The organism is Variovorax sp. V35, assembly GCF_041154465.1.
In the GTDB taxonomy this organism is placed as follows: domain Bacteria; phylum Pseudomonadota; class Gammaproteobacteria; order Burkholderiales; family Burkholderiaceae_C; genus Variovorax; species Variovorax boronicumulans.
On record NZ_AP028666.1, the window covers coordinates 360,809 to 416,438 of the forward strand.

52 protein-coding genes (2 of these 52 cut by a window edge) are annotated in these 55,630 nt (G+C 69.3%); 16 read left to right on the plus strand and 36 right to left on the minus strand.

Annotated elements, in window-relative coordinates:
- Window positions 1-395, plus strand: the 3' end of a protein-coding gene (gene mrdA, locus ACAM42_RS01685; RefSeq protein WP_062472723.1) for a penicillin-binding protein 2. It extends 1,603 nt beyond the left edge of the window; the window shows 395 of its 1,998 coding nt (coding positions 1,604-1,998); its start codon lies off the left edge, out of view; it ends in the stop codon at window positions 393-395.
- A 40-nt stretch (window positions 396-435) separates the two neighbouring features.
- Here the strand turns inward: mrdA and fahA are convergent, their stop codons facing one another.
- The 6 genes from fahA to ACAM42_RS01715 form a co-directional block, all read right to left on the minus strand.
- Complete coding sequence (fahA, locus tag ACAM42_RS01690; protein WP_369630922.1) at window positions 436-1,701, minus strand: fumarylacetoacetase; 1,266 nt, start codon at window positions 1,699-1,701, stop codon at window positions 436-438.
- Between the two features lie 26 nt (window positions 1,702-1,727).
- Window positions 1,728-2,708 carry a Bug family tripartite tricarboxylate transporter substrate binding protein gene (locus tag ACAM42_RS01695; RefSeq protein WP_369632705.1) on the minus strand — a complete coding sequence of 327 codons (981 nt, stop codon included), beginning with the start codon at window positions 2,706-2,708 and terminating at the stop codon, window positions 1,728-1,730.
- Between the two features lie 2 nt (window positions 2,709-2,710).
- A complete protein-coding gene (hmgA, locus tag ACAM42_RS01700; protein WP_369630923.1) occupies window positions 2,711-4,021 on the minus strand; it encodes a homogentisate 1,2-dioxygenase in 1,311 nt (436 codons plus the stop codon).
- A 46-nt stretch (window positions 4,022-4,067) separates the two neighbouring features.
- Window positions 4,068-4,262: a DUF2783 domain-containing protein gene (locus tag ACAM42_RS01705; protein WP_062472729.1), complete on the minus strand. Its 195-nt coding sequence runs from the start codon at window positions 4,260-4,262 to the stop codon at window positions 4,068-4,070.
- 5 nt (window positions 4,263-4,267) lie between these two features.
- Complete coding sequence (locus tag ACAM42_RS01710) at window positions 4,268-5,911, minus strand: FAD-dependent oxidoreductase (protein ID WP_369630924.1); 1,644 nt, start codon at window positions 5,909-5,911, stop codon at window positions 4,268-4,270.
- Between the two features lie 64 nt (window positions 5,912-5,975).
- A complete protein-coding gene (locus ACAM42_RS01715) occupies window positions 5,976-6,935 on the minus strand; it encodes an MBL fold metallo-hydrolase (RefSeq protein ID WP_062472733.1) in 960 nt (319 codons plus the stop codon).
- A 149-nt stretch (window positions 6,936-7,084) separates the two neighbouring features.
- On the opposite strand from ACAM42_RS01715, the gene ACAM42_RS01720 reads away from it, so the two are divergent.
- Window positions 7,085-7,948, plus strand: coding sequence for an IclR family transcriptional regulator (locus ACAM42_RS01720; RefSeq protein ID WP_369632706.1), 864 nt, complete (start codon window positions 7,085-7,087; stop codon window positions 7,946-7,948).
- On the plus strand, window positions 7,945-8,718 hold the full coding sequence (locus tag ACAM42_RS01725; protein WP_369630925.1) for an NAD-dependent deacetylase: 774 nt from the start codon (window positions 7,945-7,947) through the stop codon (window positions 8,716-8,718). The genes ACAM42_RS01720 and ACAM42_RS01725 overlap by 4 nt, the downstream gene beginning before the upstream one ends.
- Before the next feature lie 4 nt (window positions 8,719-8,722).
- On the opposite strand, the gene ACAM42_RS01730 is transcribed toward ACAM42_RS01725, so the two are convergent.
- The 7 genes from ACAM42_RS01730 to ACAM42_RS01760 all read right to left on the minus strand — a co-directional run bounded on the left by ACAM42_RS01730 (window position 8,723) and on the right by ACAM42_RS01760 (window position 14,251).
- On the minus strand, window positions 8,723-9,217 hold the full coding sequence (locus ACAM42_RS01730; RefSeq protein ID WP_369630926.1) for a GFA family protein: 495 nt from the start codon (window positions 9,215-9,217) through the stop codon (window positions 8,723-8,725).
- 19 nt (window positions 9,218-9,236) lie between these two features.
- Window positions 9,237-9,458: a hypothetical protein gene (locus ACAM42_RS01735; protein ID WP_062472741.1), complete on the minus strand. Its 222-nt coding sequence runs from the start codon at window positions 9,456-9,458 to the stop codon at window positions 9,237-9,239.
- Between the two features lie 40 nt (window positions 9,459-9,498).
- Entirely contained in the window at window positions 9,499-10,188 is a 690-nt protein-coding gene (locus ACAM42_RS01740; protein WP_369630927.1) for an ABC-type transport auxiliary lipoprotein family protein, read from the minus strand.
- Window positions 10,189-10,211: 23 nt separating this feature from the next.
- Entirely contained in the window at window positions 10,212-11,168 is a 957-nt protein-coding gene (locus ACAM42_RS01745; RefSeq protein WP_369630928.1) for an MlaD family protein, read from the minus strand.
- Window positions 11,169-11,176: 8 nt separating this feature from the next.
- Window positions 11,177-12,031, minus strand: a complete 855-nt coding sequence (locus ACAM42_RS01750) for an ABC transporter ATP-binding protein (protein ID WP_369630929.1) — start codon at window positions 12,029-12,031, stop codon at window positions 11,177-11,179.
- Window positions 12,028-13,200 carry an ABC transporter permease gene (locus tag ACAM42_RS01755; RefSeq protein WP_070063474.1) on the minus strand — a complete coding sequence of 391 codons (1,173 nt, stop codon included), beginning with the start codon at window positions 13,198-13,200 and terminating at the stop codon, window positions 12,028-12,030. Before ACAM42_RS01755 ends, ACAM42_RS01750 begins: the two co-directional genes overlap by 4 nt.
- Window positions 13,201-13,333: 133 nt before the next feature.
- Window positions 13,334-14,251 carry a LysR family transcriptional regulator gene (locus ACAM42_RS01760; RefSeq protein WP_369630930.1) on the minus strand — a complete coding sequence of 306 codons (918 nt, stop codon included), beginning with the start codon at window positions 14,249-14,251 and terminating at the stop codon, window positions 13,334-13,336.
- Between the two features lie 86 nt (window positions 14,252-14,337).
- On the opposite strand from ACAM42_RS01760, the gene ACAM42_RS01765 reads away from it, so the two are divergent.
- Window positions 14,338-15,855, plus strand: coding sequence for a CoA-acylating methylmalonate-semialdehyde dehydrogenase (locus ACAM42_RS01765; protein WP_307589450.1), 1,518 nt, complete (start codon window positions 14,338-14,340; stop codon window positions 15,853-15,855).
- Between the two features lie 71 nt (window positions 15,856-15,926).
- On the plus strand, window positions 15,927-17,561 hold the full coding sequence (locus ACAM42_RS01770; RefSeq protein WP_369630931.1) for a GMC family oxidoreductase: 1,635 nt from the start codon (window positions 15,927-15,929) through the stop codon (window positions 17,559-17,561).
- Window positions 17,562-17,567: 6 nt separating this feature from the next.
- Here the strand turns inward: ACAM42_RS01770 and ACAM42_RS01775 are convergent, their stop codons facing one another.
- Entirely contained in the window at window positions 17,568-17,702 is a 135-nt protein-coding gene (locus tag ACAM42_RS01775) for a hypothetical protein (protein ID WP_369630932.1), read from the minus strand.
- Window positions 17,703-17,862: 160 nt separating this feature from the next.
- Window positions 17,863-18,138 (minus strand): GIY-YIG nuclease family protein, encoded by a 276-nt coding sequence (locus ACAM42_RS01780; protein ID WP_369630933.1) that lies wholly within the window; start codon window positions 18,136-18,138, stop codon window positions 17,863-17,865.
- Between the two features lie 181 nt (window positions 18,139-18,319).
- Here ACAM42_RS01780 and ACAM42_RS01785 point away from each other — a divergent pair, with 181 nt between their 5' ends.
- From ACAM42_RS01785 to ACAM42_RS01800, 4 genes are all read left to right on the plus strand, one after another.
- Complete coding sequence (locus ACAM42_RS01785; RefSeq protein WP_369630934.1) at window positions 18,320-19,858, plus strand: aldehyde dehydrogenase family protein; 1,539 nt, start codon at window positions 18,320-18,322, stop codon at window positions 19,856-19,858.
- Between the two features lie 100 nt (window positions 19,859-19,958).
- Window positions 19,959-20,867: an amino acid ABC transporter substrate-binding protein gene (locus ACAM42_RS01790; RefSeq protein ID WP_062472764.1), complete on the plus strand. Its 909-nt coding sequence runs from the start codon at window positions 19,959-19,961 to the stop codon at window positions 20,865-20,867.
- Window positions 20,864-22,081 (plus strand): pyridoxal phosphate-dependent aminotransferase, encoded by a 1,218-nt coding sequence (locus ACAM42_RS01795; protein ID WP_369630935.1) that lies wholly within the window; start codon window positions 20,864-20,866, stop codon window positions 22,079-22,081. The genes ACAM42_RS01790 and ACAM42_RS01795 overlap by 4 nt, the downstream gene beginning before the upstream one ends.
- 29 nt (window positions 22,082-22,110) lie before the next feature.
- Window positions 22,111-23,784 (plus strand): thiamine pyrophosphate-binding protein, encoded by a 1,674-nt coding sequence (locus ACAM42_RS01800; RefSeq protein WP_369630936.1) that lies wholly within the window; start codon window positions 22,111-22,113, stop codon window positions 23,782-23,784.
- A gap of 7 nt (window positions 23,785-23,791) precedes the next feature.
- Here the strand turns inward: ACAM42_RS01800 and ACAM42_RS01805 are convergent, their stop codons facing one another.
- Window positions 23,792-24,094 carry a hypothetical protein gene (locus ACAM42_RS01805; RefSeq protein ID WP_369630937.1) on the minus strand — a complete coding sequence of 101 codons (303 nt, stop codon included), beginning with the start codon at window positions 24,092-24,094 and terminating at the stop codon, window positions 23,792-23,794.
- 18 nt (window positions 24,095-24,112) lie between these two features.
- Window positions 24,113-25,351, minus strand: a complete 1,239-nt coding sequence (locus ACAM42_RS01810; protein ID WP_307589442.1) for an ammonium transporter — start codon at window positions 25,349-25,351, stop codon at window positions 24,113-24,115.
- Between the two features lie 420 nt (window positions 25,352-25,771).
- Between ACAM42_RS01810 and ACAM42_RS01815 the strand changes: the two genes are divergently transcribed.
- Window positions 25,772-26,530 carry a TSUP family transporter gene (locus tag ACAM42_RS01815; protein ID WP_139703963.1) on the plus strand — a complete coding sequence of 253 codons (759 nt, stop codon included), beginning with the start codon at window positions 25,772-25,774 and terminating at the stop codon, window positions 26,528-26,530.
- 48 nt (window positions 26,531-26,578) lie between these two features.
- Here ACAM42_RS01815 and ACAM42_RS01820 read toward each other — a convergent pair whose 3' ends face one another.
- The 5 genes from ACAM42_RS01820 to ACAM42_RS01840 all read right to left on the minus strand — a co-directional run bounded on the left by ACAM42_RS01820 (window position 26,579) and on the right by ACAM42_RS01840 (window position 30,056).
- The gene (locus ACAM42_RS01820) at window positions 26,579-28,090 is read right to left on the minus strand and encodes a tripartite tricarboxylate transporter permease (RefSeq protein WP_062472774.1); all 1,512 of its coding nucleotides are present in this window, start codon (window positions 28,088-28,090) and stop codon (window positions 26,579-26,581) included.
- A 13-nt stretch (window positions 28,091-28,103) separates the two neighbouring features.
- The gene (locus ACAM42_RS01825) at window positions 28,104-28,592 is read right to left on the minus strand and encodes a tripartite tricarboxylate transporter TctB family protein (RefSeq protein ID WP_307589438.1); all 489 of its coding nucleotides are present in this window, start codon (window positions 28,590-28,592) and stop codon (window positions 28,104-28,106) included.
- A gap of 249 nt (window positions 28,593-28,841) precedes the next feature.
- Window positions 28,842-29,249, minus strand: a complete 408-nt coding sequence (locus ACAM42_RS01830; RefSeq protein WP_095950733.1) for an RNA-binding protein — start codon at window positions 29,247-29,249, stop codon at window positions 28,842-28,844.
- 182 nt (window positions 29,250-29,431) lie between these two features.
- Complete coding sequence (locus ACAM42_RS01835) at window positions 29,432-29,668, minus strand: DUF3820 family protein (RefSeq protein ID WP_056584018.1); 237 nt, start codon at window positions 29,666-29,668, stop codon at window positions 29,432-29,434.
- Window positions 29,669-29,675: 7 nt separating this feature from the next.
- The gene (locus ACAM42_RS01840; protein WP_062472780.1) at window positions 29,676-30,056 is read right to left on the minus strand and encodes a translation initiation factor Sui1; all 381 of its coding nucleotides are present in this window, start codon (window positions 30,054-30,056) and stop codon (window positions 29,676-29,678) included.
- Window positions 30,057-30,104: 48 nt separating this feature from the next.
- On the opposite strand from ACAM42_RS01840, the gene ACAM42_RS01845 reads away from it, so the two are divergent.
- Complete coding sequence (locus ACAM42_RS01845) at window positions 30,105-31,382, plus strand: DEAD/DEAH box helicase (RefSeq protein ID WP_369630938.1); 1,278 nt, start codon at window positions 30,105-30,107, stop codon at window positions 31,380-31,382.
- 13 nt (window positions 31,383-31,395) lie between these two features.
- Here the strand turns inward: ACAM42_RS01845 and ACAM42_RS01850 are convergent, their stop codons facing one another.
- The 3 genes from ACAM42_RS01850 to ACAM42_RS01860 are packed head-to-tail and all read right to left on the minus strand — an operon-like array spanning window position 31,396 to window position 35,528.
- Complete coding sequence (locus tag ACAM42_RS01850) at window positions 31,396-32,793, minus strand: dipeptidase (protein ID WP_369630939.1); 1,398 nt, start codon at window positions 32,791-32,793, stop codon at window positions 31,396-31,398.
- A 28-nt stretch (window positions 32,794-32,821) separates the two neighbouring features.
- Window positions 32,822-34,495, minus strand: coding sequence for a carboxylesterase/lipase family protein (locus ACAM42_RS01855; RefSeq protein ID WP_369630940.1), 1,674 nt, complete (start codon window positions 34,493-34,495; stop codon window positions 32,822-32,824).
- Window positions 34,496-34,529: 34 nt separating this feature from the next.
- Entirely contained in the window at window positions 34,530-35,528 is a 999-nt protein-coding gene (locus ACAM42_RS01860; RefSeq protein ID WP_369630941.1) for a Bug family tripartite tricarboxylate transporter substrate binding protein, read from the minus strand.
- 125 nt (window positions 35,529-35,653) lie between these two features.
- On the opposite strand from ACAM42_RS01860, the gene ACAM42_RS01865 reads away from it, so the two are divergent.
- Window positions 35,654-36,592: a LysR family transcriptional regulator gene (locus ACAM42_RS01865; protein ID WP_159278838.1), complete on the plus strand. Its 939-nt coding sequence runs from the start codon at window positions 35,654-35,656 to the stop codon at window positions 36,590-36,592.
- Window positions 36,593-36,642: 50 nt separating this feature from the next.
- Here ACAM42_RS01865 and ACAM42_RS01870 read toward each other — a convergent pair whose 3' ends face one another.
- The 10 genes from ACAM42_RS01870 to argE all read right to left on the minus strand — a co-directional run bounded on the left by ACAM42_RS01870 (window position 36,643) and on the right by argE (window position 49,522).
- Window positions 36,643-37,404, minus strand: a complete 762-nt coding sequence (locus tag ACAM42_RS01870; RefSeq protein ID WP_139703953.1) for a slipin family protein — start codon at window positions 37,402-37,404, stop codon at window positions 36,643-36,645.
- 86 nt (window positions 37,405-37,490) lie between these two features.
- On the minus strand, window positions 37,491-38,657 hold the full coding sequence (locus tag ACAM42_RS01875) for an acyl-CoA dehydrogenase family protein (protein ID WP_369630942.1): 1,167 nt from the start codon (window positions 38,655-38,657) through the stop codon (window positions 37,491-37,493).
- A gap of 5 nt (window positions 38,658-38,662) precedes the next feature.
- Complete coding sequence (locus tag ACAM42_RS01880; protein ID WP_095747399.1) at window positions 38,663-39,823, minus strand: acyl-CoA dehydrogenase family protein; 1,161 nt, start codon at window positions 39,821-39,823, stop codon at window positions 38,663-38,665.
- Between the two features lie 28 nt (window positions 39,824-39,851).
- Window positions 39,852-40,748 (minus strand): SDR family oxidoreductase, encoded by an 897-nt coding sequence (locus ACAM42_RS01885; RefSeq protein ID WP_369630943.1) that lies wholly within the window; start codon window positions 40,746-40,748, stop codon window positions 39,852-39,854.
- 32 nt (window positions 40,749-40,780) lie between these two features.
- The gene (locus ACAM42_RS01890) at window positions 40,781-42,730 is read right to left on the minus strand and encodes an acetyl-CoA carboxylase biotin carboxylase subunit (protein ID WP_369630944.1); all 1,950 of its coding nucleotides are present in this window, start codon (window positions 42,728-42,730) and stop codon (window positions 40,781-40,783) included.
- Window positions 42,727-44,337, minus strand: coding sequence for an acyl-CoA carboxylase subunit beta (locus ACAM42_RS01895; RefSeq protein WP_369630945.1), 1,611 nt, complete (start codon window positions 44,335-44,337; stop codon window positions 42,727-42,729). Before ACAM42_RS01895 ends, ACAM42_RS01890 begins: the two co-directional genes overlap by 4 nt.
- Window positions 44,338-44,410: 73 nt before the next feature.
- Window positions 44,411-45,187: an MHYT domain-containing protein gene (locus ACAM42_RS01900; RefSeq protein WP_062472795.1), complete on the minus strand. Its 777-nt coding sequence runs from the start codon at window positions 45,185-45,187 to the stop codon at window positions 44,411-44,413.
- Window positions 45,188-45,305: 118 nt separating this feature from the next.
- Window positions 45,306-46,973, minus strand: coding sequence for a hypothetical protein (locus tag ACAM42_RS01905; protein ID WP_369630946.1), 1,668 nt, complete (start codon window positions 46,971-46,973; stop codon window positions 45,306-45,308).
- A 130-nt stretch (window positions 46,974-47,103) separates the two neighbouring features.
- Complete coding sequence (locus tag ACAM42_RS01910) at window positions 47,104-48,327, minus strand: DUF445 domain-containing protein (protein ID WP_369630947.1); 1,224 nt, start codon at window positions 48,325-48,327, stop codon at window positions 47,104-47,106.
- A gap of 28 nt (window positions 48,328-48,355) precedes the next feature.
- Complete coding sequence (argE, locus tag ACAM42_RS01915) at window positions 48,356-49,522, minus strand: acetylornithine deacetylase (protein WP_369630948.1); 1,167 nt, start codon at window positions 49,520-49,522, stop codon at window positions 48,356-48,358.
- A gap of 110 nt (window positions 49,523-49,632) precedes the next feature.
- On the opposite strand from argE, the gene ACAM42_RS01920 reads away from it, so the two are divergent.
- The 3 genes from ACAM42_RS01920 to ACAM42_RS01930 are packed head-to-tail and all read left to right on the plus strand — an operon-like array spanning window position 49,633 to window position 53,181.
- Window positions 49,633-50,826 (plus strand): glycerophosphodiester phosphodiesterase, encoded by a 1,194-nt coding sequence (locus ACAM42_RS01920; protein WP_369630949.1) that lies wholly within the window; start codon window positions 49,633-49,635, stop codon window positions 50,824-50,826.
- A gap of 55 nt (window positions 50,827-50,881) precedes the next feature.
- Entirely contained in the window at window positions 50,882-52,090 is a 1,209-nt protein-coding gene (locus ACAM42_RS01925; RefSeq protein ID WP_369630950.1) for a M20 aminoacylase family protein, read from the plus strand.
- Window positions 52,087-53,181 carry a M14 family metallopeptidase gene (locus tag ACAM42_RS01930; RefSeq protein ID WP_354345370.1) on the plus strand — a complete coding sequence of 365 codons (1,095 nt, stop codon included), beginning with the start codon at window positions 52,087-52,089 and terminating at the stop codon, window positions 53,179-53,181. The genes ACAM42_RS01925 and ACAM42_RS01930 overlap by 4 nt, the downstream gene beginning before the upstream one ends.
- A 145-nt stretch (window positions 53,182-53,326) precedes the next feature.
- Here the strand turns inward: ACAM42_RS01930 and ACAM42_RS01935 are convergent, their stop codons facing one another.
- On the minus strand, window positions 53,327-54,460 hold the full coding sequence (locus ACAM42_RS01935; protein WP_369632707.1) for an ABC transporter substrate-binding protein: 1,134 nt from the start codon (window positions 54,458-54,460) through the stop codon (window positions 53,327-53,329).
- A gap of 58 nt (window positions 54,461-54,518) precedes the next feature.
- Here ACAM42_RS01935 and ACAM42_RS01940 point away from each other — a divergent pair, with 58 nt between their 5' ends.
- Window positions 54,519-55,630, plus strand: the 5' portion of a protein-coding gene (locus ACAM42_RS01940; RefSeq protein WP_369630951.1) for a molybdopterin-dependent oxidoreductase. Its footprint extends 949 nt past the window's final position; 1,112 of the gene's 2,061 nt are visible here — the first part of the coding sequence; the start codon lies at window positions 54,519-54,521; the stop codon falls past the right edge of the window.

Below are 55,630 nucleotides of genomic sequence, written 5' to 3' on the forward strand. Positions count from 1 at the left end.
GCGCGGGCTACCAGGCGGCCGGCAAGACCGGCACGGCGCAGGCCGTGACGCAGGCCAAGAACACCAAGTACAACGCGCGCGCGCTCGAAGAACACCAGCGCGACCACGCGCTGTTCATGGCCTACGCACCGGCCAACAACCCGAAGATCGCGCTCGCTGTCATCGTCGAGAACGCCGGCTGGGGCGCGGGCGCCGCGGCGCCTCTCGCGCGCCGCGTGTTCGACTACTGGCTCATGGACCAGTACCCGAGCGAGGCCGACATGGCCGCCGTGCGCATCGGCCGCGCGGGCGCGCCGATGGGCAAGCCGCGCGTGGCCAGCGAGGTGGCATGGCCCGCGGCGGCCGCGGTGCCGGCACCGGCGGGCGCGGCATCGTCGGCGGCGCCGACGCCCTGACAGGCGCGCCCCTCGGGGCGCACCGTCGCTCAGGCTAGGGTCAAACCACCGTCCCGGCGACTTCACCCAGGCCGATGCGCACCGCGCCTTCGCGCTCGCACCAGCCGCGCATCACCAGCGTGTCGCCGTCTTCCAGGAAGGTGCGCTTCTCGCCGTTCGGCAGCGTGACCGGCTGCTTGCCGCCCAGCGTGAGTTCCATCAGCGAGCCGGCCTGGTCGGGCTGCGGGCCCGACAGCGTGCCCGAGCCCAGCAGGTCGCCGGGTTGCAGGTTGCAGCCGTTCACCGTGTGGTGCGTGATGAGCTGCGCGGCGGTCCAGTAGGCGGCCTCGGTGGTGTTGCCCAGCGTGAGGCGCACGGGCGCCACGCCGTCGGCGCGCATCTTCGCGGTCTGCAGCAGCACTTCGAGCGTGATGTCGAGTGCGCCGCTTTCGCGGTTCGAGGGCGCATCGAGGTAGGGCAGCGGTTGCGGGTCTTCGGCGGGGCGCTCGAACTTGGCGCGGAACGGCGCCAGCGCTTCGGTCGTCACGATCCAGGGCGACAGCGTGCTGGCGAAGTTCTTGGCCAGGAAGGGGCCGAGCGGCTGGTATTCCCAGGCCTGCAGGTCGCGCGCCGACCAGTCGTTGAGCAGGGTCACGCCGAAGAGGTGGTCTTCGGCGTCGGCGATGGCGATGGGCTCGCCCAGTGCGTTGCCGCGGCCCACGAGGAAGCCCAGCTCCAGTTCGTAGTCCAGCCGCTTCGAGGGACCGAAGCTCGGCGCCACTGCGTCGGGTGCCTTGGTCTGGCCTTGCGGGCGCTTGAAGACCTGGCCGCTCACGCCGATCGACGAGGCGCGGCCGTGGTAGCCGATGGGCACCCACTTGTAGTTGGGCATCAGCGGCTGGTCGGGGCGGAACAGCTTGCCGATGGTGGTGGCGTGGTGGATGCCCGTGTAGAAGTCGGTGTAGTCGCCGATGCGGCAGGGCACGGTCATCTCGGCCTGGGCTTGCGCGAGCAACGCCTTCGACCATGCAGCCTGCTGGCCGCTGCCTTCGGCCAGGCCCGCGGAGATCGCGGCGCGCAGCGCCTGGCGGTCTTTCACCGAGGCGTTCATCAGCACGTTCATGTCGTCGGTGTCGATGAGGCCGGTGGCGCGCAGGTCGAGGATCTGGTCGCCGATGGCCACGCCGATGCGGAAGGCCTCGCTGCTGCCGGCGGCGCGGAAGCGGCCGAAGGGCAGGTTCTGGATCGGGAAGTCGGTGCCGGCCACGTTGGCGGCGGCGACCCAGCTGCGCAGCTTCGGGTCGTGGGTGGCGTTGAGTGCGGTCATGGAGGTCTTTCGGTTCTTGAATCGGATCAGTCGGCGGTCATGCCGGCCTTCTTGGCCACATCGCCAAGGCGCTTGTATTCGGTGTCGGTGAGCGTGGTGAGCTCTTGCGCGCTCGAGCCGCGCGGCGAGAAGCCGGCCTGCTGCAGCTTGGCCTTCACGTCGGGCATCGCGAGCGCTTCGACGAAGGCTTCGTTCAGCGCCTTCACGATCGGCGCCGGCAGCTTCGCCGGCCCGTACACGCCGAACCACGGCTCCAGCGCATAGCCCTTGAGGCCCGCTTCGGCCATCGTCGGCACGTCGGGCAGCGAGGGCGAGCGCGTGGCGCCCGCCACCGCCAGCGCGCGCAGCTTGCCGGCCTGGATGTGCGGCAGCGACGCCGGCAGGTTGTCGAACATCACGCCGATGGTGTTGCCCAGCATGTCGGTGATGGCCGGGCCGCTGCCCTTGTAGGCCACGTGCGTGAGCTCGGTGCCGGTCATCTGCGCGAACATCACGCCAGCCAGGTTCATCGAGGTGCCGGCGCCCGCGGTGGCGTAGGGCAGGCCGGGGTTCTTCTTCGCGGCGGCGATGAGCTCGGGCACGGTCTTGATGGCCGAACTTGCGGGCACTTCGAGCACGATGGTCGACATGCCCAGCAGGCTGATGGCCGTGAAGTCCTTGCGCGGATCGAAGGCCATCGACTTGTAGATGTGCGGGTTCAGCGCATTGGTCGAGATGGCGCCGAAGCCGATCGTGTAGCCGTCGGGCGCGGCCTTGGCCACGGCGTCCATGCCGATGTTGCCGCCCGCGCCGCCGCGGTTGTCGATGAGCACCAGCTGGCCCAGCTTCTCCGACACCTTCTGGCCCACGGTGCGCGCCACCAGGTCGGTGGTGCCGCCGGCCGTGTAGGGCACGATGAACTTGATGGGCTTCGACGGAAAGTCGGCCGCATGCGCCTGCAGGAACGGCGCTGCGAGCAGTGCGACGGCCGCCGCGCGGCGGGTGAGGGCGAAAGCGCTCTTCTTCATCTTCATGGCTTGAATTGGTCCTTGAGGCCGGCCCAGCAGTCGGTGTAGTCGGTGTCGAGCGCCGGGCTTTGCAGCGCGAAGTTCGTCGGAATGAAACGGTAGCGGCTCTCGAACATGAAGGCCAGCGTGTTGTCCAGCTTGTGCGGCTTGAGGTCGGCGTGCGTGGCCTTGTCGAAGGCTTCTTCGTCCGGACCGTGCGGCACCATGCAGTTGTGCAGGCTCGCGCCGCCGGGCTTGAAGCCGCCCGGCTTGGCGTCGTACTCGCCCAGCACCAGGCCCATGAACTCGCTCATGAGATTGCGGTGGAACCACGGCGGACGGAAGGTGTTTTCCATCACCATCCAGCGCGGCGGGAAGATCACGAAGTCGCAGTTGGCCGTGCCGGGCGTGTCGCTGGGCGAGGTCAGCACGGTGAAGATCGAGGGATCGGGATGGTCGAAGCTGATCGAGCCGATGACCATGAAGTTGGCCGTGTCGTACTTCACCGGCGCGAGGTTGCCATGCCACGCGACCACGTTGAAGGGCGACTGTTTCGTCGGCGCGGTCCAGAAGCGGCCGCCGAATTTCTTCACCAGTTCGTAGGCGCCGCCGTCTGCCTCGAAGGCCGCCACGGGCGCCTGGAAGTCGCGCGCGTTGGCCAGGCCGTTCGAGCCGATCGGGCCGAGCTCGGGCAGGCGGAAGTGCGCGCCGTAGTTCTCGCACACGTAGCCGCGCGAAAGTCCGTCGGGCAGTGCGACCTTGAAGGCCATGCCGCGCGGCAGCACCACGATTTCGCCGGGCTTGACGTCGAGCACGCCGAGTTCGGTCGTGACGACGAGGCGGCCTTGTTGGGGCATCACCAGCATCTCGCCGTCGGCGTTGACGAAGGCACGCTGCTCCATCGAACGGCCCGCCAGGTACATCAGCGAACCGATGCCGACCTGCGACTCGGCGTCGCCGTTGGCGGCCAGCGTGTGCATGCCGTCGATGAAGTCGACGTCGGCCGCGCCGTCCAGCGGCAGCGGGCCCCAGCGCATCGGCTCGGGCGGCAGCGCGATCTCGCGGTCGGCGCCGGTGGTCCAGTGTGCCTGCGCGTAGGGCTGGTAGCGGCCCGACACCACCGAGGGCTGGCGGCGGTACAGCCAGGTGCGGCGGTTCTCGTGGCGCGGCGCCGTGAAGGCGGTGCCCGAGAGCAGCTCGGTGTACAGGTCGAAGGGGCCGCGCTGCGGGTTGTTGCGGCCTTGCGGCAGCGCACCGGGCACGGCCTCGGAGGCGTATTCGTTGCCGAAGCCGCTCTGGTAGCGCCGTTCGGTGGCGGGTGTTGCTTGGGTCATGGGCTTGTCTTTCGAAAGTCGCGATGAGGTGGGAACGTGCGGCCGTTCAGCCGGCGCGCGCCGCGTCGAAGGCTTCGCGCAGCACGGCCAGCGAGCCGACGTGGTTGGCCAGCACGAGCACGAGCCGTGCGTTGAAGGCGTGGCTTTCCTCGGTGGAAAGCCCCTGGTGGGCCTCGATGAGTGCCTCGTAGAAATCGTCGGGCGCTTCGAGGTTCGGCGTGGTGATCAGTTGCGGTTGCATCGGGGTCATGCCTTTGCCAGTGCGTGGTCGAGGGCGGCGCGGAGCTTCGCCGCCGTGGGGTGGCGCCAGCGTGCGCACACGTGCTGGTCGGGCCGCAGCAGGTAGACGGTACCGGGGTGCGCGTCGTAGCGCTGCGTGGCGAGTTCGGCGTCGGCGCCGGTGCCTTCCACGCGCACCACATGCAGCGCGAGGTCGCTGCTTTTCAGCGCCTGCAGGCTGCGCTCGGCGGCGTCGCCGGTGCCGAACACCAGCGCGGTGAAGCGCGCCACATGGCATTCGCGCAGCAGCCAGCCGGTGCTGCCGTCGGCGCGCCGCACGGGCGCGTCGGCCGCGGCGGCGCCGGGCACCATCGCGCCGGCGAAGGTGTCGGCGTCGGCGTCGGGCGTGTTGAGCGGCGAGTCGCGCAGCACCGTGGCCACCGACAGCCGCCCGCTGTTGACCAGCGAGCGTGCGAAGGCGTGGCGCTTGGTCAGTTCGAGCACCGCGTCGCGGAAGAGGCGGCTCACCTCGCTCTTGGGCGTGATGAAGTCGGTGGCGCGCGTGGAGTTGCGGATGTTCTCGTCGGCCGCGAATTCGCGTTCGCTGGCGTAGCTGTCGAGCAGCGCGTCGGGCGCGTCGCCGGCCAGCACGGCCGCGAGCTTCCAGGCGAGGTTGTCGGCGTCCTGCACGCCCGAGTTGGCACCGCGCGCGCCGAAGGGCGACACGCCGTGCGCCGAGTCGCCCGCGAACAGCACGCGGCCGTGGCGGAAGCGCTCCATGCGCTGGCAGGCGAAGGTGTAGACGCTGGCCCAGCCGATCTGGAACTGCACGCCTTCGAAGCCGATGCTGTCCAGCAGCGCGCGCACGCGCGGCGTGATGCGCTCGGGCTTGCGCTCTTCCACCGGGTCGGCGTCCCAGCCGAGCTGGAAGTCGACACGCCACATGCCGTCGGCCTGCTTGTGCAGCAGCACGCTCTGGCCGGGGTGGAACGAGGGGTCGAACCAGAAGCGGCGCTCGGTCGGCAGCTGCGCGTCCATCGTGATGTCGGCGATCAGGAAGCGGTCGCGGAACACGCGGCCCTTGGCTTCCTGCCCCAGCATCTGGCGCAGGTTGGAGCGCGAGCCGTCGCAGGCGGCCACGTAGCCAGCGGCCAGTTCGTAGTTGCCTTCAGGCGTCTCGATGGTGAGCATCGCGCCGTCATCGCGCTGCTCGATGCCGATCACCTTGTTGTTCCAGCGCAGGTCGATCAGCGGCAGCGCCGCGGCGCGTTCGACGAGGTAGCCCTCGACGTAGTACTGCTGCAGGTTGATGAAGGCCGGGCGCTCGTGGCCGGGCTCGGGCAGCAGGTCGAAGCGGTAGACCTGCTCGTCATGGAAGAACACCTTGCCGACGTTCCACGACACGCCCTTGTCCACCATGCGGTCGCCGCAGCCGAGGCGGTCGAACACCTCGAGCGTGCGCTTGGCAAAGCAGATCGCGCGCGACCCGCTGGACAGGCTGTTGTCGTTGTCGAGCAGAACCACAGGAATCTGCCGCAGGGCGAGGTCGATGGCGAGCGTGAGGCCCACCGGGCCGGCGCCCACGACCACCACGGGGTGGCGGGCGGGCGCGGCGGCGTCCTGGTCGGCGTGGCGGGTGTAGTCGAAGCGCAGGCTTTGATAGTCGATCACGTGATGTCTCCGTGTCCTTGTCGTTTCCGTCGCCTTCCCCGCGCGGGGGAAGGTCGCGGCGCGATCAGCCTTCCAGGGCCTTCCACATGTCGATGTCGCGCTGGGCCGTCCACACGCGCGGGTCGGCGTGGCCCGAGGCCTCGTCGTAGGCGCGGCTCACGTCGAAGGGCATGCAGTGGTCGAAGATGACCCACTGCTGGTATTTGGGCTGCAGCTTCGCGTAGGTTTCCTTGTAGACCGCGTTCAGGTCGCGGCCGGCCTTCACGCCTTCCTGCACGCTGGCGTACACGTCGGAGATGAAGGCGCGCGTGCCGTTCAGGCCCTCGGCCACGGCCTCGGGCGTGGTCAGCGCGGCGCCGCGGCCCGGCACCAGGGCCAGGGGCTTCAGGGCGGCGATGTTGTCCAGCGTCTGCGGCCAGTCCTGGAAGTAGGCGTCGCCGGCGTACGGCGTGGCGCCGAACTCGACCAGGTCGCCCGACAGCAGCGCGCGCTCCTGCGGCAGCCAGACGACCGTGTCGCCCTTGGTGTGGCCGCGGCCCAACTGCAGCAGCTGCACTTCGAGCTTGCCCAGCCACAGCGTCATCTTGCCGGTGAAGGTCATGGTGGGCCAGGTCAGGCCCGGGGGCACGGTCTCGACGTTCTGGAACAGGCGCGGGAAGCGGCCGATTTCGCTGGCCTTGTCTTCCTCGCCGCGCTCGACGATCAGGTCGCGCGTGTCCTGGCTGGCCAGGATGTGTTCGGCGCCGTAGCCCGCCGCGCCCAGCACGCGCACCGCGTGGTAGTGCGTGAGCACCACGTACTTGATGGGCTTGTCGGTCACTTCGCGGATGCGGCGCACCACGTCGGCGGCCATGGCGGGCGTGGCCTGGGTGTCGGCCACCAGCACGCAGTCGTCGCCGATGATGATCCCGGTGTTGGGGTCGCCCTCGGCCGTGTAGGCCCAGGCGTGCTCCGAGATCTGGCTGAAGGTGATCTTCTTTTCTTCCAGGTCGGCCTGGCTGGCGAATTTCTTGGCTTGGCTCATCGTGTGTCTCCGGTGGGGTGGTTTTGGGATTCGCCTGATTCGTTTAAGGCGAACGAGTTTGCAGATAACGAATGCGCGGAGTGTAAGCCCGAGATCAGTTCATGTCTAATGCCTTCTTCATGAACGAACAACCAGACGGCAAGGCGGCCATGGCAGCGACTGACACCGACCGCGCCCAGCGCGGCATCCAGAGCATCGAAGTCGGCGGGCAGCTGCTGCGCGCGCTGGTGCACCACGGCCGCCCGATGGCGCTCAAAGACCTTGCCCGCGAAGCGGACATGACGGCCGCCAAGGCCCACCCGTACATGGTGAGCTTCGGCCGGCTGGGCCTCATCGAGCAGGACCGCGCCAGCGGCCACTATCTGCTCGGCCCGCTGGCCTTGCAACTGGGGCTGATCAGCCTGCAGCAGGCCGACCCGGTGCACATCGCCACGCCGCTGATCGGCCAGCTCGCGCAGCAGATCGGCCACACCGTGGCGCTGGCCGTGTGGGGCGCGCGCGGCGCGACCATCGTGCGCACGGCCGAGTCGCCCTCGCCGGTGCACGTGAACATGCGCCACGGCACGGTGTTCTCGCTCACCAACACGGCCTCGGGCCGCGTCTTTGCCGCCTACCTCGACCCGGCGGTGGTGCGCGCGCAGCTCGAGGACGAGCGCCAGCGCCAGAAGCAGCGCAAGGGCGCCGCCGAGCCCGCGCCGCCGGCCGGCATGCCGCCGGTGCAGCCGCTGCCCTCGTGGAGCGACTTCGAGCGCCAGTGCCAGGAAGTGCGCAACCACGGCATCAGCCGCTCCGACGGCGAGGTGATCGAGGGCGTGAGCGCCATGGCCGCGCCCGTGTTCGACCACACCGGCGCCATCGTGCTGGCCGTGACCGCCATCGGCCCGGCCGGCATCTTCCACACCGCCTGGGACGGCGAGATCGCGCGCGCGCTCAAGGCCTGCGCGGGCACGGTGTCGCAACGCCTGGGGGCGAGCGCCACCGGCGCCGTGGTTCCCTCCGTCTCCGATCGATGACCCTGTTTTCTTCCGCCTTGTCTTCTTTATCTTCTTCCGACGACCTCGCGCTGCGCATCGACCGCACCGTGGCGCTGCTGCGCGGTGCGCGGCGCATCGTGGTCTTCTCGGGCGCGGGCTTGTCCAAGGCCTCGGGCATCCCGACCTACCGCGACGCCGACGGCCTGTGGATGAGCCAGAACGCGCTCAAGTTCTCGCATGCCGACGACCTCGCGCGTGACCCGGGCGGCTTCACGAAGTTCTGGGCCCAGCGCCTGTCGCTGATCGAGACCGCGTCGCCCAACCCCGGCCACCTCGCGCTCGCACAGCTGCAGCGGCTGCGCCCCGCGACCCGGCTCATCACGCAGAACGTCGACGGCCTGCTCGGCAAGGCCGGCGGTCAGGACGTGCTGGAACTGCACGGCTCGCTGCGCCGCTGGCGCTGCGACCACTGCGGCAACCGCAGCGGCCCCTGGCCCTTCCACCGCTGCCTGCGCTGCGGCTCGCACGCACGGCCCGACGTGGTCATGTTCGGCGAGATGCTGAACGCCGGCGTGCTGCTCGACGCGCAGGTGGCGGCGCAGGAGTCCGACCTGTTCCTGGTGGTCGGCAGCACCACCATCGTCTACCCGGCGGCCGAACTGCCCAAGCTGGCGATGGCGCGGGGTGCGCGGCTGGTCACGCTGAACATCGAGCCGCTGCCGCACCTGGACGATGCGGCGGCGGTGGTGTTGCGGGGGGCGTCGGAAGACCTGCTGCCGAAGTTGGTCGCCGGCATGGCGGGCGACTGAAGCGCTAGCCGGCCCGCATCTTCTCGCGCAGCACGCGCCAGCGCGCGAGGCTCTCGGCAGGCCAGTAGTCCTTGCGGTCGTAGTACTCGTGTACCGCCGCTGCGCCGGGCGGCAGCACCACCCACGGCTGCTTGGACATCGTGAAGATGTGCAGGTCCGGCGGCAGCCGGTCGGGCGTGTCGAGCGTGCCCACGCGGATGAAGCTCACGGCGTCGCCGGCGCCGGCGTAGTGGCTCCACAGCGCGACGTGGCAAGTTGGGCAGCGTGCGTAGGTCTGGCCGCGTCCGCTGGCAGACGGCGTGAGCACCCGATCGACCGTGCCCTGCAGCATCTGCACGTGCTCCGGTTCGATCAGCGCATTGAGCGCGAAGGACGAGCCCGTCTCGCGCTGGCACCAGCGGCAGTGGCAGCAGTGCACGAAGAGCGGCGGGGCGTTCAGGCGGTAGCGCACCTGCCGGCAGGTGCAGCCGCCTTCCAGCGGCACGAAGGCGTCGGCCATGGCAGTGGTCGGCGGGCGCTCAGCCCTTCTTGCCACCCAGCAGCACCAGCGCGCCGCCCACCACGATCGCCGCCACGCCGGCCCAGGCCGGGATGTTGACGGTCTGTTTTTCCTTCACCGAGAACTCCAGCGGGCCCAGCTTGGCCTGATGGGTTTCCTTGGTGAAGCTGAAGCCGCCCAGGCCGAGCCCGGCGATGCCGGCGACGACCAGCAGGATGCCGACGATGCGCGTTGCGTTCATGGGACGGGTCTCCTCAGGGTGGGTTGGAATGAAAAGCCGTTCAGCGCCGTGGCGCCGCCGCACGCGGCTGCGGCGGGTCTTGCTGCTGCAGCTGGTCGACCCATTGCACGACCTCGGCCATGGCCGCGTCGCTCGCCGCGACCAGCGCCTTCACGCCGCCGGGCGCATCGGCGCTGGCGGCGGGGCGGCGCACGGTGAAGGTGCGCTGGCCCATCACGCGGTCGCCGCCAGTGGCGGTGCGGACCAGCGTGGCGCGCAGGCGCACCAGGCCCGTGCTGCTCGCGGGCGCGTCGAAGTAGTGGCTGAACTCGTCGAGCGAGATGCGCAGCGTGTCGGGCACGATGCCCTCGGTGCGCGCGAGCGTCGCGCTTTCTTCGGGGCCGAGCACGGTGCGGCGCTCGGCCAGCGTGTCGCGCAGCCGCTGGCGCAGCAGTTGCGCGGGCGGCAGGCTCCAGCGCGACTGGCCGTAAGGGCGCAGTTCATTGGCGTCGGCGTAGCCCAGGCGGTACAGGATCTGCGTGCCGTCCAGGCGCGTGTTGCTGTCGAACTCCGCGAGGGACAGCGCCGGCAGCGCGGTGGCCGGCGCGGCAGCGGCGGCAGGTGCGGCGGCCGAAAGACCGGGGCCGAAGTCGTACAGCGTGGCGCGCGCCGGCTTGTCGGGCAGCATGCCGCAGCCGGCGACCAGCAGCACACAGCCGAGGCTGGCGAGGGCGGGGAGGGTGTTCTTCATGCGCATGGTTGGTCTGCTCCCGGTCAGTGGCGTGCGGCGGGTGCGACGAAGCCGGGCTCGCCCGGGCCCGCGGCGGCGCCGCCATTGCCGAACAACAGCGATTGCGGGTTGTCGTTGATGCTGTCGGCCGCGCGGCCCAGGCGGCGCACCGCGTGCGCGGTGTCGTCGGCCACGCGGTTCACGCGCGGCAGGGTGGCGGCGTTGAACGAGTCGACCGCCTGCGCCAGCGCCTTGGTGCCCTCGCTCAGGCGCTCGACCGGGCCGTCGGGTGCGTTGAGCCGGCCCACGGTGGAGTTGAAGTTGTTGGCCACGCGCGAGACATCGCCGGCCGCCTTCTTCACCGTCGACAGCGTCTCGGGCATGGCGGCCAGCGTCGGGTTCAGGCCGGTCTTGACGGTGTTGTCGAGCTGCTTGAGCAGCGTGTTGGCGCTGGCCGAGGCGGCCGCGATGTTCTCCAGCGCGTCGGCCACGCGCTTCTGGTTGGCGTCGGCCAGCAGCGCGTTGGCGCGCTTGGTCACTTCTTCCACCTGGTCGATGATTTCCTCGCCGCGGTCCTGCAGCTTCGCGAGCATCGAGGGCTTGAGCGGAATGCGCGGCGGGTTGTCGTTGTTCGGCTTGAGCGCGACGGTCGATTCGCCCTCGTCGTCCAGCGCGATGAAGGCCAGGCCGGTCACGCCCTGGTAGCTCAGCGTGGCAAAGCTGGAGGTGGTGAGCGGCACGCGCTCGTCGACCGTGATGCGCACGCGCACGTTGCCCTTGGTCTTCGGGTCGAAGTCGATCGAGGTCACCTTGCCGACCGAGATGCCGCGGTAGCGCACCTGGGCCTGCGGCTGCAGGCCGCTCACGGCGTCGCGGGTGGAGAGTTCGTACACGTTGCGCACGGTGTTGTCGCGCGTGAACCAGACCACCAGCGCGACGAGCGCGGCGATCAGGCCGAGCACGAAGGCGCCGGCGGCGAGGGCATGGGCCTTGTTTTCCATGAGGGGACCTACCTTTCTTCAGCGCGCGCGGCCTCGGGCCGCGGCGCGGATGGTTGTGTGCCGGTGGCGGGCTTGTCGTGCAGCGCCTCCAGGGCGCGCTGGCCGCGCCCGCCGAGAAAGTATTCGTGGATGAAGGGATGCGGGTAGGCGATGACTTCACGCGCCGTGCCGCTCACGATCACCTTCTGGTCGGCCAGCACCGCGATGCGGGTGCTCAGGTCGAACAGGGTGTCCAGGTCGTGCGTGACCATCACGACCGTCAGGCCCAGCTCGCGGTGCAGGCCGCGCAGCAGGTCGCAGAAACTGTCCGACGCTTCGGGGTCGAGGCCGGCCGTGGGCTCGTCCAGCAGCAGCAGCGGCGGGTCCATGATGAGCGCGCGCGCGAGCGCCACGCGCTTGATCATGCCGCCCGACAGGTCCGACGGGCTCTTGTTCGCATGCTGCGGCTCCAGCCCCACCATCTGCAGCTTCACGAGCGCGGCGTTGCGGATCAGCTCGTCGGGCAGCAGCTTGAGTTCGCGCAGCGGAAAGGCGATGTTCTCCAGCACGCTGAAGGCCGAGAACAGCGCACCGTGCTGGAACAGCATGCCCACGTTGGCCGCGCCGGCCGCGCTGAGTTCGCCCGGCGCCCGGCCCAGCACCTCGACTGCGCCCTTCGTGGGCTTCTGCAGCCCGAGGATCTGCCGCAGCAGCACCGTCTTGCCGGTGCCCGAGCCGCCGACCAGCGACAGCACCTCGCCGCGGTCAAGGTGCAGGTCGAGGTCGCGGTGCACCACCTGTTCGCCATCGGGGCTCTTGAACACGGTCCAGAGCTTGCGGATGTCGACCACGGTGTTCGACGGGGATGTCGCGGCGGCGTTCATCCGCGGAATCCTATGCCCTTGAAGAGCACTGCGAAGAGCGCATCGACCAGGATCACGGCGGTGATCGAGGTCACGACCGACGACGTGGTGCCGCGCCCCAGGCTCTCGGTGTTGGGTTTGACCTTCATGCCGAAGTAGCAGCCGATCAGCGCGATCAGCACGCCGAACACCGCCGACTTGGCCAGGGCCAGCCAGAGGTTGGAGATGGGCACCGCGCGCGGCAATGCCGACAGGAAATACGACGGCGAGATGCCCAGCGCCGCATCGGCCGCGAGCATGCCGCCGGCCAGCGCCGCCATCGAGGTCCACAGGCTGATCAGCGGCATCGCGATGGCCAGTGCCAGCACGCGCGGCATCACGAGACGGAAGCCGTGCGGGATGCCCATCACGCGCATGGCGTCGAGTTCTTCGGTGACCCGCATCACGCCGATCTGCGCCGTGATCGCCGAGCCCGAGCGGCCCGCGATCAGCACGGCGGCCAGCACCGGCCCGAGCTCGCGGATCAGCGACAGCCCGAGGATGTTCACCACGAAGGCCTCGGCGCCGTAGTTGCGCAGCTGCTGGGAGATCAGGTACGCCAGCACCACGCCGATCAAGAGGCCGACCAGCGCCGTGATGTGCAGCGCCGTGGCGCCGAACTGATAGAGGTGGCCCGAGAAGTCGCGCCACGGCGCGCGGTGCGGCGCGCGCGCCAGCGTGCACAGGTCGAGCGCGAGCTGGCCGATCAGGCCGACGAAGTCGCGCAGCACGACCATCGCGCGCGGGCCGTGGTGGGCCAGTGCGTGCAGCCGGTCGCTCAGCGACTTGGGCGGCTCGTCGGGCGTGGCCACCGTGAACTTCGCCACCTGGTCGAGCACCGCCTGGTGCTGCGGCGACAGCTCGATCGTGGCCGGCCAGGCCTGGCGCCAGTGCTCCCACAGCAGCTGGGCGCCGATGTGGTCGAGCTGGCCGATGGGGCGCAGGTCCCAGGCCCGGTCGTCCGCGGGCGGCAGCGCCGCGAGGTCTTTGGCCAGCGCCTCCCAGGCCGGGCGCGTCGACATCGCCAGCGTGGTCCAGCAACCGCTGGCCACGGCCCAGGTGCGGCCGTCCACGTCCTGCGTCTGCGCGCGCGGCGGCGCGAAGGCGTCGTCGGTGGCGGGGGCGTCAGCGGGCGACGGGGTGGGCGACATGGGCAAAGGTGCGGGACAAAACGTAAACAAAGGTCCAAGCGAGAGCGCGCATCGTAACCGCGTGCATCCGGGGCTTGTGTGCGTCTGGCCCTTCGTTTGCGTAGGGCCAGACGCCGTTTTTTTCAGCCAATCTTCAGCTCCAGGCCCGGGCCAGCGCATCCCAGGCGCTGGCGATCACCGGCTCGTCGCGCCGCGCGGCCAGCGAGACGAAACGCAGCGCGCAATCCAGCCGCACGCGGTCGGCCAGCACGAGGCCGTGGGCCTGGCTTTCGCGGATGGCGATCGAGTCGCGCACCAGGCTCAGGCCCACGCCCGATTTCAGCAGGTCGAGCATCGAGGCCTCCTGGTCGACCAGCGCCACGCGCCGGGGCGCCAGGCCGAGCGGGCCGAACACGCGTTCCAGCAGACGGTGGTGCGCCGACTCGGGCGGCGTGGCCAGCCAGGGCAGGGCGGCCAGCGCCTTCCAGTCGCGCCCCAGCACCTGCGGGCCCCAGCCGGCCGGCGCGACCACGCGGTAGCTGAAGCGGGTGAGGGTGCGCACCGCCAGCGGCGCCGGGGCGGCGGCGTCGGGTGCGTCGTCCGGATTGCCCGGGTCGAGGTGAAAGCCCACGTCGAGCTCGCCGCGCAGCACCTGCGCCAGCACGCTGCCGCTCATGCCGTGGCGCAGCTCGGTCTCGATCTGCGGCGCGGCCTCGACCAGCTCGCGCAGGAACACGCCCAGCCGCGTGAACTCGGGGTCGAGGATGGTGCCGATGCGCAGCGCCCCGCGCACCGTGACCTGCAGGTTGCGCGCGGCCTGCTGCAGGTCGCCCACGGCCGCCAGCACGCGCTCGGCCTGCGGCAGCATGGCCGCGCCGTCGGCCGTGAGCGCCAGCCCGTGCGGCGTGCGGGTGAACAGCACCAGCCCGGTTTCTTCCGCGAAACGCTTGAGCTGCAGGCTCACTGCGGGCTGCGTCAGGTGCAGCTTCTCGGCGGCGCGCGAGACGTTGCCCTCGCGCGCCGCCAGGATGAAGGCGCGCAGAATCTGGAGGTCCATCGATGACGTAGCCATATAAGACTGATTTATAGCGCCATCGACGCGAATTCATTGGCTTTCTCTTCGTGGATTGGGCCAAATTGCCTTCAGGAGACCCGCACATGTCCATCAGCACCCGAAATATCGACCACCACATCGCCGGCGCCCCCGCCGCCAACACCTCCGGCCGCACGCAGGACGTGACCAACCCCGCCACCGGTGCCGTCACCGGCAAGGTCGGCCTGGCCGACGCCGCGCAGGTGGGGGCCGCCGTGGCCGCTGCCCAAGCCGCGTTCCCGGCCTGGGCCGACACGCCGCCGATCCGCCGGGCGCGCGTGATGTTCAAGTTCCTCGAGTTGCTCAACCAGCACAAGGACGAGCTCGCCCACCTCATCACCGCCGAGCACGGCAAGGTGTTCACCGACGCACAGGGCGAAGTGAGCCGCGGCATCGACATCGTCGAGTTCGCCTGCGGCATTCCGCAGCTGCTCAAGGGCGACTTCACCGACCAGGTGAGCACCGGCATCGACAACTGGACGCTGCGCCAGCCGCTGGGCGTTGTGGCCGGCATCACGCCCTTCAACTTCCCGGTGATGGTGCCGATGTGGATGTTCCCGGTGGCCATCGCCGCGGGCAACACCTTCGTGCTCAAGCCCAGCCCGACCGACCCGAGCCCGTCGCTGCTGATGGCCGAGCTGCTCAAGAAGGCCGGCCTGCCCGACGGCGTGTTCAACGTGGTGCAGGGTGACAAGGCCGCGGTCGACGCGCTGCTGGAGCACCCCGACGTCAAGGCCGTGAGCTTCGTGGGCTCCACGCCCATCGCCAACTACATCTACGAGACCGGCGCACGCCACGGCAAGCGCGTGCAGGCGCTGGGCGGCGCGAAGAACCACATGGTCGTCATGCCCGACGCCGACATCGACCAGGCGGTCGATGCGCTGATCGGCGCCGGTTACGGCTCGGCCGGCGAGCGCTGCATGGCGATCAGCGTCGCGGTGCTGGTGGGCGACGTGGCCGACCGCCTGCTGCCCAAGCTCATCGAGCGCACGAAGACGCTGAAGGTGCTCAACGGCGAGAACCTCGCGGCCGAGATGGGCCCGATCGTCACGCGTGCCGCGCACGAGCGCATCACCGGCTACATCGCGCAGGGCGAGAAGGAAGGCGCGAAGCTGCTGGTCGACGGCCGCAGCTTCGACGGCAACAAGGCGGGCGAAGGCTGCGGCGACGGCTTCTGGATGGGCGGCACGCTGTTCGACCACGTCACGCCCGAGATGCGCATCTACAAGGAGGAGATCTTCGGCCCCGTGCTGGGCTGCCTGCGCGTCGCGACCTTCAAGGAAGCCGTCGACCTCATCAACGCGCACGAGTTCGGCAACGGCGTGAGCTGCTTCACGCGCGACGGCAACGTGGCGCGCGAGTTCGGCCGCCGCATCCAGGTCGGCATGGTCGGCATCAACGTGCCGATCCCGGTGCCGATGGCCTGGCACGGCTTCGGCGGCTGGAAGAAGAGCCTGTTCGGCGACATGCACGCGTATGGCGAAGAGGGCGTGCGCTTCTATACGAAGCAGAAGTCGATCATGCAGCGCTGGCCCGAGAGCATCGGCAAGGGCGCCGAGTTCGTGATGCCGACAGCGAAGTAAAGGTAAAAGGGGGCGCCGCACGTGCGGCGCTTCGCATCCGAAGAACAACGAGAGACAAAAAGCCAGCCGCCATGAGCGACACCACCTTCGACTACATCATCATCGGCGCCGGCACCGCCGGCTCGCTCATCGCCAACCGGCTGAGCGCCGACAAGACCAAGCGTGTGCTGCTCATCGAGGCCGGCCGCAAGGACGACTACCACTGGATCCACATTCCGGTGGGCTACCTGTACTGCATCGGCAACCCGCGCACCGACTGGCTCTACAACACCGAGCCCGATGCGGGCCTGAACGGCCGCACGCTGCGCTATCCGCGCGGCAAGACGCTGGGCGGCTGCTCCAGCATCAACGGCATGATCTACATGCGCGGCCAGTCGCGCGATTACGAACACTGGGCTGAACTCACGAGCGACGAAGGCTGGCGCTGGGAGAACGTGCTGCCGGCCTTTCGCAAGCACGAAGACTTCTACCTCGGCGCCGACGAGATGCACGGCGCGGGCGGCGAATGGCGTGTCGAGAAACAGCGGCTGCGCTGGGACATCCTCGATGCCTTTGCCGACGCGGCCGTGCAGGCCGGCGTGCCGCACACCGCCGACTTCAACCGCGGCAGCAACGAAGGCGTGGGCTACTTCCAGGTCAACCAGAAGAACGGCTGGCGCTGGAACACCGCCAAGGCCTTCCTGCGGCCGACCTGCTACGGCCGCCCCAACTTCGAACTGTGGACCGGCGCGCAGGTGTCGCGCTTGCTGTTCGAGACGCTGCCCGACGGCACGAAACGCTGCACCGGCGCGCAGGTGTGGGACGGCACCGAGATGACCACCGCGCACGCCGAGTGCGAAGTGATCCTGAGCGCGGGCGCCATCGGCTCGCCGCAGATCCTGCAGCTGTCGGGCGTCGGCCCGGCCGAGCTGCTGCGCCAGCACGGCATCGACGTGGCGCTGGACGCGCCCGGCGTCGGCGCCAACCTGCAGGACCACCTGCAGATCCGCGCGGTCTACAAGATCGAAGGCGCGCCCACGCTCAACGTGCTGGCCTCGTCGCTGGTCGGCAAGGCGAAGATCGGCCTCGAATACCTGCTCAAGCGCAGCGGCCCGATGAGCATGGCGCCGTCGCAGCTCGGCGCCTTCACGCGCAGCTCGCCCGACCGCGCGTGGCCCAACATCCAGTACCACGTGCAGCCGCTGTCGCTCGACGCCTTCGGCGAGCCGCTGCACAGTTTCCCGGCCTTCACCGCGAGCGTGTGCAACCTGAACCCGACGAGCCGGGGCTCGGTGCGCATCAAGAGCGCGCGTTTCGAAGATGCGCCCGCCATCGCGCCCAACTACCTGAGCACCGAGGAAGACCGCAAGGTGGCGGCCGATTCGCTGCGCGTGACGCGCCGCATCGCGCAGCAGCCCGCGCTCGCGAAGTACAAGCCGCAGGAGTGGAAGCCCGGCGTGCAGTACCAGACCGACGACGACCTCGCGCGGCTGGCCGGCGACATCGCCACCACCATCTTCCACCCGGTCGGCACCACCAAGATGGGCGCCGACGGCGACCCGATGGCGGTGCTTGATGCGCGCCTGCGCGTGCGCGGCGTGCGCGGCCTGCGCGTGGTCGATGCGGGCGCGATGCCCACCATCACGAGTGGCAACACCAACAGCCCGACGTTGATGATGGCGGAGAAGGCGGCGGGCTGGATCCTGGAAGACAACCGCAACCGCTGAGCCGGCTCAGCGGCGCGGCTTGGCGCGGCTCTTGTTGTCAGCTTCCAGGCGCGCCTTCGCGCCTTCGAGCATGAGGTCCACGCCGACCTCGAACATCGCATCGGGGCCGGCCTTGCGGTAGCTGGCGAAGGCCTCGGCCAAGAGCGGGCGCGAGGCCGCGGCGGCATCGAGCGCCTGCTGCCGGATTTCCGCATCGGGCGGTGCCGCCTGCTCCTCCAGCCCACGGCGCAGGGCTGGCCGGCGCCGTGCGCTATCTGCAGTGTCTGCCGGTGATGCTGTGCAGGTCGCCTGCGGCGGGTGGCTAACTGTCGAAGAATGCCAGCTTGCGTGCCCGCGGCAGCGCCTTGAGCGCGATCTCCGCCCGCAGCGCGGCGCCCTTGTCGGGGTACTGGCGCGCCGCCAGCACGCGCTGCGGTGGACGCGCGCGCGTGAACTTGGCGCCCATCCCGAAGACATGCTGGAAGAAGCGCTGCTCCACGTCGAGCGCGATGCCCGCGTAGTACACGCCGCCTTCGCATTCCAGCAGGTAGAGCCAATAGGGTGGGGGCGGCGAGGGATCGGGCGGTTTTCGGGGCACGCGCGCATTGTGCGGGCAGGCGCTTATCGTGCGTCGAACGAAGGTGTCGCCACGAAGTTCATTCGTAAAACGCACCAAGTCCTTCCAATTTTTCGCTAGGCAAGGGCGCGGGTTTCGCACATATTGGCCCGTTCCCGCCGTCGCATTTCTTCTTCTGTCCTTCTTTCTCCCTGGAGCGTCCATGCCAGAAGCCCAGACCCCCGTGTCCCTTCCCGCCGAGGTTGAACAACTGCTGCATCGCCTGGGCGTGCCCCGCACCGCCCACACCCGCGGCGACCTCACGGTGCGCTCGCCGGTCAGCGGCGAGGTGATCGCGCAGGTGCCGCAGACCACGGCCGTGGAAGCCACCGGCGCCATCGGCCGCGCGCACGAGGCCTTCAAGGCCTGGCGTCTGGTGCCGGCGCCGCGCCGTGGCGAGCTGGTGCGCCTGCTGGGCGAAGAGCTGCGCGCCGCCAAGCGCGACCTGGGCCGCCTCGTCACGCTGGAGGCCGGCAAGATCCCGTCCGAAGGCGCGGGCGAGGTGCAGGAAATGATCGACATCTGCGACTTCGCGGTCGGCCTCTCGCGCCAGCTCTACGGCCTCACGCTGGCCACCGAGCGCGCCGAGCACCGGATGATGGAAACCTGGCACCCGCTGGGCGTGTGCGGCGTGATCTCGGCCTTCAACTTTCCGGTGGCCGTGTGGTCGTGGAACGCGGCGCTCGCGCTGGTGTGCGGCGACCCGGTGGTGTGGAAGCCTTCCGAGAAAACACCGCTCACCGCGCTGGCCGTGCACGCCATCGCGCAGCGCGCCATCGAACGTTTCGGCGACGCGCCCGAAGGCCTGCTCGGCCTGCTGCTGGGCCCGCGCGACATCGGCGAGGTGCTGGTCGACGATCCTCGCGTGCCGATCCTCTCGGCCACCGGCTCCACGGCGATGGGCCGGCAGGTCGGACCGAAGCTGGCGGCGCGCTTCGCCCGCGCGATCCTCGAACTGGGCGGCAACAACGCAGCCATCGTCACGCCCTCGGCCGACCTCGACCTCACGCTGCGCGGCATCGCCTTCGCGGCCATGGGCACGGCCGGCCAGCGCTGCACCACGCTGCGGCGCCTGTTCGTGCACGAGAGCGTGTACGACCAGCTGGTGCCCAAGCTCGTGAAGGTCTACGGCAGCGTGCAGGTGGGCGACCCGCGCGAGGCCGGCACGCTGGTTGGTCCACTGATCGACCGCGCGGCCTTCGACGGCATGCAGAAGGCCCTGAACGAAAGCCGCGAGACCGGCGCCACGGTGCACGGCGGCCAGCGCGTCGAGGGCATCGGCACGCAGGACGCGTTCTATGTGCGCCCCGCGCTGGTGGAGCTGAAGTCGCACGCCGGCCCGGTGCTGCGCGAGACCTTCGCGCCCATCCTCTATGTGGTGCGCTACAGCTCGCTCGACGAAGCCATCGAATGGCACAACGCGGTGGGCGCGGGCCTGTCGTCGTCGATCTTCACGCTCAACGTGCGCGAGGCCGAGCGCTTCGTGTCCAGCGCGGGTTCGGACTGCGGCATCGCCAACGTCAACATCGGCCCGAGCGGCGCCGAGATCGGCGGCGCCTTCGGTGGCGAGAAGGAAACCGGCGGCGGGCGCGAAGCGGGCTCGGACAGCTGGAAGGCCTACATGCGCCGCGCGACCAACACCATCAACTACTCGACGGCATTGCCCTTGGCTCAAGGCGTGACCTTCGACATCGGCGACTGAACAACCCCGGCCCGTGGTGCCTGCCGCGCGGCATTTCGCCGCAGCGGCCAGGCAGCGGCCGTACCTATCCCCCCAGAAAAACCACCAGGAGACAGCAAAGATGAAGATGCAACTGAAGACCCTCGCCACCGCCGCGCTGCTTGCGCTCGCCTTCGGCACCACCGCCACCGCGCAGCAGGCGCCCACGGGCGGCACGCTCGACAAGATCAAGGCGAGCGGCAAGGTCGTGCTCGGCGTGCGCGAAGCCTCGCCGCCCATGGCCTACATGCTGGGCGCAGGCGAGAAGTACGTGGGCTACCACGTCGAGCTCTGCGAGCGCGTGCTCAAGGACATCACGCCCAACGCCAAGCTCGAGTACATGGCCGTGACCGCTCAGAACACCATCCCGCTGGTGCAGAACGGCACGCTGGACATCGGCTGCGGCCCCACCACCAATAACACCGCGCGTCAGCAGCAGGTGGCCTTCGCGCTCACCACGTACGTGAGCGAAGTGCGCATGGCCACCAAGGTCGACTCGGGCATCACCACGCTCGACCAGCTCGCGGGCCGCAACGTGTCGGCCTCGACCGGGACCACCGCCGTGCAGCTGCTGCGCAAGCGCGAGCGTGCGCAGAACGTCTCGTACAACACGATGCTCGGCAAGGACCACCTGGAAAGCTTCCTGCTCATGGAGTCGGGCCGCGCCGACGCCTTCGTGCTCGACGACAACCTGCTCGCCGGCATCATCGCGAACTCGAAGAACCCGACGGCCTACCGCATCACCGGCGAGGCGCTGGGCTCCGAGCCGATCGCGCTGCTGTTCCGCAAGGACGACCCGGCCTTCAAGGCCGCGGTGGACGATTCACTGCGCAAGCTCATGAAGAGCGGCGAGCTCGAGAAGATCTACACCAAGTGGTTCGTGGCCGCGATCCCGCCGAAGAACACCAGCCTCAACCTGCCGATGAGCCCCGCGCTCAAGCAGCTCGTGCTCGAACCCAACGACAAGCCACTGGAGGCCTACGCCAAGTGACAGACGCCGCCGTGTTCTCGCCGGCGCAACGCGTGCGCGCCATCCACGTCTCGGAGATCCTGCGCATCACCGACCATGCGCAGGCGCTCAAGCGCGCCGGCCGCCCGGTGATCGTGCTGGGCGCGGGCGAGCCCGACTTCGACACGCCCGAGAACATCCGGCATGCGGCCTCGCAGGCCATTGCGCGCGGCGACACGCGCTACACGGTGCTCGACGGCAGCCCGGCGATGAAGGCGGCGGTGCAGCTGAAGTTCAAGCGCGACAACGCGCTGGACTTCGCACTCGACGAGATCAGCGTGAGCGCGGGCGCCAAGCAGGTGATCTTCAATGCACTGATGGCGAGCCTGAACCCGGGCGACGAAGTGATCCTGCCTGCGCCGTACTGGACCTCGTACGCCGACATCGTGCAGATCTGCGGCGGCGTGCCGGTGTCGGTGGCGTGCGGCGAAGAGAACGGCTTTCGGCTGACGGCAGCGCAGCTGCAGGCGGCCATCACGCCGCGCACGCGCTGGCTGTTTCTCAACTCGCCGTCGAACCCGAGCGGCGCGGCCTACAGCGCGGCGCAACTGAAGCCGATCACCGACGTGCTGCTCGATCACCCCCACGTCTGGGTGCTGGCGGACGACATCTACGAGCACATCCTTTATGACGGCCTCGCGTTCGCAACGCCGGTGGCTGTCGAACCGCGGCTGCGCGAACGTACGCTCACGGTGAACGGTGTGTCGAAGGCCTACGCGATGACCGGCTGGCGCGTCGGCTACGGCGCCGGGCCGCGCGCGTTGATCGCTGCCATGGCCGTGGTGCAGAGCCAGTCGACCTCGTGCCCGTCGTCGGTGAGCCAGGCCGCGGCGATCGAGGCGCTCACCGGCCCGCAGGGCATCGTCGCCGAGCGCTGCGCATCGTTTCAACAGCGCCGCGATGTCGTCGTGGCCGCGCTCAACCGCACGCCGGGCCTGCACTGCCGCGTGCCCGAAGGCGCCTTCTACACCTTCGCAAGTTGCGCCGGCGTGCTCGGCAAGCGCACCGCCGCCGGCGCGCTGCTGCAGACCGACAGCGACTTCTGCCGCTACCTGCTGCAGGACTTCGAGGTGGCGGTGGTGCCGGGCAGCGTGTTCGGGCTCGCACCGTATTTCCGCATCTCGTATGCGACGTCGATGGCGCAGCTCGAAGAGGCCTGTTCGCGCATCGCCGCCGCCTGCGCCGCGCTCTCCTGACCTCTCCTCTTCATTCCACTGGAACCCTCATGACTTCCTCCCGCACCGGCGGCCAGATCCTGGTCGACCAGCTCATCACCCACGGCGTCCGGCAGCTTTTCTGCGTGCCCGGCGAAAGCTTCCTGGCCGTGCTCGACGCGCTGCACGATGCATCGATCGACGTGACGGTGTGCCGGCAGGAAGGCGGCGCCACGATGATGGCCGAGGCGCAGGGCAAGCTCACGGGGCAGCCCGGCATCTGCTTCGTCACGCGCGGCCCTGGCGCCACCAATGCGGCGGCGGGCGTGCACATCGCGCACCAGGACTCGACGCCGCTCCTGCTGTTCGTCGGCCAGGTCGCGCGCGACGCGATGGGCCGCGAAGCCTTCCAGGAGCTGGACTACAGCGCGGTCTTCGGCACGATGGCCAAGTGGGTCGTGCAGATCGACGATCCGGCGCGCGTGCCCGAGCTGGTGTCGCGCGCCTTCCACGTCGCGACCTCGGGCCGGCCCGGTCCGGTGGTGATCGCGCTGCCCGAAGACATGCTGACCGAAGCCGCCATGGTGGCCGATGCGCTGCCGTATGCCGTCACCGAAACGCATCCGGGCGCGGCGCAGATTGCCGAGTTGCAGCAGCGCCTGTCGCAGGCGCAGCGGCCGGTCGTCATTCTGGGCGGCAGCCGCTGGTCGGAAGCCGCGACGCAGCAGTTCGCGCAGTTCGCCGAGGCGCATGCGCTGCCCGTGCACTGCTCGTTCCGCCGCCAGATGCTGATGTCCGCCGAGCACCCCTGCTACGCGGGCGACCTGGGCCTTGGCGCGAACCCGCGCATGCTGGCGCGCATCCGCGATGCGGACCTCGTGCTGCTGGTGGGTGGGCGACTGTCGGAAGTGCCGTCGCAGGGCTATGAGCTGTTCGCGATCCCGCAGCCGAAGCAGGCGCTGGTGCATGTGCACGCCGATGCCGACGAGCTCGGCAAGCTCTATCGCCCGACGCAGGGCATCCACGCCACGCCGCAGGCGTTCGCCGAAGCGGTGTCCACGCTGCGTCCCGCATCACCTCCTGTTTGGCAGGCCGAGACGAAGACCGCACGCGAAGACTTTCTGCGCTGGAGCGACCCGGCCGCGATCCGCATCCCCGGCCCGCTGCAGATGGGCGAGGTCATGCAGCACCTGCGCGAGGTGCTGCCGGCCGACACCATCTTCTGCAACGGCGCGGGCAACTTCGCGACCTGGGTGCACCGCTTCTGGCCGTTCCGCGCGTTCGCGAGCCAGCTCGCGCCGACCAGCGGCTCGATGGGCTACGGCCTGCCCGCCGGCGTCGGCGCCAAGCGCCTGTGGCCCGAGCGCGAGGTGGTCGTGTTCGCGGGCGACGGCGATTTCATGATGCACGGCCAGGAGTTCGCCACTGCCGTGCAGTACGGACTGCCGATCCTCGTCGTGCTGCTGGACAACGGCATGTACGGCACGATCCGCATGCACCAGGAAAAGCACTACCCCGGCCGCATCAGCGCCACGCAGCTGAAGAACCCCGACTTCCGCGGCTACGCCGAGGTGTTCGGCGGCCACGGCGAGCGCGTGACCACGACGGAGGAATTCGGCCCCGCACTCGCGCGTGCGCGTGCCAGTGGCAAGCCGGCCATCCTGCATTGCCTGCTCGACCCGGAGGCGATCACGCCCGCGAGCACGCTGGCGTCGATCCGCAAGGCGGCGCTGGCCGCGAACTGAGGCGTCGTCAGCGCAGCCCGCCGACGTAGCGCGGCGGCGGCGTGGGCGGCAGGCCGTCGGGCTGGCGCGCCGCCAAGCGCGCGGCGCGGGCCAGCGGTTCCATGGCCTGCTCGAGCCGCGTGGCGAGCTGGTTGAGTTCGTCGTCTTTCGTCTCGGCGGCGTGCTGGCGCGTCATGCGCACGATCTCGGCGGCGTACTCGGCGTTGGTGGCCATCCATTCGGTGTCGGTCACGCGCCCGTGCTTTCGCCGCAGTGCCACGTGAAGGCGTGCTGCAAGCGCGATGCGTTCGCTTTCGGACATGGATGGCATGGCGTCTCCCTCGGGTGGTCAGGCTCCCAGGTGTTCACGATGCTGAGCAAGATCGAGGCCCACCAGTTCACTCTCGGGGTCGACGCGCAATCCGACCAGCACATGCACCAGGAACAGCACGATGGCCGTGCCGGCCGCGCTGTAGATCGCCACGCTGGCGACCGCGATCGCCTGCGTCAGCACATTGCCCGCCGCGCCCGAGATGCGCGGGTCGGCGAACACGCCAGTGAGCAGCGCACCCACGATGCCGCCGATGCCGTGCACGCCGAACACGTCGAGCGAGTCGTCCGCACCGAGCAGGTGCTTCAGGCCCGTGGCGCCCCAGTAGCAGGCCAGCCCGGCGATGGCGCCGATGGCCAGCGCCGACAGTGGCGTGACGAAGCCGGCCGCCGGCGTGATCGCCACCAGCCCGGCCACGAGGCCGGAGCACAGGCCCAGCAGCGAGGGGCTGCGGCGCACGATCCATTCGCCGACCATCCAGCTCATGGCGCCGGCCGCCGCCGCGATGTGCGTGACCAGCATGGCCAGGCCGGCGCGCCCGTCGGCCGCCACCGCCGAGCCGGCATTGAAGCCGAACCAGCCCACCCACAGCAGGCCCGCGCCCGTCATGGTGAGCGCCAGGCTGTAGGGCTCGAAGGCCTCGCGCCCGTAGCCCCGGCGCGGCCCGAGCGCATAGGCGCACACCAGCCCCGCGATGCCCGCGTTGACGTGCACCACCGAGCCGCCCGCGAAGTCGAGCGCGCCCATCTGCGCGAGCCAGCCGCCCGGCTCCCACACCCAGTGCGCGACCGGTGCGTACACGAGCACGCTCCACAGCAGCGCGAACCACAGCAGCGCCGAGAAGCGCATGCGCTCGACAAAGGCGCCGAGCACCAGCGCGGTCGTGATGATCGCGAAGCTCAGCTGGAACATCGCGTAGACCGATTCCGGCACGTTCGGCGCCACGTGGCTCACGGCCACCTGGCCGGCCTCCTTCAGGTACTCGAAGCCCGAGAAGCCGATGCGCGAGAGCTTGCCCAGCCAGGGCCAGCCGGGCGTGAAGGCCAGCGAGTAGCCGAGCGCGAACCAGGTCAGCGAGACCACGGCGGCGATCGCCACCACCCCGGCCATGGTGGCCAGCACGTTCTTGCGCCGCACCATGCCGGCATAGAAGAGCGCGATGCCGGGCAGCGTCATCAGCAGCACCAGCGCGGTCGAGGTCATCATCCAGGCGGTGTCGGCCGCGTTCAGGGAGGCTTGGGGTGCCAGCAGGGCCATGACCGTTTCTTCTTGGAGTGGTGGACAAGAGGCCTGTGTGCACGAGTCATGCCATCTTGTTAACTGACTGAAACACTTTGGTTTCCCAACCGGAGGGTCGAAGTAACACGAAGCGGGTAATTCCTAATGCACCGGGCGGGTGCGCGCTTGCACAATCTGCGCACTCGCGACGGGCCCTGCTCGTACTGCCGAGGGTCCGAGGAGACAAGCTTCCGATCGATCAACAAGAACATTCTTCAAAGGCTCCGTACGAGATGCCTGTCTGATATTTGAAAAGCGCCGCTGGTCGGCGCTTTTTTTTTGCCTGTTCGCCGCGCGGACGCGGGCGCTTTCCTCCCAGCCAAACAAGCCTCCTGGCCAGCCAGTACCGGCTGCCATAGCTATCGTTTCGATAGCGATTCCGGTGAGACAATCGCCCGCATGGAAATGCTGGTGGTCACGGGCGCCTCACTGCTCGCGGGTTTTATCGATGCGATCGTGGGCGGCGGCGGGTTGATCCTGGTGCCGGCCCTTTTTGCGGTGTTTCCGGGCGCGCCGCCCGCCACGCTGCTGGGCACCAACAAGAGCGCGTCCATCTGGGGCACGGCGGCCTCGGCGGCCCAGTTCAGCCAGCGGGTGCAGATGCGCTGGAGCGCCATGTGGCCGGCCGCGCTGCTGGGCTTCGGCGGCTCGATGCTCGGCGCCTGGACCGTCACGGTCTTCCCGGGCGACTTCCTGCGCCGGGCGCTGCCGGTCATCCTGCTGGGCGTGCTGGTCTACACGCTGGCGCGCAAGGACATGGGCCGGCTGCACGCGCCGCGCTTCAGCGGCCGCGCCGAGACGCTGGCGGCCAGCACCATCGGCCTGACCATCGGTTTCTACGACGGCTTCTTCGGGCCGGGCACGGGCAGCTTCCTGGTGTTCCTGTTCGTGCGCTGGATGGGCTACGACTTCCTCAACGCCTCGGCCTCGGCCAAGGTCATCAACACCCTGACCAACGCCGCCGCGCTGATCCTGCTGGCCGCCAAGGGCCACGTCTGGTGGCACTACGGGCTGGTGATGGCCGTGGCCAACGTGGCCGGCAGCCTGGTCGGCACGCGCGTGGCGCTGAAGCACGGGGCGGGGTTCGTGCGGATCGTGTTCATCGTGGTGGTGAGTGCGCTGATCCTGAAAACCGCCTACGACGCGTTCCTGAAATAAAAAAGCCCCTGGCGTCCGGCCAGGGGCTTTTCTTTGAGGGCACCGAGGTCAGTCCTCGACAAACGCCTCTTCGCGTTTCGCCTTGATCGCGGGCAACAGCACGATGGCCAGCAGCAAGGCTGCGGCAATCAGCAGGCCCGCCGACAGCGGCCGCGTCACGAACACGCTCCACGCACCGCGCGACAGCAGCAGCGCGCGCCGCAGGTTCTCTTCCATCATCGGCCCGAGGATGAAGCCCAGCAGCAGCGGGGCCGGCTCGGTGCGCAGCTTCAGGAACAGGTAGCCGATGAAGCCGAAGATCGCCACCATCCACACGTCGAAGGTGTTGTTGTTGGTCGAGTACACGCCGATCGCGCAGAACAGCACGATGGCAGGGAACAGGAACTTGTAGGGCACCGTCAGGAGCTTGATCCACATGCCGATCAGCGGCAGGTTCAGGATGATCAGCATCGCGTTGCCGATCCACATCGAGGCGATCAGGCCCCAGAACAGCTCCGGGTTGCTGGTCATCACCTGCGGGCCGGGCTGGATGTTGTGGATCGTCATCGCGCCCACCATCAGCGCCATCACGGCGTTGGGCGGGATGCCCAGCGTCAGCAGCGGAATGAAGGAGGTCTGCGCGCCGGCGTTGTTGGCCGACTCGGGCGAGGCCACGCCGCGGATGTTGCCCTTGCCGAAGGGCACTTCGCCCGGGCGCATCTTGATCTTCTTCTCCAGCGCATAGGCCGCGAAGGCCGCCAGCAGCGCGCCGCCGCCCGGCAGGATGCCCAGCGCCGAACCCAGCGCCGTGCCGCGCAGCACGGCCGGCGTCATGCGCTTGAAGTCGTCCTTGGTGGGCCACAGGCCCTTGACCTTGTGCGTGAACACCTCGCGCTCGTCGTCGGGCTGCGAGAGGTTGCCGATGATTTCGCCGTAGCCGAACACGCCCATGGCGATCACCACGAAGCCGATGCCGTCGGTGAGCTCGGGAATGTCGAAGCTGAAGCGCGCGACGCCCGAATTCACGTCGGTGCCCACGATGCCCAGCAGCAGGCCCAGCACGATCATCGCCACCGCCTTGAGCAGCGAGCCCGAGGCCAGCACCACCGCGCCGATCAGGCCCAGCACCATCAGCGAGAAGTACTCGGCCGGGCCGAACTTGAAGGCCAGCTCGGTCAGCGGCGGCGCGAAGGCGGCCAGGATCAAGGTGCCGACGCAGCCCGCGAAGAACGAGCCCAGGCCCGCCGCGGCCAGCGCGGGGCCTGCGCGGCCCTGCCTTGCCATCTGGTAGCCGTCGATGCAGGTGACCACCGAGGATGACTCCCCGGGCAGGTTCACCAGGATGGCCGTGGTCGAGCCGCCGTACTGGGCGCCGTAGTAGATGCCGGCCAGCATGATCAGCGCCGACACGGGCGGCAGCGCGTAGGTGGCGGGCAGCAGCATCGCGATCGTCGCGACCGGGCCGATGCCGGGCAGCACGCCGATCAGCGTGCCCAGGATGCAGCCCACCAGGCAGTACAGCAGGTTGGTGAAGGTGAAGGCGACGCCGAAGCCGGTCGCCAGGTTGTGGAACAGTTCCATGGCGGTGTGCTCCTCAACCCGAAATGAACGTGGGCCAGACCTGGATCTGGAGCTTGAGCGCCCAGATGAAGGCCACATAGCTGCCGGCCGCCAGGATGGTGGAGAGCACCAGCACGTCGCGCAGCTTGAAGTGCTCGCCGGCCATGCTCGAGATGATCGTCAGCGCGTAGATCGCGATGATCATGCCCATCGCCGGCAGCCCGACGCTGGGCAGACCGCCCAGCAGCACGCCGAAGGCCAGGTTGGCGCCGAGCACGAAGGCCAACGGCTTCCAGGCCCATTTGCCGATCTTGTCGCCGTCGGCGCTCTCGACCACCATGGCCTGGAACATGATCAGCGCGCCCAGCAGCGCCAGCAGGATGCCCAGCATCAGCGGGAAGTACCCCGGCCCCATGCGGGCGCCGTCGCCGATGGTGTAGGTGGTGGCGCCGATGGCGAACGCGCCACCGACGGCGGCGAACATGACTCCTGAGAAGAAGTCCGCCTGTCTCTTGATTTGCATTGTCTCGACCCTCTGTTTTCGAAGGGACGAGGGTCGTCGCCAGCGGCTGACCGTCGGCTGACCAGCGCGGTACGGACAAATGCTTACAGGGAAAGTACGGGACTGACTCTCCCCCAGGCTTCGCGCACTTCGTGTCGCTGTTCCCCGAAGGGGGCGGGCGGGTTGTGGGGCCAGAAACGAAAAAAGCTCCCGAAGGAGCTTTTTATTCATTCAGAGCGCCGAGGCGCTCATGAGTGTGTGGGGGAGGGCTTAGTAGCCGCCGCGGCCACCGCCGCCGCCGCCGTAACCACCGCCGCCACCGCTACGGCCGCCACCGCCGCCGCCGTAACCGCCGCCGCCGCCACCACCGTAGCCGCCGCCGCCACCACCGCCGTAGCCGCCACCACCGCCGGTGCGGGGGGGACGTGCTTCCATCGGACGGGCTTCGTTCACCGTCAGGGCGCGGCCCTGCAGCGATGCGCCGTTCATGCCTTCGACAGCTGCGAGTGCTTCAGCGTCCGTGCCCATTTCGACGAAGCCGAAGCCCTTCGAACGGCCGGTGTCACGTTCCATCATGACCTTGGCGCTGACGATCGAGCCGAACTCGCCGAAAGCCTGTTCCAGGTCGTTGTCACGCACGGAGTAGGCGAGGTTGCCCACGTAAAGTTTCTTGCCCATGGAGGGACTCCTAATTCAAACCAAAAAAACACAAAGCGATGGAGTCCCAGAATCACAACAAACTAATGCGCTGTGGCGCGAAACTGACCGATCACCAAATTACGTGCACGGGAGCCAAGGCTCGCAGACACGTGAGCCGGATTATCCGGCCCGATTTCCGAAAAAAGGGGGGAAATCTTGTGTTATCGAGAAACATTCCGACCCGACGGGCGGTTTCGCAACGGTTTCAGGAGGTCGGACAGGCCGTTGTGGTCTATTTCATGCATCAAAGCGAGCAGCCGGCCAATTTCTCCCGCGGGAAAACCCTCGCGCGCAAACCAGGTCAGGTAATTTCCGGGCAAATCGGCAATCAGCGTGCCCTTGTGCTTGCCAAAAGGCATTTCGAGCGTCACCAGGCGCTGCAGGTCTTCGGGGTTCATGCGCTGTTCAGCCGCCCGCGCGCTTGACCGTGTGGCCCTGCTTCACGAGGGCGGCGATGACCACCTCGCGGTGATCGCCCTGGATCTCCACGGTGCCGTCCTTCACCGTGCCGCCCGTGCCGCAGGCCGCCTTCAGCTGCTTGCCCACGGCCGCCAACGCCGCCGCGTCGAGCGGCAGGCCCTTGACCACGGTCACGCCCTTGCCCTTTCGGCCCTTGGTCTCGTGCGATACGCGGACAATGCCGTCCGTGGCCGCCGTGCGGGCCTTCGCGAGTTCCTTGCAGCGGCATTGCGCCATCGGGGCGCCGCAGTCGGGGCACATGCGCCCGCCCGCCTCGGTGGAGTACACCAGCGTGCTGCCGGTGCGGCTGTTCTTCATCGTTCCCATTCGATCCGTCTTTCTTTCGATCTCTCTTTTTTTCCCGGTGCCCGTTCCATGCCATTCGATACCCTGGGCCTGACCCCCGCGCTCGCGCAAGCGGCCGCCGCGAGCGGCTTTGCCGCGCCGACCGCCATCCAGGCGGCGGCCATCCCTGCCATTTTGCAGGGCCGCGACCTGCGGGGCTCGGCACAGACCGGCTCCGGCAAGACGGTCGCATTTTCCCTGCCGCTGCTGCAGCGCCTGGCCGCCGAGCCCGCCGCGTCGGCGTCGCGCCGGCTGCGCGCGCTGGTGCTCGTGCCCACGCGCGAACTCGCGGCCCAGGTGGGCGAGACGCTGGAAGACTTCGCGCGGCACCTGCCCGAGCGCCTGAAGATCGTCGTCGCGGTCGGCGGCGTCTCGATCAACCCGCAGATGATGCGGCTGCGCGGCGGCGCCGACATCGTGGTCGCCACGCCCGGCCGGCTGCTCGACCTGGTCGAACACAACGCGCTCGCGCTCGACGCCGTGTCGACGCTCGTGCTCGACGAGGCCGACCGCCTGTTCGACCTGGGCTTTGCCGAGGAGCTGCAGCGCATCCTGGCGCTGCTGCCCGCGCGGCGCCAGAACCTGCTCTTTTCGGCCACCTTCCCGATCGCCATCCAGGCGCTGGCTGACGACATGCTGCACGACCCGGCGCTGGTCGACGTGCAGGGCGAGCCCGGCACCCGGCCCGACATCGTGCAGCGCGCCATCGAGGTCGACGCCGCCCGCCGCACCCAGCTGCTGCGCCAGCTGCTGAAGGACAACGAAGGCACCTGGGACCGCGTGCTGGTGTTCGTCGCCACGCAGCACGCCGCACAGACCGTGGCCGAGAAGCTGTACCGCAACGGCATCTACGCCGTGCCCTTCCACGGCGACATCGCGCAGGGCACGCGCCGCGACATCCTGGCGCAGTTCAAGCAGAGCCGCTGGGACGTGGTGATCGCCACCGACCTGGCGGCGCGCGGCCTGGACATCGCGCAGCTGCCCGTGGTCATCAACTACGACCTGCCGCGTTCGCCCACCGACTACATCCACCGCATCGGCCGCACCGGCCGCGCGGGCGCGAGCGGGCTGGCGATCAGCTTCGTGAGCCCGGCCACCGAGGCGCACTTCCGCCTGATCGAGAAGCGCCAGGGCCAGCGCGTGCCGCGCGAGCGCATCGCGGGCTTCGAGCCGGTCGAGGCGGCACCGGTGGTGGTCGACACCTCGGGCAACGGCGGCATCAAGGGCACGCGGCCGAGCAAGAAGGACAAGCTGCGCGCGGCGGCCGCGCTGGCCGCACAGGCGGGCGGTGGAGAAGACGCGGACTGACGCGCGTCAGGCGTCAGCCGGCATGAAAGGATGCCGGCGGGTGCTTCGCCAGTTCTGCAAGCAGCAAGGTCCAGGCCCGTGTCCCTTGCTGGATGGACGCCAGCCGGAAGAACTCGTTCGGCGCATGCACGTCTTCATCGGGCAGGTTGAAGCCGAACATCAGCGTGTCGATGCCCAGCATCTCCTTGAAGATCGACGTGACCGGCACGCTCGCGCCGAGCCGCACGTGAACGGGGCGCTGGCCGCTCTCGCGTTCGAGCACCGCTTCGGCTGCGCGCACCAGCGGGTGGTCCGGCGCGAGGGTGGAGGCGGGTGAGCCGTCGTTCAGGGCCACCACGTCGAGCGTGCAGCCGGGCGGGCAGTGCCGCTGCAGGTGGCGCAGCACCGCGTGGATCACGGCGCGCGGGTCCTGCCCCGCGACCACGCGCGTGGTGAGCTTGGCCTGCGCCTCGCAGGGCACGATGGTCTTGCCGCCACCGCCCGTGTAGCCACCCCACAGGCCGTTGACGTCGAGCGCGGGCCGCAGCGTGATGCGCTCGCGGGCGGTGTATTCGGGCTCGCCGTGCGCGCCGGCGCCGACATCAGAAAAGAACGCGGCTTCGTCGTAGGGGAACGCTGCGGTATCGGCACGCTGCCTGGCGCTGAGTGGCAGCACGCCCTCGTAGAAGCCTTCGACCGCCACGCCGCCATCCGCGTGGTGCAGCGATGCGACCAGCCGCGCCATCTCGTGCAGCGCGTTGCGCACGCCGCCGCCGTAGCGGCCTGAATGCAAGTCCTTGTGCGCGGTGCGCAACCGCACCTCGAGCTGCGAGTTGCCGCGCGCACCGGTGTTGATCGTCGGCACCTGCGCGCTCGCGCGCCCGCCGTCGGCTGACAGCACCGCATCGGCCTGCAGCAGCGCCCGGTGGCGCTCGACGAGGGTTCGCAGCGAGGGGCTGCCTGTTTCCTCCTCGCCTTCGAGGAACACCTTGATGTTCACCGGGCACCGGCCCAGCACCGCGAGGAACGAGGCGATCACCTCGAGTGCGATGGTGGTCGAGCCCTTCACGTCGGAGGTGCCTCGGCCGTAGAGCCGGCCGTCCACCTCCGTGGGCTCGAACGGCGGCGTGCGCCATTGCGCGACGGGATCGGCCGGCTGCACGTCGTAGTGGCCGTAGACCATCAGCGTGGGTTGGCCGGGCGCGCCGTTCCATTCGCCGTACACGGCGGGCTCGCCGTCGCCGTCGAGCAGGCGCACCCCGGCCAGGCCGATCTGCTGCAGCCGCTCGACGAGGAAGCGCCGCGCCTCGTGCATGCCGGGCGCGAAGGCCGGGTCGGCGCTCACGCTCGGGATGCGCAGGAAGTCCTTGAGCCACGCCACGATCTGCGGCTGGCGGGCGTCGAGGTGGTCGATGACGTGTTGTTCGTTCATGGAGGGAGGAGTGAATGCGGTGGGTTCGTCAGTACAGCGGCGGGAACACGTCCGGCCCCCACAGCGTGTCGCACTTGTGCGTGTGCTCGAACGCGTTGCTCGATGTCTTGACGGCGGGGTAGGTGAACTCCATCAGCGCGCGGCCCGACGGCCCCATGGAGCGCGGCCAGTGCGTCGCGACGTTGCGGCCGTCGCCGTTCGGGTCGCCGTGCTTCGCGAAGTTGAGGAGGTACGCCACCATCTGCGCCGACAGCGCCTTGCGCTGTGCGGTGGTGGTTGCGTCGGGCGTGGCGCTGCCCGGGTCGAAGTACGGGTACGTGGGCAGCGCGTCGACCGTGCCGGTCAGGTAGTAGCTGTCCATGCCGTGCGCGGTGCCGTAGAAGAAGGCCGTGGGGCTCGTCGGAAACGACAGCTGCGGATCGGTCATCTCCCAGCCGTACACCGGCACCCAGGCCGCGAGCGCATCGCGCCGCGCGCTGTTGCCGCAGGCGTACATCGCGTCGCCCATGGCGCGCGCGATGCCTTGCGCCGGCACGGCGTAGTTGCCGATCGGGTAGGCCGCCTCGATGGCCGTGGTGTCGTAGCCGGCCGGCGCGAGCCCGCGCAGGTACAGCGGGTAGTAGGTGGCGCTCAGCTTCGTGTCGACGAACAGCGTGCCCTCGTCGCGCACGCCGCCGATCATCACGGGCACCTGGTTGAAGTTGCCGGTCGCGAAGGCGCGTGCGGGCACCTGCGTGAGGACCTGTGCGTCGACCGTGGGCCGCCACTTGAGCGTGCCCTGTGCGAGCAGCGCCGACACCGGCAGTGCCCGCAGGCAGGCGACCACGTCGGCGGCGCCGCTGCATCCGAGGTTCTGCACGGCGGTGTCGCCGACGGCCAGCGAGGTGTCCATGCTCGGGTTCGAGTACTCGGCCGCGCCGCCGCTTTGCATCACCGCGCGCTGGAACAGCCCCTTGGCCTTCGGCGACTGCAGCAGCGAGAAGCTCTGCGTCGCGCCTGCCGAGGTGCCCCACAGCGTGACGTTGCCCGCATCGCCGCCGAAGGCCGCGATGTTCTTCTGCACCCAGCCGAGCGCGGCCAGTTGGTCCATCACCGCGAAGTTGCCGAGGCTGCCGTCCTTGTTGGCTGCGCGCAATGCCTTGTTCGCGAGGTAGCCGAGCGCGCCGAGCCGGTAGTTGAGGCTGACGACGACCACGCCGCGGCTCGCCAGCGGGCTCGGGCCCATCTCGCCCGAACCCAGCGTGAACGCGCCGCCGTGGATGTAGAAGATCACCGGCAGCTTGTCGCCGGGCTTCGTGCCTGCGGGCTTCCACACGTTGAGATAGAGGCAGTCTTCGGCGATCGGTGACGACACCGCGCCGGGGGCTTGCGGGCACGCATTGCCGAAGGCCCTGGCCTGCAGCGTGGCCGCGTGTGCGGCCGGCGGTTGCGGCGGTGCCCAGCGCAAGGCGCCCACCGGCGGCTGCGCGTAGGGAATGCCGAGGAACGACACCATGTCCGAGCCGGCGCTGCCCGCGACCTTGCCCTCGGTGGTGACCGCGACCGTGAGGTCGTCCGGCGTCGGCGCGGGGGCCTCCGGTGCGGGGCTCGCGGCCGGCGGCAGCGCGATGCCGCCGAAACCGGTGCTGCCGCCACCGCCGCCGCACGCCGAGAGCGACAGCGCGATCGTCAGCACCAGGCCATTGATGTGTCTCGTCTTCATGAATGCACCTCTTGTTCTTGCGTGGAGCGGGGGCTCAGGGCGACTCGTAGCCGATGGCCTTGACGAGGTCGCGATAGCGCGCGATCTCGGCGGCGTAGAACTGCTCTCCCGCCTCCAGGCTCATCGGCTCGAAGACGGTCTTGGCCTGCGATTCCAGCTGCGCGCGCGCCTGCGGGTTCTTCAGCGCGGCGGCGATCGCGGCGTTGAGCCGTTCGGCCACCGGCCGCGGCGTGCCCTTGCGCACCACGTACGAGGTCCAGATGCTGAAGTCGAAGTCCTTCATGTCCTTGCTCTGCGCGCTGGTCTGCACCGTGTCGAACGGCGCGGGCAGGCGCTTGCCGGGCGACAGCGAGCCGATCACGCGCAGGCGGCCCTGCTTCACGTAGTCGGCATAGAAGGCCTGGTACGGCATGAACGCGAAGTCGATCTGCCCGCCGATCAGGTCCTGCAGGAGGGGGGCGCCGCCCTTGTAGGGCACGTGCGTGGCAGGCGCGCCGGTGCGTTTCGTGAAGAGCTCGCCGAGCAGGTGATACAGCGTGCCGGCGCCCGGCGTGCCGTAGTTCAGCGGTGCGTCCTTGCGCGAGCGCGCCAGCGCCACGAACTCATCGAGCGAGTGCGCCGGCAGCTGGCTGTTGACCATCAGCACCAGGGGCGAGGTGGCCACCGGCGCGATCCACTGGAAGTCCTCGGGCTTGTAGCGCGTGCTCTTGTTCACCAGCCCCGACAGGATCAGCTCGTTGGGCGAGCCCTGGAACAGAAAGTGGCCGTCGGCCGGCGCCGCCAGCACCTTGCCCGCGGCGATGGCGCCGCTCGCGCCACCGAGGTTCTCGACGATCACCTGCCCGCCGAGCGCCTTGCCGACCAGGTCGTTCAGGGCCCGCGCGGTGAAGTCGCTGGCCGCGCCCGCCGGGTAGGGAACCATCATCGTGACGACCTTCGAGGGGTAGGGCCCCTGCGCTTGTGGCTGCGCCATCGCCGCCGTGCCGCAGCCTAGAAAAGCCAGCGCGCAAAGCCATTGACCGAACCGCTTCATGGGGAAATTCCTTGGTCCAAAGTAGTACGCGATGGATGCTAGGAATCGCATGAATATCTGTCCAATGCATTGTTTTTGTCATTACCATGAGCGCGCCTCATGCGTATGACAAAGAGCGGCCCGCCATGAACCTCCAGCAACTCGACCACCTGCTCGCGCTCGCCGAAACCGGCTCCTTCAGCCGCGCGTCCGAGAAGGTGCACCTGACGCAGCCGGCGCTCAGCCGCAGCATCCAGATGCTTGAGCAGGAGCTCGGCATGCAACTCGTCGACCGCATCGGCAAGCGCAACGAGCTCACGCCGTTCGGCGCCATGGTGCTGGCGCGCGCCAAGCGCATCTCGATGGAGACGCATGAGCTCAAGCGCGCCGCCGCGCTGCTGGCCGACGGGCAGGCCGGCTCGGTGCGGCTGGGGCTCGGTGCCGCACCGGGCGCCCTGTTCTCGTCGCCGTTGCTGATCCACATGCTGCGCCACCACCCGCGCGTGGGCCTGCAGCTGCACGGCGGCGGGCCCGACCTGCAACTGGCGGCACTGCGCGCACGCACGCTCGATGCGCTGGTGCTCACCTACCGCGCGGTGTCACCGCGGGAAGACCTGCACATCGACGTGCTGCCGACGCTGCGCTCCGGCTTCGTCTGCCGGCGCGGCCATCCGCTGCTTGCGAAGGGCCGCGGCACGCCGGTGGGCTTCGACGATCTCGTGCGCTACCCGGTGGTCTCGACGATGGTCAGCGACGACGTGGCGCGCATCCTGGTCGAGCGCTACGGCAGCGACGCGAGCCCGCAGCGCTGGCTGCATGTGTCGTCGGAAGACATCGGCGCGCTGATCGATGCCGTGCGCAACACCGACGCGATCTTCCTGGGCGTGCTCGCGGCCACCCGCGCGCTGCAGGACAGCGGCGAACTGGCCGAGTTGACGGTGGCGCCCGCGGCGGGGCTCAGTGCGCAGTTCGCCTTCGTCACACTCGAAGGCCGCACCGAGGCCCCTGCGCTGCGGTTGGTGCGCGATTTCTGCGTCGGGCTCGCGCAGGCCGGTGCCGATCCATCCGCGGCGCCATCGACCTGATCTGCCCGCGCAGCGATTCGAACCGGCGCCGGGACCACCGCCGTTGCACGCTACGCGTGCTGCTTGCCGAGCAAGCTCGCCATCAGGTCCACCGGCAGCGGAAACACGATGGTCGTGTTCTTGTCTGCGCCGATCACCGTGAGCGTCTCCAGGTAGCGCAACTGGATCGCCTGCGGCTCCTGCGCCAGCACGCGCGCGGCCTGGAACAGCTTCTCGGACGCCTGCAGCTCGCCCTCGGCATGGATCACCTTGGCGCGGCGTTCGCGTTCCGCCTCGGCCTGCCGTGCGATGGCGCGGATCATGGATTCGGTGAGGTCGATCTGCTTGATCTCGACGTTCGACACCTTGATGCCCCATGAGGCCGTCTGCACGTCCAGCGATTCGCGCACATCCAGGTTGAGCTTCTCGCGCTCGGCCAGCATGTCGTCCAGCTGGTGCTTGCCGAGCACCGAGCGCAGCGTGGTCTGGGCCAGCTGGCTGGTGGCGTTGAAGAAGTCCTTGACCTCGATGATGGCCTTGGCCGCATCGACGATGCGGAAGTAGACGACCGCGCTGACCTTCACCGACACGTTGTCGCGCGAGATCACATCCTGCGTCGGCACTTCGAGCACCACGGTGCGCAGGTCGACGCGCACCACCTGCTGGATGGCCGGGATCACGAACACCAGCCCGGGCCCTGCCACCTTCGAGAAGCGCCCCAGGGTGAACACGATGCCGCGCTCGTACTCCCGGAAGATCCATATCGCCGAAAAGAGCAGCGCCGCCAGCAGGACCAGGGCGACGGCGCCGATGCCATAAGTGAAAGAGAGCATGGTGATCTCCCGCGACCCAGCAAAGGTGCTGGACGGTTGGACCCCCGCTGCGCAGCAGCGTTCCTGCCGGGCCGAAATGAAGGTCGCTACACCCACCCCAGCTGCCGCGCCGCCAGCTCCTTCATGATCTCCTCGGCCCCGCCGCCGATCATCATCACCTTGACCTCGCGGTAGATGCGCTCGCTCACCGTGCCGCGCATGAAGCCCATGCCGCCGAGGATCTGCACCGCCTGGTCGGCGCAGAACTGCATGGTCTGCGTGGCGTGGTTCTTGAGCAGGCAGACCTGCGCCACCCACTCGGGCGCGTTGATGCGGCCCGCCGCCTCGTGCGCGTCGCCCTCGGCGGACACGGCCTCGAGCCAGGCCTCGGTCGAGGCGATGCGCATCTGCATGTCGACCAGCTTGTGGCGCACCGCTTGGTGTTCGATGAGCGCGGCGCCGAAGGTCTTGCGCTCGCGCGACCAGGCCAGCGCCTCGTCCAGGCAGGCCTGCGCGAAGCCCAGCGCGCCGGCCGCGAGCCCGACGCGCTCGCCGTTGAAGTTGCCCATGACCATGCGAAAGCCTGCGCCCTCGTCGCCCAGCAGGTAGCGCGCGGGCACGCGCACGTTGTCGAAGTGCAGGGTGGCGGTGTCGGAGCACAGCCAGCCCATCTTCGCGAGCCGGGTGCGCGAAAGGCCGGGCGCGTCGCCCGGCACCAGCAGCATCGAGAGCCCGCCCGCGCCGCGGCCTTCGCCGGTGCGCACGGCCACGGTGATCCAGTCGGCGCGCATGCCCGAGGTGATGAAGGTCTTCTCGCCGTTGAGCACGTAGTGGTCGCCGTCGCGCTTGGCCGTGGTGCGCACCGCGGCCACGTCGGAGCCGCCGCCGGGTTCGGTGATCGCGAGCGCGGCGATCTTTTCGCCGCGCAGCACGGCCGGCACGACCTCTTGCCGCACCGCGTCGCTGGCATGCAGCACCACGGGCGGCAGGCCGATGTTGTGCGAGAACAGGCTCGCGAGCACGCCGCCGCTCTGGCCGTGGCGCGCGAGCGCGACCCAGGCCGGCAGCTTGAGCGCATACGAGGCGGGCGTGCCGCCGAGTGCTTCCGGGTAGCCCAGGCCCAGCAGGCCCAGCTCGGCCGCGCGGGCGTACAGCGCGCGCGGGAACTCGCCGGCCTCGTCCCAGGCCTGCACGTTCGGTGCGATCTCGGCCTGGGCGAAGCGGCGCACCGTGTCGGCGAGCGCCGCACGGTCGGCCTGCAGTTCAGCGTCCATGCCGGTCAGCCGCGCGGCGGGCGCTTGGCGATGCCCATGGTCTTGGCGAGGATGCCGAGCATCACCTCGTCGGCGCCGCCGCCGATCGAGCCCAGGCGGCCGTCGCGGTACAGGCGCGAGACGCGGTTCTCCAGCGTGAAGCCCATGCCGCCCCAGAACTGCAGGCAGGTGTCGGCCACCTGGCGCGTGAGGCGGCCGGTCTTGAGCTTGGCCATCGAGGCGAGCTCGAGCACGTCCTCGCCCTTCACATGCAGGTCGCAGGCGCGGTAGGTGAGGGCGCGCAGCGCCTCCACCTCGGTCTTCAGTTCGGCCAGCTTGAACTGCACCCACTGCTGGTCGGCCAGCGTGGCGCCGAACATCTGGCGCTGCTGCGCCCATTCGATGGTCTGCGTGATGCAGTCGTCCATCGGTGCGAGCGAGCTGGCCGCGCACCACAGGCGCTCTTCCTGGAACTGCTGCATCTGGTAGACGAAGCCCTGGCCTTCCTCGCCGATGCGGTAGCGCTGCGGCACGCGCACGTTGTCGAAGTAGATGAGGCCGGTGTCGCTCGAGTCCATGCCGATCTTGCGGATCTTCTTGGCCTTCTCGATGCCGGGCAGGTTCATCGGCACCATCACGAGCGACTTGTTGCGATGCACCGGGCCCTCGCTGGTGTTGACCAGCATGCACATCCAGTCGGCCTGCAGGCTGTTGGTGATCCACATCTTCTGGCCGGTGATGAGGTAGTCGTCGCCGTCCTTCTTCGCATAGGTCTTCAGGCCCGCCACGTCGCTGCCCGCGCCGGGCTCGCTCACGCCGATGCAGCCGACCGTGTCGCCCGCGATGGCGGGCACCAGGAACTCGCGGCGCAGTTCGTCGCTGCCGAAGCGCGCGAGCGCGGGCGTGCACATGTCGGTCTGCACGCCGATGGCCATCGGCACGCCGCCGCAGCTGATGTGGCCCAGCCCTTCGGCGAAGGCCATCGCAAACGAATAGTCGAGGCCGGCGCCGCCGAAGGCCTCGGGCTTGTTCAGCCCCAGCAGACCGAGGTTGCCGAGCTTCTTGAAGACCTCGTGCGCGGGAAAGATCTCGGCCTCTTCCCATTCGTCGACGTGGGGGTTGATCTCCTCGTCGATGAACCGGCGCAGGGTGTTCTGCATCTCGAGGTGTTCATGGGTGTACTGCATCACTGGTCTCCGTTCGTTCGTTCGCTCGTTACTTGTCCTGGAACACGCGCGGTGTCTGCGCGAGGTGAAAGCCGTCGTAGGGCCGCACCGCGGGGCGCTGCTGCGCCTGCGCGTCGGGCAGTTCCATCGGCCAGCCCATGCGCGCCTGCGGGCGCGCGCCGTCCACGCGCAGCACGGTGCCGCTGATGAAGGCGGCAGCCGGGCCCAGCAGGAAGGCGATGGCGGCGGAGGTCTCGGCCTCGTTGCCGAAGCGGCCCGCGGGCACGGTCTTGCGCATGGCGCGCAGCATGTCGCCGGCCTCGGGCGGGTAGTGGTCCATGCCGCTGGAGGCGATGTAGCCCGGCGCCACGGCGTTCACGCGCACGCCGCTCACGGCCCACTCGGCGGCGGCGGTCTCGGTGAAGCTCACCATGCCGGCGCGCGCGGCGCCACTGTGGCCCATGTTCGGCATCGACCCCCAGATGTCGGCCACGATGTTGACGACGGCGCCGCCGTGGGCCTGCATGCTCTGCACGTAGCACTCGCGCGCCACCAGGAAGCCGCCCGTGAGGTTGGTGTGGATCACCGCCTCCCAGCCCTTGGCCGAGATGGCGGCCAGCGGCGTGATGTACTGGCCGCCCGCGTTGTTGACCAGCCCGTCGATGCGCCCGTGCGCCGCGACGATGGCCTTCACGGCCTCGCGCACGGCGTCTTCCTGGCGGATGTCGAAGGCCTGCGTGCTGGCGTTGCCGCCGACGGCTTCGATCTCGGCGCGCACCGCGTCGAGCTTCTCGGGCTTGCGCCCGACCAGCACCACGTGGGCGCCGAGCGAGGCCAGTTCGTGCGCGGTGCAGCGGCCGATGCCCGAGCCGCCACCGGTGACGACGATGCATTGCCCGGCGAACAGGCCGGGCGCGAAGACGGAGCGGTAGTGGGGTGCGTTCATTCGACAGGTTCTCGAAAAAGGGGGAGGGGCCTTCAGGCCTCGGCGATCTCGGCCACGATGTGGCGCGCGGCCACCTGCGTGCCCACGGCCACATGCAGCGCCGCGACGCGGCCCGCGCGCGGTGCGCAGTGCACGTGTTCCATCTTCATGGCCTCGAGCGTGACCAGTGGCTGGCCTGCCGAGACGGTGTCGCCCTCGGCGGCCAGCAGCGCGACCACGCGGCCGTTCATCGAGGCGCGCAGCAGGCCGTCACCGCCGCCCGCGCCGGCGCGCGGGACGGCCACGTGCGTGAGGTCGTCGAGGCGGTGGGCGAGGCCGTCGAAGTGGAGGTCCGTGCGTTCGCCGCGCCGCACGACCCATGCCTGCGCGGCCACGCCGTTGCAGGCAAAGCGCACCGGGCCGTCGTCCGGCAGCGCCAGCAGCGCGAGCGTGGCCGGCGCGGCGTCGTCCAGCACGACCTCGAAATGCGCCGCGCCGCGCGGCGTCACGCGCGCCGTGTGCACCGCCCCGTCGAGCGCAAAGCGCAAGGCGTTGGGCAGCGTGTGTGCCAGCGGCGAGGGCCAGCCGCGCGCGCCGGTCTGCAGCAGCAGGGCCGCGAGCAGGGCGGCGCGCGTGTCGGCTGCCGCGTCGGCGGCGAGCAGCGCGTCGAGGTGGTCGCCGATGAAGGCGGTGGTCGCTCCGCCGCTCGCGAACACCGGGTGCGCGAGCGCGCGCTGCAGCAATGCCTGGTTGGTCGGCAGGCCCAGTGCGATGGTGTCGCGTAGGCCCGCCAGCAGCCGCTGTCGCGCTTCGTCGCGCGTGCGGCCCGACGCGATGAGCTTGGCGATCATCGAGTCGTAGAAGGGCGGCACTTCGGCGCCGTCGCGCAGCGCGTGCTCGGTGCGCAGCGTAGGCGACGGACGCCACGCCGTGAGCGTGCCGCTCTGCGGCAGGAATCCCTGCTGCGGGTCTTCGGCGCACAGGCGCACCTCGATCGCATGGCCGGTGATGCGCACGTCGTCCTGCGTCAGCGGCAGCGGCTCGCCGGCCGCCACGCGCAGCTGCAGCTCGACGAGGTCCAGCCCCGTCACCGCTTCCGTCACGGGATGCTCCACCTGCAGCCGCGTGTTCATTTCCATGAACCAGTACTGGCCTTGCGCGTCGAGCAGAAACTCGAGCGTGCCCGCGCCTTCGTAGGCGATGGCCTTGGCGGCGGCCACGGCGGTGGCGCCCATGCGTGCGCGCAGCGCGGCGTCGACGGCCGGCGAAGGCGCTTCCTCGATCACCTTCTGGTGGCGCCGCTGCACCGAGCAGTCGCGCTCGCCGAGGTGAATCGCGTGACCGTGGCGGTCGGCAAACACCTGGATCTCGATGTGGCGCGGCGCGACGATGGCGCGCTCCAAAATCACGGTGGCGTCGCCGAAGGCATGCAGCGCCTCGGACTGCGCGCTCTGCAATTGATCGGCAAAGGCGCCGGCCGAGGCCACGAGCCGCATGCCGCGCCCGCCGCCGCCGGCCGTGGCCTTGATCATCACGGGCCAGCCGATGCGTTCGGCCTCGGCGGCCAGCGTGGCGGTGCTTTGATCGTCGCCCTGGTAGCCGGGAATGCACGGCACGCCGGCCGCCTGCATGAGCCGCTTGGCGCCGGCCTTGTCGCCCATCGCGACGATGGCCTCGGGCGATGGCCCGATGAAGACCAGCCCTGCGTCGCGACACGCCTGCGCGAAGGCCGCGTTCTCGGCGAGGAAGCCGTAGCCCGGGTGCACCGCATCGGCGCCACTGGCGCGGGCCGCTGCAACGATCGCGTCGATGTTCAGGTAGCTCTGCGCAGGCAGCGGCTCGCCGATGCACACGGACTCGTCGGCCCGGCGCACGTGCTCGGCGTCTGCATCGGCGCGGGAGTACACGGCGACCGTGCGGTAGCCCATGGCGCGTGCGGTGCGCATCACGCGCACGGCAATTTCGCCGCGGTTGGCGATCAGGATCTTCTTGAATGCGCTCATGGCCGTGCCACCGAAAACTGCATGGGTTGCGGGGCGCGTGCCTCGGCGTCGCGGCAGATCGACAGCGCCTCGGCCAGCACGGCGCGCGTGTCGCGCGGGTCGATCACGCCGTCGTCCAGCAGCAGCGCGCTGGTGGTGAAGACGCTCATCTGGCGCTCGAAGCGCTCGACGATCTGGCGCTGCATCGCGTCGATCTTGTCGCGGTCGACAGCGCCCTTGCGGGCCATGCCTGCCTCCATCACGATGGCCATGGTCTGCGCGGCCTGCTCGCCGCCCATCACGGCGGTGCGCGCGTTGGGCCAGCTGAAGCAGAAGCGCGGCGCAAAGCCGCGCCCGCACATGCCGTAGTTGCCCGCGCCGTACGAGGCGCCGCAGTGCAGCGTGATCTGCGGCACGTTGGCGCTGGTCACGGCCTGGATCATCTTGGCGCCGTGCTTGATGATGCCGGCCTCCTCGTGCGCGCGGCCCACCATGTAGCCCGTGATGTTCTGCAGGTAGACGATGGGCGTGCGCGACTGGCAGCAGGCCTGGATGAAGTGCGTGGCCTTGGTGGCGCCGTCGGAATCGATGGGGCCGTTGTTGGTGATGATGCCCACCGCGTGGCCTTCGAGTCGGATGTGGCCGCAGACCGTGGCGCTGCCGTAGTGCTCGCTGAAGGCCAGGAACTCCGAGCCGTCGGCGATGCGCGCGATGACCTCGCGCATGTCCACTGGCCGGCGGCCGTCGGCGGGCATGAGGCCCATCAGCTCCTCGGCGTCGTGGCGCGGCGGCGCGAAGGCGCGCGGCGCCTCGTCGCGCGCCCAGTCGATGCCGCCGAGGATGGCGCGTGCGATGCGCAGCGCGTCGCGGTCGTCCTCGGCCAGGTAGTCGCCCAGGCCCGAGATGTGGGTGTGCATGACGGCACCGCCCAGTTCTTCCTCGGTGGCGATCTCGCCGGTGGCGGCCTTCAAGAGCGGCGGGCCGGCCAGGAAGGCCCGCGTGCGGTCGCGCACCATCACGATGTAGTCCGACAGGCCCGTCTGGTAGGCGCCGCCCGCGGTCGACGAACCGTGCGTCACGGTCACCACCGGCAGCCCCGCGGCCGAGAGCCGCGCGAGGTTGCGGAAGATGTTGCCGCCGCGCACGAAGTCCTGCACGCGGTACTGCATGAGGTTGGCGCCCGCGCTTTCCACCAGCTGGACGAAGGGCAGCTTGTTCTCCAGCGCGATCTCGTGCAGGCGCAGCTGCTTGTCCAGGCCCATGGGCTGCAGCGCGCCGGCGTCGATGCCGGAGTCGGAGGCGCTGATCATGCAGCGCACGCCCGCCACGCGCCCGATGCCGGCGATCAGGCCGCCGCCGGGCACGCTTTTCGAAAGGTCGGGGTTGTCCTGGCCCAGGCCCGCCAGCGTGGCCAGCGGCAGGAAGGGCGCGCCGGTGTCCAGCAGCAGCGCGAGGCGTTCGCGCGGCAGCAACTGGCCGCGCTTGGCGAAGCGCTCGGCCGAGGCGCTGGAGGCGGCCACGGCGCGGGCTTCGTGGGACCGGACCTGCTCCAGCAGCGAGAGCATGCTGGCGCGGTTGGCCTGGTAGCTGTCTCCGGCGGTGTGCAGCCGGGATTCGAGGAAGGGCATGGGGGTCTGTGCGGTGCGCGCGTGTCGTTTCGCACAGACTTTAGGAGGCGGGCCCCCGGCCCGCTTGCGCCAACTAGCTGGGGCGCACGCGCCGTTGTGCGGCGGGGGCGGCGTCCAGACTGCTGCCCGTGACCACCCAGTAGATGAAGATCAGCACCGCGCCGGCCGTGCCGAACACCGTGAGGCCCATGTAGCTGCCGCCCAGCGAGAGCGCGTCGACCGGGGCGGCCGCCGTGCAGATCATGCTGGCCGCGCTCATGCCCACGTAGTGCATGGTGCACACCGCCACGCCCATCACGGCGGCGGCGGCCACCTGGTGGCTCAGCTTGCGCAGGTTGAAGGCCAGCCACAGCGCCGCGGCGGCGGCCGTGATGGCGATGACCACCGACAGCGCGACCATGCTGAAGTCGAAGCTCATCGTGGCCCGCATGTTCATCGCGAACATGCCCATGTAGTGCATCACGCACACGCCCAGGCCCGCCAGCAGGCTGCCGGCCAGCCAGCCCGAGCGGCTGAACTTGGCGCGCCCGCCCGCCAGGTACAGCGCAATGCCCGAGATCAGGATGGCCGCCACCAGCGACACGATGGTCAGCGGCATGTTGTACGCGATGCCGAAGGGCAGTCGGTAGGCCAGCATGCCGATGAAGTGCATCGACCAGATGCCGATGCCCCCCAGCGCCACCGCGGCGCAGGCCACGATGGCCAGGTTGGGTTTGCCGTCGGCACCGACCATGCGCCCGGCGCAGATCAGGGCCACCAGCGAGCCGAAGAAGGAAATGACGAACGAAAGCGCGACCAGCCCCAGGGAGTATTCGGGCGATAGCACTTGGCCTACGACGAGTGGAGTCATGCGATGTCCCTTCGGAAAGAGCGCTTCGCAGACCCCGACTGCCCTATGCGATCGGAACGCTGCGACGCGTCCCGACCAGTTTGTAATATGTGTTTATAAAAGTAAACAGAAACTTGTACTAATTGTTACCCTGAATGACAGGCCGAATTCGATAGATCGAATTGTTCCTGTCGGCCGCCACGTAGACCGTGCCGTCGCGGCCCACGGCCACGCCCGTCACCACGTACGGCGGGGGCAGGCCGGGCCCGGCCGCCAGGCCGATGGGCAGGTTCTCGGCGACGGTGCGGCGGGTGCCGGTGGCCGGGTCGATCTCGACCAGCCGGCGCGCCGCGCTCTCGGCCACGATGAAGCTGCCCCACGGCGTCTGGGCCAGGCCCTCGGGCAGCGCCAGCCCGTCGGCCACGGTGCGCAGGGGCGCGCTGGCGTCCAGCGGAATGCGCAGCAGCTTGCCGGCGGCCTCGGTCACGTAGAGCGCGCCGTCCTGGCCGACCACCAGTTGCACCGGGCCGTTCAGCCCGCTAGCCAGCACTGACTTCTCTGCAAACTTCGGCCCGCTGGCGCGGGTGATGCTGCCGGTGGCGAGTTCGGCGTAGATCACGCTGCCGTCGGGCATCGGCAGCGCGTCGAACGGGGCCTTCAGGCCGTGGATCGTTTCGACCGTCTTCAGGGTCTGTCGGTCGACCAGCTGCACCGAGCCCGTGAACCACGAGGTCAGCGCGAAGAGCTTGGGCGACAGCCCGACCGCGAAGGGGTAGTCGAGCTCGGGGTCGCGCTGCATGCGGAACACGTCGCGCACCTCGCCGGTGCGCACGTCGACCTGCCGGAAGCCGAAGACGTCGGCCACCCACAGGTCGTTGCCGTCGATCTTCAGGCCCGCCGGCACCGCCACCTTGCCGCTGGTGAGCGTGCGCAGTTCGCCGGTGGCGGGGTTGAAGGCCTGCACCTCGTTGTTGGCCATGTTGGAGACGTAGATCGTCCCGTCGGGCGTGTCCTTGGCGATGGCGAGGTTGTCGAGCGACGGGCGCAGCTGCTTGGCCACGGTCTTCTTGCCGCTCGCAAGATCGACCTTCACCAGCTCGCCGCTGCGCGCATCGACGACCCAGAGGTTGCCCTTGCCGTCGAGGTTGGCGGCAGCCGGGATCTTGAAGCCGTCGGCGATCACGGTCAGGTTGCCGTTCGCCGGGTCGATCTTCACGACCTGGCCCTTGAACCACAGCGGGCCGTAGAGCAGGCCGTCGGGCCCGACCTCGAAGCCGTTGAAGCCGCCCATGTCCTTCTTGATGAGCCGGGGCGGCTGCTTGCCCTCGCGGTCGATCTCCCACAGCGCGTCGCCCAGGAACACCTGCGAGGCGTACAGCTTGCCGTTTCGGCGGTCGAAGTCGAGCGAGTTCAGGCCGGGCAGGTCCTTGGCGAGCACGCGCAGCGGCGCGCTCTCGTTCTCGCGGTAGCGCAGCATGCCCATGAGGTAGTTGGTCCAGGCCAGTTCGCCCTTCGGCCCGACCGCGATGTCGTCGGCCTGGCCCTCGGGCGCATCGATCAGCACCTTGGCGGCGCCGGTCTGGCGGTCGACCTCCCACAGCGTGTTGCCGAGCACGGAGCCCGCCAGCAGCCGGCCCTTCGCATCGATGGCCAGGCCGTGCACGCCCGCGAAGGACGAGGGGGCCACGAGCACTTCGGGCGCGGCCCAGGCGGCGGGGCGCTTGGGCGGTGGCGACAGCGAACTGCAGGCGGCGAGCAGGGCGAGGGCGGCGGTCAGCGCGGCAGCGCGGATCGTGCGACGGGGCATGGCGATCTCCTCTGGGGTTGGCGTTGTGACGGATGCGGCAGTGCGCCCGCAGTCTAGGAGCCGGAGGAGGCCGCGCAGTCGCTCGCGGGACAAGACGCGGACTTTCGTCCGCTGCGGATAACCCGCAGCTTCAGTTGCGCAGCAGCTGCGTCGCCGTGTGGATCAGCAGCCCCACCAGCCCGCCCACCAGCGTGCCGTTGATGCGGATGAACTGCAGGTCGCGCCCGATGTGGCGCTCGAGCTCGTCGGTCATCTCGTGCGCGTTCCACTCGCCCACGCGTTCCTCGATGTAGCGGCGGATGTCCTCGCGGTAGCGCTCGATGGCCGCCGGCGCGGCGGCTTCGAGCTGCTCGTTGATCCAGGCGCGGATGGCCGCGTCGTTCTGCAGCCGCTGGCCCAGCGCGCCGGCCATGGTGGCGATGCGCTGGCGGATGGTCGAGTCGGGGCGCCCCAGGTCGTCGTGCAGCCAGCCCAGCAGCTCGCCCCACAGGCCGTGCAGGTAGTCGCCCAGCGCGGGGTGCGCGATGAGCTCGGCGCGGATCTGCTCGCCGCGCTGCTGGAACTCGGGGTCGAGCTTCAGGCGCACCACGAAGTCGTCCACGAAGTGGTCGAAGCGCCGGCGCATTGGATGGTCGGGCTCGGCCGCCAGTTCGGCCAGCGTGCGCGCGATGGCGGCCACGATCTTGCGCGTGGCGAGCTTGGCCGCCACCTGGTCCAGGCCGACATAGCGCAGCGTCTTGATCTCGCGCGCGATGGCCTCGGTGATGTGCGCCTGCACCTCGTCGCCGTCGAGCAGCTCGGCCACCTGCTGCAGCACGTCGTCGAGCAGCGCCTGGTGGCGCCCGCCGGCCGTGAGCGCATCGAGCGCCTGGCCGGTGAGGCGCGAGAGATCGATCTTCGCCAGGCCGGCCGCGGCGGCGCGGCCCATGAAGTCGCGCACCCGCTCGTCGTCGAAGGCGGCCAGGCCGTAGCGCGTGGCGGCCACGCCCCATTCGCCGAGCCGCTCGCCGCTGGCGGGCCGGGCCAGCCACTCGGCGATGCGCCCCGCCGCGTCGAACTGGCGCAGCTTGGCCAGCACCTGGGCGGTGCTCAGGAAGTTGTCGCAGATGAAGCCCGCGAGCTTGGCGCCGATGCGGTCCTTGTTGCTCGGGATGATCGCCGTGTGCGGGATCGGCAGGCCCAGCGGGTGGCGAAACAGCGCCACCACCGCGAACCAGTCGGCAATGGCGCCGACCATCGCGGCCTCGGCAAAGGCCGCCACGTAGCCCCAGGCCGGGTGCTGGCCGTGCAGCGCGCTGGCCAGCGCATACAGCGCCGCCGCCGCGCACAGCAGGCCGAGCGCGACGCGTTTCATGCGTTGCAGTGCGCCGCTGCCGTGGTCTTCAGCCAATGGTGTGCGAGGTCGCGAGGCGCTCCATGAACAGCTCGCAGCGCGCCAGTTGGTCCAGGCTCACGAACTCGTCGGGCTGGTGCGCCTGCTCGATGCTGCCGGGGCCGCACACCACGGTGGGGATGCCGGCGTTCTTGAACAGGCCCGCTTCGGTGCCGAAGGCCACCAGCGTGGTGCGGTCTTCGCTGGCCAGGCGCTGCGCGAGCAGCGTGACCGGGTCGCCGGCCGCGCCCAGGAAGCTCGGGATCTCGCAGATCGTTTCGAACTTGAAGCCTGCGTCGGGCGCCACCTTCTTCATGGCGGGCTCGATGCTCGCGGCGTACGCCAGCACGTCGGACTGCATGCGCCTGGCGTCGGCCGTGGGCAGATCGCGGAATTCGTAGCGGAACTCGGCGTCGCGCGGCACCACGTTGTCGGCAATGCCGCCGTGGAACTGGCCCACGCTGGCGGTGCTGAAGGGCACGTCGAAGCCGTCGTAGCGCGGCTCGCTGCGCTCGAAGTCCTCGGCCATGTCGCGCACCTTGCCGATCACGCGCGCGGCCATCTCGATGGCGTTGACCGACTTCGGCGTGAGCGACGAGTGCGCCTCCTTGCCGCGCACGCAGCACTTGTAGCGGTACACGCCCTTGTGGGCGATGGCGGGCACCATGCTGGTGGGTTCGCCCACGATGCAGGCCAGCGGCTTGATGCCGGCGTCGCGCATGTCGGCAATGAGTTCGCGCACGCCGAAGCAGCCGATTTCTTCTTCGTAGGTGAAGGCGAAGTGCACGGCGAAGGGCGCGTCGCCCTCGAGGAAGCGCTGGGCGTTGGCCAGCGCGATCGCGATGTAGCTCTTCATGTCGGCCGAGCCGCGACCGTACAGGCGCTCGTTCTGCACCACGGCCGACAGCGGGTCCACGCTCCAGGCCTGGCCGTCCCAGGGCACCGTGTCGGTGTGGCCCGAGAGGATCACGCCGGCCGGCTTGCCCTCGCCCAGCGTGGCGAACAGGTTCGCCTTGGTGCGCTCGGCGTTGTAGGTGATGCGGCTCTTCACGCCGAGGGCGGCGAGGTGCGCCTGGGCGAAGTCGATCAGCTCGAGGTTGCTGTTTGCGCTCACCGTGTTCATGCGAACCAAGGTTTGCGCCATCAAGAGGCTCTGGGGAGAAAGCGTGTGCTGCATGCAACAGATTGTCCGGGAAGTTGAACGCCCGTGCAGATGGGTATCGGCGTTGTCACGCGCAGCGGGTAGCCTGCCTCCTCTTTTTTCTTTGTTTGGATGGAGAAGACAACATGCGCATGTCCCTGCAGATCACCCTGACCGCCGCGGCCGCCCTGAGCCTGGCCGCCTGTGGCACCACCGGCCCGGCGGCGAACAAGCTGCTCACGCTGGACGGCAACCCGCCGCTGGTCATCGCCCACCGCGGCGCCTCGGGCTACCTGCCGGAACAGACGCTGGAGTCGTACGCGCGCGCCATCGAGCTGGGCGCCGACGTCATCGAGATGGACCTGGTCTCCACCAAGGACGGCGTGCTCATCGCCCGCCACGACCCCAACCTGGCGATCAGCACCGACGTGGCCAAGCACGCGCGTTTTGCCTCGCGCAAGAAGACCATCCAGGTCGACGGCGAAACCCAGACCGGCTGGTTCAGCAACGACTTCACGCTGGCCGAGATCAAGACCCTGGGCGGCATCTCGACCGACGCCGAGCGCCCGCAGGAATTCAACGGCAAGTTCAAGGTCGTGACCTTCCAGGAGATCATCGATTTCGCCAAGGCCAAGACGAAGGAAACCGGCCGCACCATCGCGATCTACCCGGAAACCAAGAACCCGACCTACTTCCGCGACCTGGGCATGCCCATGGAAGACAAGGTCATCGCCGCCATCAACGCCGCCGGCTGGAACAGCAAGACCGCGCCCATCTACGTGCAGTCGTTCGAGCCCGGCAGCCTCAAGTACATGAAGAGCAAGGGCCTGAACACCCGGCTCATCCAGCTGATCGACGGCGACGGCATCGACATGAAGACCGGCGCCATGACCTACGCCGTGCCGGTCGACCGCCCCTACGAGTGGACCAAGGCCGGCGACAAGCGCAACTTCGACGTCATGGTCACGCCCGCCGGGCTGGCCGAGATCAAGACCTACGCCGACGGCATCGGCCCCTGGAAGCGCTACATCGTGAGCGTCAAGGGCACCGTGGGCGCCGACGGTAAGGTGGTGGACGTCAACAAGGACGGCAAGATCAACGACGCCGACGCCACCTCGACGGCCCCCACCACGCTGATCGCCGACGCCCACAAGGCGGGCCTGTTCGTGCACCCCTTCACGTTCCGTAACGAGTCGCGCCGGCTCGCGTCCGACTACAACAAGGACGGCAAGAACGAATACGCGGTCTATTACAAGCTCGGCGTCGATGGCGTGTTCACCGACTTTACCGACACCGCGCTGGCCGCGCGCACCGAGTACCTCAAGAGCATCGGCCGCTGAGGGTTTGCCCGGCACGGTCTTTGCGGCGCATTCCGCAAAGCCTAGACTGTGTCTTATGAAACTCATCGACTCGCTCGTCACGCAGGCGGCCGGCATCGCGGCCGTCCGGCGTGACCTTCATGCCCACCCTGAACTCTGTTTCGAAGAAGTCCGCACCGCCGACGTGGTGGCAGGCAAGCTCACCGAATGGGGCATTCCCATCCACCGCGGCCTGGGCACCACCGGCGTGGTCGGCATCGTCAAGAACGGCACCAGCACCCGCGCCGTCGGCCTGCGCGCCGACATGGACGCGCTGCCCGTCACCGAGCTCAACACCTTCGCCCACGCCAGCCAGCACCACGGCAAGATGCACGCCTGCGGCCACGACGGCCACACGGCGATGCTGCTCGCGGCGGCCCAGCACCTGGCCAAGCACCGCAACTTCGACGGCACCGTCTACCTGATCTTCCAGCCGGCCGAAGAGGGCGGCGGCGGCGCGCGCGAGATGATCAAGGAAGGGCTCTTCGAGCAGTTCCCCATGGACGCCGTCTTCGGCATGCACAACTGGCCCGGCATGAAGGCCGGCCAGTTCGCCGTGAGCCCCGGCCCGGTGATGGCCTCGGGCAACAAGTTCCATGTGAACGTGGTCGGCAAGGGCGGCCACGCCGCGCTGCCGCAGACCGGCATCGACCCGGTGCCGATCGCCTGCGAGATCGTGCAGGCCTTCCAGACCATCCTCACGCGCAAGATGAAGCCGACCGACTCGGCGGTGATCTCGGTCACCACCATCCACGCCGGCGAGACCAACAACGTGATCCCCGACAACTGCGAGCTGTCGGGCACCGTGCGCACCTTCTCGCTCGAGGTGCTCGACATGATCGAGGCCAAGATGAAGCAGATCAGCGAGCACATCTGCGCCGCGCACGACGCCACCTGCGAGTTCCGCTTCGAGCGCTACTACCCGCCGACCATCAACACCGAGGCCGAGGCCGACTTCGCGCGCCGCGTGATGGGGGGGATCGTCGGCCCCGAGAACGTGCTCAAGCAGGAGGCCGCCATGACCTCGGAAGACTTCGCCTTCATGCTGCAGGCCAAGCCCGGCGCCTACGCCTTCATCGGCAACGGCGACGGCTCGCACCGCGACGTGCACCACGGCGAAGGCCCGTGCACGCTGCACAACGCCAGCTACGACTTCAACGACGACCTCATCCCGCTGGGCGCCACCTGCTGGGTGCAGATCGCCGAGCAGTTCCTGAAGCCCGGCACCGGCGGCGCAGCGGCATGATCGGCATCGGCGAGGCCTTTTCGCCGCGCTACGCCCAAGCGCGCCAGAAGTTCCTGCAGGGCTGCGTCAGCGCCGGCCTCACGGTCGAGCCGCATGCGCACCCGCTCAAGGGCCGCGACGGCGAAGAGCTGTCGATGGACGTGGCGCTCGACGGCGACGCCAACGCCGAGCGGCTGCTGGTCGTCACCAGCGCCTGCCACGGCGTCGAAGGCCACTGCGGCAGCGGCGTGCAGGTGTTCGCGCTGCACGACGCCGAATGGCGCGAGAAGGCCAAGGCACAGGGCGTGGCGGTGCTGTACGTGCATGCGCTGAACCCGCACGGCTTTTCGTACGGCCGCCGCGTGACGCACGAGAACGTCGACCTGAACCGCAACTTCCTCGACTTCTCGAAGCCCGTGCCGGTGAACGAGCCTTACGCGAAGCTTCATCCGCTGCTGCTGCCTGACACCTGGCCGCCGACACCGGACAACCAGGCCGCGATCGAGAAGTGGATCGAGAAGCACGGCGCCACCGCCTACCAGGCAGCCGTCACCAGCGGCCAGTACCAGTTCGACGACGGCCTGTTCTTCGGCGGCAAGGCCCCGACCTGGAGCAACAAGACCATCCGCAGCGTGTTGCGTCGCCATGCAGGCCACGCGAAGCGCCTGGCCTGGATCGACCTGCACACGGGGCTCGGCCCCAACGGCCTGGGCGAGCGCATCTTTGCCTGCCGCGACGACAAGGTGGCCTACGCCCGCGCCAACGCGTGGTGGGGCACACCGGCGGCGCCCGTCACCTCGATCTACGACGGCTCCTCGACCTCGGCGCTGCTGCGCGGGTTGATGTGGGACGCCGTGTACGAAGAGTGCCCGCAGGCCGAGTACACCGGCATCGCGCTCGAATACGGCACGCTGCCGATGCTCGAAGTGACCGGTGCCTTGCGCGCGGACCACTGGCTGCACAAGCACCCGGACGCACCGGCCGACCTGGCCGATGGCATCCGCGCGCGGATGGTGGAGGCGTTCTATACGGACAGCGACGCCTGGCGCGGCCAGATCGTGAGCCAGGCGCGGCAGGCGATGTTCCAGGCGGTGGACGGCCTTTCGGCCTGACCGCACCCCAGCCGCGTGCCCTCGTGCCCAGGACACTGGGTGCTTCCCGCAGCGAAATCAAGGAGGAGGGCGAAGCCCGGGGGACATTCGCGGAGGGAAGTACCCGGTGGCCTGGGCACGCCCCCCGAACCAGAGCGCGAAAAAACTAAGTCCGCACCCGCCCGTCCGCAGTCAGCATCGACAGCTCGACAAACTTCGAAGCCACATGGCTCTTCGAAGAGAACGACACCTCGAAGCCGCCGAACTGCTGCCGCTCGATGCTTTCCAGCCCCGCGATCAGCCCGTCGCGCGTGCCCTTGCCGCCCGGTGCGCGGCGCAGGCCCTCGGTCAGCACCTTGGCGGCCAGGTAGCCTTCCATGCTCGAGAAATTGGCGCTCGCGCCGCCGCCCGCCTTGCGCACCGCTTCGGTGAACTCGCGGGCCAGCGCATTCGCCTGGTTGTAGGGCGAGGGCACCACCTGCGTGACCATCACGCCCGCGGCTTCCTTGCCCAATTCGTCCGCCAGCGCCTGCGTGCCCACGAACGAGAGGTTGAAGAACACGCCGCCGTAGCCCGCCTTGCGCATCTCGCGGATGAACGCCGCGCAGGCCTTGTAGGCACCGACCTGCACCACCGCCGCCGGCTGGCTCGCCATGATCGCCTTCACCGCCGCGGCCACGTCGGCCGAGTTGCGCTCCACCGTGGCCAGCGCCACGGGCTTGAGTTCCTGCTGGGCCAGCGCCAGCGTCACGCCGTCGAGCCCGGCCTTGCCGTAGGCGTCGTTCTGGTAGAAGACCGCGATCTTCTTCATGCCCAGGTGGGTGAGCTGTTTCACCATCAATGCCGTCTCGTCGTTGTACGAAGCGCGCAGATGGAACACGTTGCGGTGAAAAGGCTCGCGCAGCGACATCGCGCCCGTGAACGGCGCGATGAACGGCACCTTGTCCTTCACCGCCAGCGGCAGCGCGGCCAGGCTGGTCGGCGTGCCGATGTAGCCGAACAGCGCGAACACGTCCTCGCCGATCAGCTTCTGCGTGTTGGCCGCGCAGCGGTCGGGCTCGTAGCCGTCGTCCAGGTTCTTGATGACCACGTCGCGCTGGCCCGGCTGGGCGTTGTACTGGTCCAGGAACAGCTTGGCGCCCTGGTGGAACTGGATGCCCAGCTGCGCGGCCGGCCCGGTGAACGGCGCCGACTGGCCCAGCACCAGCGGTGTGTCGCCCTGCGCCCGGGCGATGCCGAAGCCGCCCAGCGTGGCGGCGGCCGCCGTGGCGATCGAAAAATGCCTGCGATTCAATTGCATCGTCATGGTGAAATCCTCCCTCTGCCCTGTGTGTTGATACTCAAATTAGACTTGTCCGATGGCCCACGCAACGGATTCCCTCCTCGACACGCCCGACGCCTCCGCACCCTCCACGGTGCTGGGCGCCTGCCCGCACGATTGCCCCGACACCTGCGCGCTCGTCACCACCGTCAAGGATGGCGTGGCGGTGAAGCTGCAAGGCAACCCCGCCCACTCGCACACCGGCGGCGTGCTGTGCACCAAGGTGTCCCGGTACATCGAACGCAATGACCATGCCGAGCGGCTCGTGCACCCCCTGAAACGCGTCGGTCCCAAGGGCAGCGGCCGCTTCGAGCCCGTCTCGTGGGAGACGGCATTGGACGATATCGCCGCGCATCTTCGGGGATTGCAGTCGGAACCGGAAGCAATTCTCCCCTACAGCTATGCGGGCACCATGGGCCTGGTGCAGGGCGAATCGATGGACCGGCGCTTCTTCCACAAGCTGGGCGCCTCGCTGCTGGACCGCACCATCTGCTCGATGGCGGGCGGCGAGGCCATGGTCTACACGCTGGGCGCCAAGGTCGGCATGCGCATCGAGTTCTTTGCCGAGGCCAAGCTGATCCTGATCTGGGGCAGCAACTCCATCGCCAGCAACCTGCATTTCTGGCGCCACGCCCAGGCCGCCAAGCGCGCCGGCGCGCGGCTGGTGTGCATCGACCCGCGCAAGACCGAAACCGCCGACAAGTGCGACGAGCACATCGCGCTCTTGCCCGGCACCGACGCCGCGCTGGCGCTGGCGCTCATGCACGAACTCATCGTGCACGACTGGCTCGACCACGACTACATCGCCAACCACACGCTGGGCTGGGAGCAGCTGCGCGAGCGCGCGCTGCAATGGCCGCCGTCACGCGCGGCCGAGGTCTGCGGCATTCCCGAGGCACAGATCGTCGCGTTGGCCCAGGCCTACGGCACGACCAAGCCGGCCGCGATCCGCCTGAACTACGGCATGCAGCGCGTGCGCGGCGGCGGCAACGCGGCGCGTGCCATCGCCTGCCTGCCGGCGCTGGTCGGCGCCTGGCGCGACCGCGCGGGCGGCCTGCTGCTCAGCAGCTCGGGCCACTACCCGGTCGACCGCGCCGCGCTGCAGCGCCCCGACCTGCTGGCCGGGCGCAAGCCGCGCACCATCAACAT

Bases quoted from the DNA above. Each gene is read 5' to 3' on its own strand.
- fahA (WP_369630922.1), bottom strand. From the start codon at position 1,701: ATGACCGCACTCAACGCCACCCACGACCCGAAGCTGCGCAGCTGGGTC.
- ACAM42_RS01695 (WP_369632705.1), bottom strand. From the start codon at position 2,708: ATGAAGAAGAGCGCTTTCGCCCTCACCCGCCGCGCGGCGGCCGTCGCA.
- hmgA (WP_369630923.1), bottom strand. From the start codon at position 4,021: ATGACCCAAGCAACACCCGCCACCGAACGGCGCTACCAGAGCGGCTTC.
- ACAM42_RS01705 (WP_062472729.1), bottom strand. From the start codon at position 4,262: ATGCAACCGCAACTGATCACCACGCCGAACCTCGAAGCGCCCGACGAT.
- ACAM42_RS01715 (WP_062472733.1), bottom strand. From the start codon at position 6,935: ATGAGCCAAGCCAAGAAATTCGCCAGCCAGGCCGACCTGGAAGAAAAG.
- ACAM42_RS01720 (WP_369632706.1), top strand. From the start codon at position 7,085: ATGGCAGCGACTGACACCGACCGCGCCCAGCGCGGCATCCAGAGCATC.
- ACAM42_RS01725 (WP_369630925.1), top strand. From the start codon at position 7,945: ATGACCCTGTTTTCTTCCGCCTTGTCTTCTTTATCTTCTTCCGACGAC.
- ACAM42_RS01730 (WP_369630926.1), bottom strand. From the start codon at position 9,217: ATGGCCGACGCCTTCGTGCCGCTGGAAGGCGGCTGCACCTGCCGGCAG.
- ACAM42_RS01735 (WP_062472741.1), bottom strand. From the start codon at position 9,458: ATGAACGCAACGCGCATCGTCGGCATCCTGCTGGTCGTCGCCGGCATC.
- ACAM42_RS01740 (WP_369630927.1), bottom strand. From the start codon at position 10,188: ATGAAGAACACCCTCCCCGCCCTCGCCAGCCTCGGCTGTGTGCTGCTG.
- ACAM42_RS01745 (WP_369630928.1), bottom strand. From the start codon at position 11,168: ATGGAAAACAAGGCCCATGCCCTCGCCGCCGGCGCCTTCGTGCTCGGC.
- ACAM42_RS01750 (WP_369630929.1), bottom strand. From the start codon at position 12,031: ATGAACGCCGCCGCGACATCCCCGTCGAACACCGTGGTCGACATCCGC.
- ACAM42_RS01755 (WP_070063474.1), bottom strand. From the start codon at position 13,200: ATGTCGCCCACCCCGTCGCCCGCTGACGCCCCCGCCACCGACGACGCC.
- ACAM42_RS01760 (WP_369630930.1), bottom strand. From the start codon at position 14,251: ATGGCTACGTCATCGATGGACCTCCAGATTCTGCGCGCCTTCATCCTG.
- ACAM42_RS01765 (WP_307589450.1), top strand. From the start codon at position 14,338: ATGTCCATCAGCACCCGAAATATCGACCACCACATCGCCGGCGCCCCC.
- ACAM42_RS01770 (WP_369630931.1), top strand. From the start codon at position 15,927: ATGAGCGACACCACCTTCGACTACATCATCATCGGCGCCGGCACCGCC.
- ACAM42_RS01785 (WP_369630934.1), top strand. From the start codon at position 18,320: ATGCCAGAAGCCCAGACCCCCGTGTCCCTTCCCGCCGAGGTTGAACAA.
- ACAM42_RS01790 (WP_062472764.1), top strand. From the start codon at position 19,959: ATGAAGATGCAACTGAAGACCCTCGCCACCGCCGCGCTGCTTGCGCTC.
- ACAM42_RS01800 (WP_369630936.1), top strand. From the start codon at position 22,111: ATGACTTCCTCCCGCACCGGCGGCCAGATCCTGGTCGACCAGCTCATC.
- ACAM42_RS01805 (WP_369630937.1), bottom strand. From the start codon at position 24,094: ATGCCATCCATGTCCGAAAGCGAACGCATCGCGCTTGCAGCACGCCTT.
- ACAM42_RS01810 (WP_307589442.1), bottom strand. From the start codon at position 25,351: ATGGCCCTGCTGGCACCCCAAGCCTCCCTGAACGCGGCCGACACCGCC.
- ACAM42_RS01815 (WP_139703963.1), top strand. From the start codon at position 25,772: ATGGAAATGCTGGTGGTCACGGGCGCCTCACTGCTCGCGGGTTTTATC.
- ACAM42_RS01820 (WP_062472774.1), bottom strand. From the start codon at position 28,090: ATGGAACTGTTCCACAACCTGGCGACCGGCTTCGGCGTCGCCTTCACC.
- ACAM42_RS01825 (WP_307589438.1), bottom strand. From the start codon at position 28,592: ATGCAAATCAAGAGACAGGCGGACTTCTTCTCAGGAGTCATGTTCGCC.
- ACAM42_RS01830 (WP_095950733.1), bottom strand. From the start codon at position 29,249: ATGGGCAAGAAACTTTACGTGGGCAACCTCGCCTACTCCGTGCGTGAC.
- ACAM42_RS01835 (WP_056584018.1), bottom strand. From the start codon at position 29,668: ATGAACCCCGAAGACCTGCAGCGCCTGGTGACGCTCGAAATGCCTTTT.
- ACAM42_RS01840 (WP_062472780.1), bottom strand. From the start codon at position 30,056: ATGGGAACGATGAAGAACAGCCGCACCGGCAGCACGCTGGTGTACTCC.
- ACAM42_RS01845 (WP_369630938.1), top strand. From the start codon at position 30,105: ATGCCATTCGATACCCTGGGCCTGACCCCCGCGCTCGCGCAAGCGGCC.
- ACAM42_RS01850 (WP_369630939.1), bottom strand. From the start codon at position 32,793: ATGAACGAACAACACGTCATCGACCACCTCGACGCCCGCCAGCCGCAG.
- ACAM42_RS01855 (WP_369630940.1), bottom strand. From the start codon at position 34,495: ATGAAGACGAGACACATCAATGGCCTGGTGCTGACGATCGCGCTGTCG.
- ACAM42_RS01860 (WP_369630941.1), bottom strand. From the start codon at position 35,528: ATGAAGCGGTTCGGTCAATGGCTTTGCGCGCTGGCTTTTCTAGGCTGC.
- ACAM42_RS01865 (WP_159278838.1), top strand. From the start codon at position 35,654: ATGAACCTCCAGCAACTCGACCACCTGCTCGCGCTCGCCGAAACCGGC.
- ACAM42_RS01870 (WP_139703953.1), bottom strand. From the start codon at position 37,404: ATGCTCTCTTTCACTTATGGCATCGGCGCCGTCGCCCTGGTCCTGCTG.
- ACAM42_RS01875 (WP_369630942.1), bottom strand. From the start codon at position 38,657: ATGGACGCTGAACTGCAGGCCGACCGTGCGGCGCTCGCCGACACGGTG.
- ACAM42_RS01880 (WP_095747399.1), bottom strand. From the start codon at position 39,823: ATGCAGTACACCCATGAACACCTCGAGATGCAGAACACCCTGCGCCGG.
- ACAM42_RS01885 (WP_369630943.1), bottom strand. From the start codon at position 40,748: ATGAACGCACCCCACTACCGCTCCGTCTTCGCGCCCGGCCTGTTCGCC.
- ACAM42_RS01890 (WP_369630944.1), bottom strand. From the start codon at position 42,730: ATGAGCGCATTCAAGAAGATCCTGATCGCCAACCGCGGCGAAATTGCC.
- ACAM42_RS01895 (WP_369630945.1), bottom strand. From the start codon at position 44,337: ATGCCCTTCCTCGAATCCCGGCTGCACACCGCCGGAGACAGCTACCAG.
- ACAM42_RS01900 (WP_062472795.1), bottom strand. From the start codon at position 45,187: ATGACTCCACTCGTCGTAGGCCAAGTGCTATCGCCCGAATACTCCCTG.
- ACAM42_RS01905 (WP_369630946.1), bottom strand. From the start codon at position 46,973: ATGCCCCGTCGCACGATCCGCGCTGCCGCGCTGACCGCCGCCCTCGCC.
- ACAM42_RS01910 (WP_369630947.1), bottom strand. From the start codon at position 48,327: ATGAAACGCGTCGCGCTCGGCCTGCTGTGCGCGGCGGCGGCGCTGTAT.
- argE (WP_369630948.1), bottom strand. From the start codon at position 49,522: ATGCAGCACACGCTTTCTCCCCAGAGCCTCTTGATGGCGCAAACCTTG.
- ACAM42_RS01920 (WP_369630949.1), top strand. From the start codon at position 49,633: ATGCGCATGTCCCTGCAGATCACCCTGACCGCCGCGGCCGCCCTGAGC.
- ACAM42_RS01925 (WP_369630950.1), top strand. From the start codon at position 50,882: ATGAAACTCATCGACTCGCTCGTCACGCAGGCGGCCGGCATCGCGGCC.
- ACAM42_RS01930 (WP_354345370.1), top strand. From the start codon at position 52,087: ATGATCGGCATCGGCGAGGCCTTTTCGCCGCGCTACGCCCAAGCGCGC.
- ACAM42_RS01935 (WP_369632707.1), bottom strand. From the start codon at position 54,460: ATGCAATTGAATCGCAGGCATTTTTCGATCGCCACGGCGGCCGCCGCC.